This window comes from Nostoc sp. FACHB-133 (assembly GCF_014698055.1).
GTDB lineage: Bacteria > Cyanobacteriota > Cyanobacteriia > Cyanobacteriales > Nostocaceae > Nostoc.
The window spans coordinates 1-57,671 of sequence record NZ_JACJSH010000041.1 but is presented as its reverse complement, the minus strand read 5'-3'; the positions used below and the strand labels follow the sequence as shown (position 1 = coordinate 57,671).

General features: G+C 40.7%; 47 protein-coding genes and 1 other RNA gene. 25 read left to right on the top strand and 23 right to left on the bottom strand.

The features are described from left to right. The first annotated feature begins 45 nt into the window (after positions 1 to 45). Positions 46 to 1,809 carry an ATP-binding protein gene (locus tag H6G86_RS26495; protein WP_190936824.1) on the top strand — a complete coding sequence of 588 codons (1,764 nt, stop codon included), beginning with the start codon at positions 46 to 48 and terminating at the stop codon, positions 1,807 to 1,809. A 174-nt stretch (positions 1,810 to 1,983) separates the two neighbouring features. Here H6G86_RS26495 and H6G86_RS26490 read toward each other — a convergent pair whose 3' ends face one another. Beyond that, complete coding sequence (locus H6G86_RS26490) at positions 1,984 to 3,663, bottom strand: aldehyde dehydrogenase family protein (RefSeq protein ID WP_190936817.1); 1,680 nt, start codon at positions 3,661 to 3,663, stop codon at positions 1,984 to 1,986. 110 nt (positions 3,664 to 3,773) lie between these two features. Then, positions 3,774 to 4,973 (bottom strand): VOC family protein, encoded by a 1,200-nt coding sequence (locus tag H6G86_RS26485; protein ID WP_206758447.1) that lies wholly within the window; start codon positions 4,971 to 4,973, stop codon positions 3,774 to 3,776. An 862-nt stretch (positions 4,974 to 5,835) separates the two neighbouring features. On the opposite strand from H6G86_RS26485, the gene ureE reads away from it, so the two are divergent. From ureE to ureG, 3 genes are all read left to right on the top strand, one after another. After that, positions 5,836 to 6,282 (top strand): urease accessory protein UreE, encoded by a 447-nt coding sequence (ureE, locus tag H6G86_RS26480; protein WP_190936815.1) that lies wholly within the window; start codon positions 5,836 to 5,838, stop codon positions 6,280 to 6,282. Beyond that, positions 6,257 to 6,949, top strand: a complete 693-nt coding sequence (locus H6G86_RS26475; protein WP_190936814.1) for an urease accessory protein UreF — start codon at positions 6,257 to 6,259, stop codon at positions 6,947 to 6,949. Before ureE ends, H6G86_RS26475 begins: the two co-directional genes overlap by 26 nt. An 87-nt stretch (positions 6,950 to 7,036) precedes the next feature. Then, on the top strand, positions 7,037 to 7,633 hold the full coding sequence (gene ureG / locus H6G86_RS26470; protein ID WP_099101675.1) for an urease accessory protein UreG: 597 nt from the start codon (positions 7,037 to 7,039) through the stop codon (positions 7,631 to 7,633). 191 nt (positions 7,634 to 7,824) lie between these two features. Here ureG and H6G86_RS26465 read toward each other — a convergent pair whose 3' ends face one another. The 5 genes from H6G86_RS26465 to H6G86_RS26445 all read right to left on the bottom strand — a co-directional run bounded on the left by H6G86_RS26465 (position 7,825) and on the right by H6G86_RS26445 (position 13,003). Continuing rightward, positions 7,825 to 9,711, bottom strand: a complete 1,887-nt coding sequence (locus H6G86_RS26465; RefSeq protein ID WP_190936813.1) for an ABC transporter ATP-binding protein — start codon at positions 9,709 to 9,711, stop codon at positions 7,825 to 7,827. Between the two features lie 232 nt (positions 9,712 to 9,943). Continuing rightward, positions 9,944 to 10,405 (bottom strand): HNH endonuclease, encoded by a 462-nt coding sequence (locus H6G86_RS26460; protein WP_190936812.1) that lies wholly within the window; start codon positions 10,403 to 10,405, stop codon positions 9,944 to 9,946. 21 nt (positions 10,406 to 10,426) lie between these two features. Next, a complete protein-coding gene (locus H6G86_RS26455) occupies positions 10,427 to 10,702 on the bottom strand; it encodes a hypothetical protein (RefSeq protein WP_190936811.1) in 276 nt (91 codons plus the stop codon). A gap of 202 nt (positions 10,703 to 10,904) precedes the next feature. Then, positions 10,905 to 11,474 carry a single-stranded DNA-binding protein gene (locus H6G86_RS26450; RefSeq protein WP_190936810.1) on the bottom strand — a complete coding sequence of 190 codons (570 nt, stop codon included), beginning with the start codon at positions 11,472 to 11,474 and terminating at the stop codon, positions 10,905 to 10,907. Between the two features lie 272 nt (positions 11,475 to 11,746). Further along, the gene (locus tag H6G86_RS26445) at positions 11,747 to 13,003 is read right to left on the bottom strand and encodes an FAD-dependent oxidoreductase (RefSeq protein ID WP_190936809.1); all 1,257 of its coding nucleotides are present in this window, start codon (positions 13,001 to 13,003) and stop codon (positions 11,747 to 11,749) included. Positions 13,004 to 13,209: 206 nt separating this feature from the next. Between H6G86_RS26445 and H6G86_RS26440 the strand changes: the two genes are divergently transcribed. Continuing rightward, a complete protein-coding gene (locus H6G86_RS26440) occupies positions 13,210 to 14,523 on the top strand; it encodes an ABC transporter ATP-binding protein (RefSeq protein ID WP_190936808.1) in 1,314 nt (437 codons plus the stop codon). On the opposite strand, the gene H6G86_RS26435 is transcribed toward H6G86_RS26440, so the two are convergent. The 3 genes from H6G86_RS26435 to H6G86_RS26425 all read right to left on the bottom strand — a co-directional run bounded on the left by H6G86_RS26435 (position 14,506) and on the right by H6G86_RS26425 (position 17,063). Beyond that, positions 14,506 to 14,763, bottom strand: a complete 258-nt coding sequence (locus H6G86_RS26435) for a hypothetical protein (RefSeq protein ID WP_190936807.1) — start codon at positions 14,761 to 14,763, stop codon at positions 14,506 to 14,508. The genes H6G86_RS26440 and H6G86_RS26435 overlap by 18 nt on opposite strands. A gap of 361 nt (positions 14,764 to 15,124) precedes the next feature. Next, positions 15,125 to 15,742, bottom strand: a complete 618-nt coding sequence (locus H6G86_RS26430; RefSeq protein WP_190936806.1) for an NUDIX hydrolase — start codon at positions 15,740 to 15,742, stop codon at positions 15,125 to 15,127. Positions 15,743 to 15,860: 118 nt separating this feature from the next. Then, entirely contained in the window at positions 15,861 to 17,063 is a 1,203-nt protein-coding gene (locus H6G86_RS26425) for a phosphoglycerate kinase (RefSeq protein ID WP_190936805.1), read from the bottom strand. Between the two features lie 89 nt (positions 17,064 to 17,152). Between H6G86_RS26425 and H6G86_RS26420 the strand changes: the two genes are divergently transcribed. Continuing rightward, the gene (locus H6G86_RS26420) at positions 17,153 to 17,569 is read left to right on the top strand and encodes a universal stress protein (protein ID WP_041566493.1); all 417 of its coding nucleotides are present in this window, start codon (positions 17,153 to 17,155) and stop codon (positions 17,567 to 17,569) included. 186 nt (positions 17,570 to 17,755) lie between these two features. Here the strand turns inward: H6G86_RS26420 and H6G86_RS26415 are convergent, their stop codons facing one another. Both H6G86_RS26415 and H6G86_RS26410 read right to left on the bottom strand, forming a co-directional pair. Further along, the gene (locus H6G86_RS26415; protein WP_190936804.1) at positions 17,756 to 18,466 is read right to left on the bottom strand and encodes a GDYXXLXY domain-containing protein; all 711 of its coding nucleotides are present in this window, start codon (positions 18,464 to 18,466) and stop codon (positions 17,756 to 17,758) included. 169 nt (positions 18,467 to 18,635) lie between these two features. Continuing rightward, positions 18,636 to 20,057: a DUF2157 domain-containing protein gene (locus H6G86_RS26410; protein WP_190936803.1), complete on the bottom strand. Its 1,422-nt coding sequence runs from the start codon at positions 20,055 to 20,057 to the stop codon at positions 18,636 to 18,638. 228 nt (positions 20,058 to 20,285) lie between these two features. On the opposite strand from H6G86_RS26410, the gene H6G86_RS26405 reads away from it, so the two are divergent. Together H6G86_RS26405 and H6G86_RS26400 are read left to right on the top strand one after the other, a co-directional pair. After that, positions 20,286 to 21,257 carry an RsmB/NOP family class I SAM-dependent RNA methyltransferase gene (locus H6G86_RS26405; RefSeq protein ID WP_190936802.1) on the top strand — a complete coding sequence of 324 codons (972 nt, stop codon included), beginning with the start codon at positions 20,286 to 20,288 and terminating at the stop codon, positions 21,255 to 21,257. Positions 21,258 to 21,878: 621 nt separating this feature from the next. Beyond that, positions 21,879 to 22,328, top strand: coding sequence for an NUDIX hydrolase (locus tag H6G86_RS26400; protein WP_190936801.1), 450 nt, complete (start codon positions 21,879 to 21,881; stop codon positions 22,326 to 22,328). Positions 22,329 to 22,630: 302 nt separating this feature from the next. On the opposite strand, the gene H6G86_RS26395 is transcribed toward H6G86_RS26400, so the two are convergent. The 3 genes from H6G86_RS26395 to pip form a co-directional block, all read right to left on the bottom strand. After that, positions 22,631 to 23,422: a GH25 family lysozyme gene (locus tag H6G86_RS26395; RefSeq protein WP_190936800.1), complete on the bottom strand. Its 792-nt coding sequence runs from the start codon at positions 23,420 to 23,422 to the stop codon at positions 22,631 to 22,633. Between the two features lie 97 nt (positions 23,423 to 23,519). Further along, entirely contained in the window at positions 23,520 to 24,152 is a 633-nt protein-coding gene (locus H6G86_RS26390) for a DUF4232 domain-containing protein (RefSeq protein ID WP_190936799.1), read from the bottom strand. Between the two features lie 150 nt (positions 24,153 to 24,302). Next, the gene (pip, locus tag H6G86_RS26385) at positions 24,303 to 25,241 is read right to left on the bottom strand and encodes a prolyl aminopeptidase (RefSeq protein WP_190936798.1); all 939 of its coding nucleotides are present in this window, start codon (positions 25,239 to 25,241) and stop codon (positions 24,303 to 24,305) included. 360 nt (positions 25,242 to 25,601) lie between these two features. On the opposite strand from pip, the gene H6G86_RS26380 reads away from it, so the two are divergent. The 5 genes from H6G86_RS26380 to queF all read left to right on the top strand — a co-directional run bounded on the left by H6G86_RS26380 (position 25,602) and on the right by queF (position 27,458). Continuing rightward, a complete protein-coding gene (locus H6G86_RS26380) occupies positions 25,602 to 25,868 on the top strand; it encodes a YciI family protein (RefSeq protein ID WP_012412163.1) in 267 nt (88 codons plus the stop codon). A gap of 37 nt (positions 25,869 to 25,905) precedes the next feature. Next, positions 25,906 to 26,002: signal recognition particle sRNA small type (ffs, locus tag H6G86_RS26375), an RNA gene on the top strand. Positions 26,003 to 26,027: 25 nt separating this feature from the next. Then, the gene (locus tag H6G86_RS26370; RefSeq protein ID WP_114085360.1) at positions 26,028 to 26,411 is read left to right on the top strand and encodes a phasin family protein; all 384 of its coding nucleotides are present in this window, start codon (positions 26,028 to 26,030) and stop codon (positions 26,409 to 26,411) included. A gap of 160 nt (positions 26,412 to 26,571) precedes the next feature. Beyond that, a complete protein-coding gene (locus H6G86_RS26365) occupies positions 26,572 to 26,970 on the top strand; it encodes a hypothetical protein (protein WP_190936797.1) in 399 nt (132 codons plus the stop codon). Between the two features lie 89 nt (positions 26,971 to 27,059). After that, positions 27,060 to 27,458, top strand: a complete 399-nt coding sequence (gene queF / locus H6G86_RS26360) for a preQ(1) synthase (RefSeq protein WP_114085358.1) — start codon at positions 27,060 to 27,062, stop codon at positions 27,456 to 27,458. A gap of 195 nt (positions 27,459 to 27,653) precedes the next feature. Here the strand turns inward: queF and pstS are convergent, their stop codons facing one another. The 3 genes from pstS to H6G86_RS26345 form a co-directional block, all read right to left on the bottom strand. Then, positions 27,654 to 28,748 (bottom strand): phosphate ABC transporter substrate-binding protein PstS, encoded by a 1,095-nt coding sequence (gene pstS, locus H6G86_RS26355; protein ID WP_190936796.1) that lies wholly within the window; start codon positions 28,746 to 28,748, stop codon positions 27,654 to 27,656. A gap of 118 nt (positions 28,749 to 28,866) precedes the next feature. Further along, positions 28,867 to 30,264, bottom strand: a complete 1,398-nt coding sequence (locus H6G86_RS26350) for a cytochrome c biogenesis protein (protein WP_114085356.1) — start codon at positions 30,262 to 30,264, stop codon at positions 28,867 to 28,869. Between the two features lie 29 nt (positions 30,265 to 30,293). Continuing rightward, positions 30,294 to 31,034, bottom strand: coding sequence for a cytochrome c biogenesis protein CcdA (locus H6G86_RS26345; RefSeq protein WP_190936795.1), 741 nt, complete (start codon positions 31,032 to 31,034; stop codon positions 30,294 to 30,296). A gap of 181 nt (positions 31,035 to 31,215) precedes the next feature. Here H6G86_RS26345 and H6G86_RS26340 point away from each other — a divergent pair, with 181 nt between their 5' ends. The 4 genes from H6G86_RS26340 to H6G86_RS26325 all read left to right on the top strand — a co-directional run bounded on the left by H6G86_RS26340 (position 31,216) and on the right by H6G86_RS26325 (position 44,625). Next, a complete protein-coding gene (locus H6G86_RS26340; RefSeq protein WP_190936794.1) occupies positions 31,216 to 38,331 on the top strand; it encodes an AAA family ATPase in 7,116 nt (2,371 codons plus the stop codon). Positions 38,332 to 38,658: 327 nt separating this feature from the next. Beyond that, positions 38,659 to 41,244, top strand: a complete 2,586-nt coding sequence (locus H6G86_RS26335) for a GAF domain-containing protein (protein ID WP_190936793.1) — start codon at positions 38,659 to 38,661, stop codon at positions 41,242 to 41,244. A 263-nt stretch (positions 41,245 to 41,507) separates the two neighbouring features. Beyond that, positions 41,508 to 41,999 (top strand): hypothetical protein, encoded by a 492-nt coding sequence (locus H6G86_RS26330; protein ID WP_190936792.1) that lies wholly within the window; start codon positions 41,508 to 41,510, stop codon positions 41,997 to 41,999. 1,522 nt (positions 42,000 to 43,521) lie between these two features. Further along, on the top strand, positions 43,522 to 44,625 hold the full coding sequence (locus H6G86_RS26325) for a response regulator (protein ID WP_190936791.1): 1,104 nt from the start codon (positions 43,522 to 43,524) through the stop codon (positions 44,623 to 44,625). Positions 44,626 to 44,873: 248 nt separating this feature from the next. Here the strand turns inward: H6G86_RS26325 and H6G86_RS26320 are convergent, their stop codons facing one another. Beyond that, complete coding sequence (locus H6G86_RS26320; RefSeq protein WP_190936790.1) at positions 44,874 to 45,845, bottom strand: SGNH/GDSL hydrolase family protein; 972 nt, start codon at positions 45,843 to 45,845, stop codon at positions 44,874 to 44,876. 358 nt (positions 45,846 to 46,203) lie between these two features. Here H6G86_RS26320 and H6G86_RS26315 point away from each other — a divergent pair, with 358 nt between their 5' ends. The 3 genes from H6G86_RS26315 to H6G86_RS26305 all read left to right on the top strand — a co-directional run bounded on the left by H6G86_RS26315 (position 46,204) and on the right by H6G86_RS26305 (position 49,173). Beyond that, positions 46,204 to 47,556, top strand: a complete 1,353-nt coding sequence (locus H6G86_RS26315; protein WP_114085349.1) for a helix-hairpin-helix domain-containing protein — start codon at positions 46,204 to 46,206, stop codon at positions 47,554 to 47,556. Positions 47,557 to 47,758: 202 nt separating this feature from the next. Next, positions 47,759 to 48,355 carry a hypothetical protein gene (locus H6G86_RS26310; RefSeq protein ID WP_190936789.1) on the top strand — a complete coding sequence of 199 codons (597 nt, stop codon included), beginning with the start codon at positions 47,759 to 47,761 and terminating at the stop codon, positions 48,353 to 48,355. A gap of 287 nt (positions 48,356 to 48,642) precedes the next feature. Next, positions 48,643 to 49,173 (top strand): PM0630 family protein, encoded by a 531-nt coding sequence (locus H6G86_RS26305; RefSeq protein ID WP_190936788.1) that lies wholly within the window; start codon positions 48,643 to 48,645, stop codon positions 49,171 to 49,173. A gap of 216 nt (positions 49,174 to 49,389) precedes the next feature. Here H6G86_RS26305 and H6G86_RS26300 read toward each other — a convergent pair whose 3' ends face one another. Continuing rightward, positions 49,390 to 51,129: an ABC transporter permease gene (locus H6G86_RS26300; RefSeq protein WP_190936787.1), complete on the bottom strand. Its 1,740-nt coding sequence runs from the start codon at positions 51,127 to 51,129 to the stop codon at positions 49,390 to 49,392. Positions 51,130 to 51,214: 85 nt separating this feature from the next. Next, the gene (locus H6G86_RS26295; protein WP_190936786.1) at positions 51,215 to 52,543 is read right to left on the bottom strand and encodes an ABC transporter ATP-binding protein; all 1,329 of its coding nucleotides are present in this window, start codon (positions 52,541 to 52,543) and stop codon (positions 51,215 to 51,217) included. 617 nt (positions 52,544 to 53,160) lie between these two features. Here H6G86_RS26295 and H6G86_RS26290 point away from each other — a divergent pair. Further along, on the top strand, positions 53,161 to 53,529 hold the full coding sequence (locus H6G86_RS26290; protein WP_114085344.1) for a pentapeptide repeat-containing protein: 369 nt from the start codon (positions 53,161 to 53,163) through the stop codon (positions 53,527 to 53,529). 146 nt (positions 53,530 to 53,675) lie between these two features. Here the strand turns inward: H6G86_RS26290 and H6G86_RS26285 are convergent, their stop codons facing one another. Next, positions 53,676 to 54,044, bottom strand: a complete 369-nt coding sequence (locus H6G86_RS26285) for a hypothetical protein (protein ID WP_190936785.1) — start codon at positions 54,042 to 54,044, stop codon at positions 53,676 to 53,678. 406 nt (positions 54,045 to 54,450) lie between these two features. Between H6G86_RS26285 and H6G86_RS26280 the strand changes: the two genes are divergently transcribed. Then, a complete protein-coding gene (locus H6G86_RS26280) occupies positions 54,451 to 55,149 on the top strand; it encodes a DUF305 domain-containing protein (RefSeq protein WP_190936784.1) in 699 nt (232 codons plus the stop codon). A 454-nt stretch (positions 55,150 to 55,603) separates the two neighbouring features. Further along, a complete protein-coding gene (locus tag H6G86_RS26275) occupies positions 55,604 to 56,287 on the top strand; it encodes a methyltransferase family protein (RefSeq protein ID WP_190936783.1) in 684 nt (227 codons plus the stop codon). Positions 56,288 to 56,398: 111 nt separating this feature from the next. Here H6G86_RS26275 and H6G86_RS26270 read toward each other — a convergent pair whose 3' ends face one another. Further along, complete coding sequence (locus H6G86_RS26270; RefSeq protein WP_190936782.1) at positions 56,399 to 56,536, bottom strand: hypothetical protein; 138 nt, start codon at positions 56,534 to 56,536, stop codon at positions 56,399 to 56,401. Between the two features lie 568 nt (positions 56,537 to 57,104). On the opposite strand from H6G86_RS26270, the gene H6G86_RS40205 reads away from it, so the two are divergent. After that, on the top strand, positions 57,105 to 57,176 hold the full coding sequence (locus H6G86_RS40205) for an IS4/Tn5 family transposase DNA-binding protein (RefSeq protein WP_520449535.1): 72 nt from the start codon (positions 57,105 to 57,107) through the stop codon (positions 57,174 to 57,176). A 28-nt stretch (positions 57,177 to 57,204) separates the two neighbouring features. Beyond that, positions 57,205 to 57,432: a type III secretion system chaperone family protein gene (locus H6G86_RS26265; protein ID WP_190936781.1), complete on the top strand. Its 228-nt coding sequence runs from the start codon at positions 57,205 to 57,207 to the stop codon at positions 57,430 to 57,432. Positions 57,433 to 57,671: the final 239 nt, after the last annotated feature.

Genomic DNA, 57,671 nt, shown 5'->3' with positions numbered 1-57,671 from the left:
GTGTTATTTATAGCAATGTTGAGTAAAGGAAACACCCTCGACGGTATGGGCAAAGTTGCTTGGATGCTAATAGCTACTCCATTTACAACAGTGCAAAGCTGGTGGAGAAAAACCTTTTCTGCACCAACAACAGATGAAACCACTACTCTTTACAGAGCTTGGCGTAATCGTTTTTTGTGGCAGAGATTGCGTTTATGGTTATGGCTGGCGCTGATTTGTTTGTTGTCTTTTACTTTGCGAGACATTTACGGCTTTTTCTTCTCTTTAAAAGAGTTTGAAAGTCTGCCAGAAATACTTAGAACTCAACGCCTTGTAATCAATATTGCAATGCTCCTAAGTATACTGATCTGCTTTGCCTTACATAAAACTAAATTAGGCCGCAATCGTCCAGATTTATTATTTTTGGGGTCTTCTTGGGCAATTAGTCTCGCATCACAGTTGTTTGCCACCCTGAGAGGCTTCGCACTACCCGATGCCATCGGTTGGTCACTGCTCTTCTTGAGCCAAGCTATATTAATGCCAGTCTGCTGGATTGTTCACTTGCTGTCTCAAGTGGGTGTGCTAGTTTACTATTTTGGTGTAAATACGGTACTTGGACTAAAAACACCAGTCCCTGAACACCCAGAAATATATAGTGTGACATTTCTTTTATACATTTTTTGGTTTTGTGCTATATGTGACATTGGTGTTTATCTATATGATCGTCTGCAACGTTCTGAGTTTTACGCCCGTCAAGAACTGGAATTTGCATATCAAAAACTTAAGGTTGCAGAAACTAAATATCGCACCATTTTTGAAAACGCTGTTGAAGGAATTTTTCAAAGTAGTCCCGATGGACGTTATATTACGGCAAATCCTGCTTTAGCACGCATTTATGGCTACTCCTTAGCGGAGGAGGTGACAGCAAATTCCACTGATATTCAACAATTGTACGTTGATCCGAACCGCCGGGCAGAATTTGTGCGCCTGATGGAAAAGTATGGCAGCATTTCCGAATTTGAATCTCAAATTTATCGCCGAGACGGGAGTATTGTCTGGATTTCAGAAAAAGCTTACGCAGTACGTGACGAACAGGGAAAATTGCTTTACTACGAAGGTTTGATTGAAGACATTACTCAACGCAAACAAACTGAAGAAGAACTACGAGTATTTTTCCATGCAGTTTCCCACGACTTACGTAACCCAGTAATGGGTACTTTAATGGTGCTAAGAAACTTGCTTGCACGTCCAGAGGAAAATATTTCGATTTCCCGCTCAATTTTAGAGCGGATGATTCAAAGTAGCGATCGCCAACTGAACTTAATTAATTCGTTGATGGAAGCTCATATCAGCGAAGTGCAAGGTGTTGTTTTGCAACGTCAGCCTGTACAATTACTGACAGTTGTCGAAGCTGCGATCGCAGATTTGGAACCATTGCTAGAGCAAAATCAAGCCAAGCTGACCAATCTGGTATCCGCAGATTTGCCATTAGTGAATGCAGATCCCACCCAACTATGGCGAGTTTTTTCTAACTTAATTGTCAATTCTCTCAAACACAATCCTCCTGGATTGCTATTGACAATTAACGCTACCCATGAAGATGAGATGATTTATTGTACTGTTAGTGATAACGGTGTAGGCATTAGTCAACAACAAAGCGATCGGCTTTTTGACCTTTACTTTCGGGGCGCAAATATCCGCAATTCTGTAAGTTTGGGATTAGGCTTGTATTTATGTAAGCAAATCATCAATGCTAACGGTGGTCAAATAGGTGTGAATAGTGTATTGGATGCAGGGGCAACCTTCTGGTTTACTTTACCTATTAGCTAGTACCTAAATGCAAAGTTGCCACGCAACTTCTAGGGTGGCAACATGAGCGCTCCGAAAATACAAAGGACGGGCTTTTCGACCCATCCCACAAAACTAGCAAAATCATCTCGCATTTATACAACGCCGATTATTATTTAATATCTGCTGTCTCTTGTGTTTTTGGAAATCCCTCTATTATCCCTTTAGTGCCGCGAAAACTACATCCAAAAGTTTACCCCATGTAGGATATGCCTCAAAAGCAGTAACTCGTTGACCAAGTTGTAGTAAGTTCTTATGTTTTGCAAACCAAGCAGGTTTGGGATAAATCCGAAATGGGGAGCGAACAACAGATTTTTGTGGATGATCAAACATGTAAGTATTATGAACTACTCCACGACCAGAGCCGATATCTGTCAGAGTGTTGCCGGGAAAAGCTCCCCAGGTTGTTAACCCTAGAGCATAGATAATTCCTGTCCAAACATTTACCCCAATACCACCGTAGCGTAAGTTGGCGATCGCTCGATCTATCTCGGTAGAATAAGCTTTTTCAGTTTTAGGATGTACTAATAGTACGCAAGAAAGTGTCCCCTTAACTTTTTGATTAGCAAAATTTACGGCTTTGGCTAAAAATTCTCCTGGATCTTCAGCATCTAGAGTAACCTCTGCTAATAAACCACAAAATGCTTCATGATTGAGGGCATATTCTCCTGTCTTTGGAGGTACTTGAGGAATCACTGTCCAAGGTATGCTTTCTTCATCAGCATAGACAAGTGCTTGAGCTTGAGGATATTGGTCTAGAAAAGCTTCATATCTTTCTCTAGCTCCTGGGTAGTATGCTTTACGAGTAGGGATTGCTGCTAACTCTTGGTGTAATATCTCCAGAAAAGTATCACGCTGCTTCCACCCTTTGGCAGTCACTAACACTTTTGCTGCATCACAATTAAAGCTGGCGTTATGCGTGACCATACTTGCCACATGCCGAGCCTGAAAGATTAGGTCGGACTTAGACCAGACACCAGGAACTACCAAAACAGGAGTGACACATCCTAGTTCTGAAGTTATCGGCTTCTTCAACAAAGGTTGATTACTAGCCTTACGTTGCAATTGTTCCTCGAATGTCTTTCCCCAAACAATTGCATCATGAGTGCGGTCTGATCCCGTGATGTGTACTGTATCAATCTCCGGATGGTGACAAAGGTCGCTTCCTAGTTCAGCATCACCATAAACTACCTTGAAGAAACCATCCTCAATCAGTGACCGAAATGCTTCTTCTATGAAAAAAATATCATATTCATTAATCTGACTGATCTTGATAATCACAACTTGATCTTCGACAAACAACTTATATAAAGTGTCCGTCAGGCTAAGAGACAAATTATTTCCTGCCTCCAAAATCAATGCAACGCTTCCTTTATCATGCTTTTTTCGATAGATTAATCCTTGAGTAGTCGGTTTACCGGGTTCTATCCAGACCTCACCTGTAAAACCCATCCAGAAAATGTTATCTATGAAGCTTCCCGGAAGTACTTGAGCTACCACTTGTCCATCTGGGCGAGTAATCCAACGCTTAGGCTTGGGCTGACCAGAAGCTTCTAAAGCTTCGATGAGTAGCCGTAAATTTCGGACAATAACCATTGGCCCAGCTAACCATTCTTCGCCTGCCAAAGATTTAGTAGGGTCAATTCCCTTTTCTAAACAGACTCTCTCGACCCATTTAGCCGCTACTTTCTGAACTCCATCTAAGCAATAACGTAAATAGATAATCCGTTCTGGAATTCCAACCTGAAGCCAAGCTTCTTTATGCTTAGAAAGTTGGGAAATCAGTACATCAGCATTCTCAAAAGATATAGCTTTAACAGATGGAAGATTTTTCATGACTAGGTTTGTATCTTACTTTTAATGTGCAATTGTTTCAGAAACACTTAAAATTTAACTTAATTAATTTTATTAATTAAGTTAAATCTTGATTGATTTCAACAACCCGTTTATTTATCCATTAGTCGCAGAGAATTCAATTTTGAATTATGACTCCTGAATTCTTTCTTATTCAAATTAGGATAAATTTCATCTGGTTGAAGATTCTCAAGAGCCACCGAAATTTCATTTGCTGGAATTGATATCACTTCGATCATCATCTTAGCTACAGATTTTGTATCTAAATAGGCAAAATGATACGCATTCTCTAGCTTGCCTTCCATCGTAATACAATAGCCTAATTTATTAAAATGTTTTATCAATTCAGAAAAGTTTAATTTTTCGCTAGCAACCCCAATATAATGAACACCTTCGCCATGCTTATCAAGTAGATCATGGTATATACTTATTCCATCCAAAGGCTGCACAATCTCTAATAAAGTATTACCAACATACGTGACTGCTATTCGCATAGATAAATTAACATTTTTGCCGTGTATTTTTGTCTCTGATAGTCTTGGGGATTGGAGATTGTACACCTTCCAAGGAGAAATTCCTAGACGTTCGACATAATTACGAACTGTTTTATCAAGGTCATGAGTGATAATACCAATTTTGTAAATTTGATCAATAAAACTATTTGATAACGAAGTATTAATATTAGTATTTTCTTCTGGAATCCAATAATCTGGCTTAACGATACTAATACCTGCCTTAGCTGATAAGAAAGGTGGCAGCTGTAGTATTTCAATGACTGTTTTTGCAGAATTTTCTGTATCTAAATACACAAATCTAGGAATGAATAAATCTGAGAAAATACGAGGAATAGAAGGGAGTTTAAGAAAGCCAATTTGCACAGGAATATTAAGCTTACTTTCTTGGATTACGGAATAATCAACTGTAGCCAATCTGTTTACAGCTTTATTTAGATTTAAGTTACCAGTCTCAAGTAAGAGGTGTTGAACACCTTCTTTATAAGTATCAAAATACTCCTGATAAATATTTTGTCCTTCTAAAGGTTGAATAACCTCTAGCTGAGTATTACCAATCCAAGCAATAGCTAACTTCATTGTAAAATACACTTCTTTACCATAAAGTTTAATATCAAAAAGACGTGGTGGTTTATGATCCCAACATTTAAATGGACCAATACCAAGATCTTTTGAAAGTCCATAAACAGTTCTTTCAAAATCATTTGTTACTAAACATATTTGTCTTATCTGTGTAAACAAAGAATTGTTATTTTTTTTAATGTTCATGTTTTTTGCCATTATATAGGACTATGATTTGGTATTTGACAAACTTTGTACATCTGGAGAGAGATACAATTACTTTTATTTGTTTGGACAAACGACTCAAATCTCAACTTTACATAAGAGGACTTTGGAAATTAAGACTTTTAAAAAACTCTTCAAGTCTACTAGATAACTGGAAATCATATTAACGGTACTATATTCGTAGTGACAATAGATATACAACAAATATGCAGCAAACTTTAGCAAAATAATTTCAACAAAGTAGTCTCTTAACTTGACGACGATGAAGTGAAATCACTTCAATTAGGGTATGATAATCATCGGAGCAAAAAACCGGGTTAAGTTTAAAAATATTATCGTGTAGAGATTTTATTGAGTGGCTACTTGGTGATTATCCAAGTGAGTCAAGTAACTAATTAATTAGAAAACAAGGGTTTCAACTTCGAAGAACTGTTGTACTACTAAAGATGATTTTTTAGAAGAGAGCAAACACCAAATCTCTGATAAAATCACCAATAATAGTTTTTATGCTGCTACTAAATATAGTTTAGATGCAGTGGCTTAGGTCCTATTTTATTTGGACTTATGGCAATTCATAGGATTTCCATTCATTGTTTGCTCAGAGTTTGATCATAGTACAGCAGTTGAGACAGACTAGCAGGGTGAAATGAAAGAACCAAAAAAGATAAAAACCTTTGGAACCTGGCGAAAACATATTTTTAATGGCGAAATTACTATCCCTGTATTCAATGACTCTCTTAAATTACGAATTACGAATTAGTAATTATTTGGTCACTCAAAGGGTTGTAAGTGACAGGGAATAGGAAGGTGATGATTAGAACCATAATAAAAAGCGGAAGATCAAGCGAAACTCTGTATGCTGACATTTACCCAACTGAAACCCCCTAATCCCGATGTCGCAGTTACTTTTACTCTGGCGTTAACAGCAGAAGAACGTACCCGGAGCCGTCATCGCTTTGAAACGGAAGATGGTAAGGTTGTGTTTTTACATTTACCCAGAGGAACTGTCTTACACGATGGCGATATTCTGCAAGAAGAAACCCATAGCAGTTTAATCAGAATTACTGCCAAACCAGAACTGGTGATGACTGCCTTTGCCAAGACACCACTTTTATTATTACGAGCGGCATACCATCTGGGAAATCGCCATGTACCTGTAGAAATTACTCCAACTTATTTACGCTTGTCCTCAGATTCAGTTTTACGTGCGATGTTAGAACAAATGGGGTTAGAAGTTAAAGAAGAAATTTTACCGTTTCAGCCAGAATTAGGAGCTTATGGACAACACCATCATGCTCACTAATAGCCATCTTTTGAGCATTTTACAGTTGGCTAGCCCCGCTTTGCCTGTGGGAGCATATAGCTATTCTGAAGGCTTAGAAATGTTGGTGGAAAATGGTACGATCGCTAACCAGACAAATCTCAAAGATTGGTTAAAATCAGAGTTACTCAACGGGGCAATTCGGTTAGAGGCGGCGGTGATGGTACGATCGCAGCAAGCTGTAAAAATAGGCGATGTAGAGTCGCTATGCCGTTGGAATCTGTGGTTATCGGCTGCTAGGGAAACAGAAGAATTACGCGCCTCTAGTTGGCAAATGGGGCGATCGCTCATCCAATTACTTGGTAAACTAGAACCGCAGATTATACCTATTGCCAATGTTGTGGGTAATCCTTGCAATTATGCGATCGCTTTTGGTATTGCCGTTGCTCATTGGCAAATTAGCATCCAAGCCGCATTACTCGGATATCTGCATAGTTGGGCAAGTAATTTAATTACTGCTGGCGTGAAACTCATTCCCCTTGGACAAACAGCAGGACAGCAGTTATTGCTAGATTTGCAACCATTATTTAGCACTGCGGCGTTAGAAATTCTCGCGTTGGAAGATGATGAACTCGCTTGTTGTAGTTGGGGTTTGTCGCTAGCGAGTATGCAGCATGAAACGCAGTATACAAGGTTGTTTAGGAGTTAGTCAAAATAATTCGTAATTCGTAATGGGCTACGCCCCGCTACGCTAACGTAATTCGTAATTATTACAAAGGACAAATGACAAATGACAATAAACGCATTTCGAGTAGGGGTTGCTGGGCCAGTGGGTTCGGGGAAGACGGCTTTGGTGGATGCTTTGTGTAAGGGATTGCGTGAGCAGTATCAGATTGCGGTGGTGACGAATGATATTTATACTCAGGAGGATGCTCAGTTTTTAGTGCGTTCTCAGGCGTTGGCAAGCGATCGCATTTTAGGTGTAGAAACTGGTGGTTGTCCTCACACCGCTATCCGTGAAGATGCTTCCATGAATTTGGCGGCAATTGAACAATTAGAAGAACGTTTTATCGATTTAGATTTGGTATTTTTGGAAAGTGGTGGCGATAACTTAGCTGCTACCTTTAGTCCCGAATTGGTGGATTTAACAATTTATGTCATTGATGTTGCGGCTGGTGATAAAATTCCCCGCAAAGGCGGGCCAGGCATTACCAAGTCTGATTTGTTGGTGATTAACAAAACTGATTTAGCGCCTTATGTTGGTGCAGATTTAAATGTGATGGAACGAGATGCTAAAAAAATGCGCGGCGATAAACCTTTTATTTTTACTAATTTAAAAACTCAGTCTGGACTTGCAGATGTAATTAACTTTGTTTGCACAAATATTTGTTGAAAAAGAATTCAGAATTTAGGAGTCAGAATTCAGAATCAAGACAACTAAACCTGCATATTTAGTGCGGATGCAAAAATACCGTTTATTCAGACGCTAGCTAACTCGCTATCCGCCACTCGTAAAGAATTCATGCTGTACATGGATAGCGAGGCGTTTAGCCCATTCTGACCCCTGACTCCTGAATTCTATTTCTATAAAGCCCTTAGATGCCGACTTCGCACCCGTTCAGCACTACCAGTAGGAATTGCAGCGATTAATTTTTGCGTGTATTCCTCTTTGGGTTCTTGGTAAATGCTTTCGGCTGTGCCTTCTTCAACAATTTGACCGCGATTCATGACTAAAATGCGATCGCTCATAAATTTCACCACACTTAAATCGTGAGAAATAAAAATATAAGTAAGCTGAAAGTCTGACTGTAACTCTTTGAGAAGATTTAATACCTGCGCTTGTACTGAAACATCCAACGCTGAAACTGATTCATCACAGATGATAAACTTAGGATTCAATGCCAAAGAACGGGCTATGCAAATTCGTTGACGTTGACCGCCAGAAAACTGATGAGGATAGCGGTTCATCGCATCTGCACTCAACCCCACCCGTTCTAAGAGTTCAACTACCCGTTGCCGTCGTTGTTGCTTTGTCTTCCCAACAGCGTGAATTAACAAAGGTTCCATCACTGCATCCCCAACCTTCATTCGTGGGTCAAGGGAACTAAAGGGATTTTGGAAGACTATTTGCATTTCCCGCCGCAGTTTTTGCAACCGTTCTCCTTTGAGGCTAGTAATATCTTGTTTCTCAAAGATAATCTGACCACTCATCGGTTCAATTAAGCGCAGCAAGGTTCTGCCAAGGGTGGTTTTACCGCAACCAGATTCTCCCACCAAACCTAGTGTTTCTCCTGGCTTGACATCAAAAGAAACGCCATTAACTGCCATATTGTAGCGTTTTGTCCCACCAAATACCCCTCGCACTGGAAAACCAACTTTCAGGTTGCGGATTTGCAGTAGGGGTTCCTTTTCATTGAAGTTTGCCAATCTTTCAGCAATCTCTTCGGTGGTGACTTCTATAGGTAGTGCAGGTTCTTTCGCCTGAATTACTACTTGTCCCGTTGCTGTCTCCTCTGCACTCATGTAGTCAGAAACAGTGAGTAATTTTTGGGGACGACGGTTGAGTGTGGGACGACAAGCTATCAAACCTTTAGTATATGGATGCTGGGGACTGCTGAAAATTTGATCGGAAATACCAGATTCGACAACTTTGCCTTTATACATCACCGCTACTTGATCAGCAATTTCTGAAATTAGCCCCAAGTCGTGGGTGATGAAAATCATTGCCATGTCACGACTTTGCTGCAATTCTCGCAACAAGTCCAAAATAGTCGCTTGCACCGTCACATCCAAAGCTGTGGTTGGTTCATCGGCAATTAAGATTAATGGGTTGCAAGAAATTGCCATTGCAATCATCACCCGTTGCAACTGACCCCCAGAAAGTTCATGAGGGTAGCGTTCCAGCATGGCTTCTTTGTGTTCTTTAACCAACTGGGATAGCTTTGATGGTTCTGGTTTAGATGAATTGCTGTTGGTTTGATGCGAAGTTTCGATATACTGCTGCTCGATTTCCTCATCGCTAGGTAGAAGTTTAACCTCTTGCAAACCTGCGATCGCAATTTGTCGTGCTTGGGCTGCTGACACCTTTTGATGCCGCATAATCGCTTCTGTTAGCTGAAACCCAATGTCATAAACCGGATTAAGCGAACTCATCGGTTCTTGAAAAATCATGGCGATGTCGCCACCCCGGTGTAACTGCATTTGCTCAGGAGGCAACTTTACCAAATCGATGGGGTTGGCATTCTCTTGAGGACGAAAGCAGATTTCACCGCCAGTAACTATACCGGGACTTTGCAACAAACCCATCACAGCTAGGGCTGTTACTGATTTACCACTCCCCGATTCTCCTACTATTCCTAGAGTTTCACCTCGATGCAGTCCAAAGGAAATACCATCCAAAGCTCTGACAGTATTGCCATCACCGGGAAATTCAACTTGGAGATTGCGAACCTCTAGGACAGTTTCTCTCATAGGAGTTGGGTAGAAATATTAACTTAAAATTATTTGATTTTAACAATAGTTTTGATATATATGCTAAGTAAATATGGTTTTTACACTTTTTGGCAGTTTTATCACATACTTCCACAATATACACGCATTTGCGATATAGAACTGCTTGTGACTTTTGCAAATTGCGATCGGCTCTTGCTCTCCTCGCAACAATCTTGCGTAGGTGTAGCCCGTCGTAGACATTTGACTATCACTAGTTTGTATCAATTTTTCTTTGAATTGGATCGTCCATTGGTGGATGGCGACCAATTTCTTTATCAGCTGCACGAATATTGATAACCCGTTCCCGATTTAAGTTTAATACAGTGACAGTTGCTCGTCCAATAGGTGTCAAACCAACAATTAACAGTCCATCCACAGACCAGATAAAATGATCGCTCCAAATATGCTGTCGCGGATTAAACAGTAAAACTTCTTCTCCAGATTGAAGGTCAGTTGCTGTCAGCCGATTTGTCTTCCTGCGATTGCAGTGAAAGCAAGCCAACGCCAGATTTTCCAAATTATCTGTTCCACCCAATGACAACGGCATAATATGATCTACCGTGAACTGCACATATTGCCATTGTTCAGATGCATGACAGTATTCACACAGGTACTTGGCACTTTGATGTACCTGCTTTTGTATAGATTCAGAAATCTTGCTACGAGAAGACACAATTTATTTTATTTTAATTTATTATACTTTCTGATTTGAAGCAACAGCCAAATTACGAATTGTGCGATTTACAAAGCTTATATAGTCATCAATTTCTTCGTAGCAATCAAGTTCTTTTTCTTCCTCTGCGCTAAGTGGAGTTTTTTGCTGTTTCGCCAATAATTCTTCAATGCGGCTTTGAACAGTAGTAGATGCTCGAAAAACTGGAATACCTTCCTCCAAATCAATCCGAACCGCGCCCTCAATGGGTAGTGTTGTTGGGAGACTATTGAGTTTCGGTGGCAGAAAAATGGTCATAGCAGCACTGGGAAATTAATCGATAAGTAATTTTGATTGTAGCTTATATGGAAAGATAGAAAGTAGGTAAGCGATGTCTGACGACAATATACAAAGCGTTAATGTAGACAAAAAAATAGCACATCCTAAAGGATGGCTATTTGTATAAATTATCTAATTGTGATGTTAGTTAGCAAATTGAACACACACTCAACTAACAACTTTAGAAGGGAATATCATCTGGATCTGGTTCTTCCGCTTTCACTGCTGGATAAGTGGTTCGCTCATAATTTGTAGATTGGGGTACGGGTTCATAACTTGTCGCTTGGGGAGCAACGCCAACAGGATTTGCAGCCGGAGTAGGCGCTGGACGTGGTGATTCGTAAGTGTTAACTTCTTTCTGGGGAGGACGAGATGCTGATGCTTGTCGTGGAGTAGTTTCAGTGAATGATGGAGTTGCGGTTGCTGAAGGCAACGGATCGGTATTAAAACTACCTCCAACAGGTTGAATTTGTTGCACTGTCAATTCAGCGCGTTTTTCTTTAAAACCTTCCATCGGAACAGTATTCATGCCTAAACGCCCTACCAAGATGACGCGATCGCCTTGGTGGTAGTTTTGCTGAATTTCTGTCGCTAAATTCCCCCAGCCGACAACTTTCAGGGTGGCTGGCGGATCTTCTGGTTTCAGGGAATTGGGAAACTGCACCAACATTTCCGTAACTCCCAAATTATCGGCTGTATAGCGGAGTTGCGGCTCGTTAATAATTTCCGCCATCAAAACGCAACTGTTCATTAAAATTACTCCTGACTGCAAAAAGTACTGATTGAAAAAGTTGGGGTTTTTCTATGTAGCGCCAATTAATATCTAGATATGTTTAATTGTTTGCATTTTTTAATAATGCCTGAGTTTTTAGTCCTTTCTAGCATAAAAGCCAAGCGATCGCTTTGAACAGCATTAAGTATGCCGTCCGCCACCCTCGCTTGACTAAATTGAGCATTCAATTCTGCATTGAGTAGTATAATTGTACCATTAATTTAAGAAGGAGAAAAAATTATTGGCAAAAATTAAGTCTTGACGTGAGAGGGGAAAACACCGAAGGCGATCAACCTGGCTGGTAGGTCGCGCAAGATAGGTAAGCGCAAAAACGCAGGTGGTACAAAGGTGTTATTTGAGGTGAGAACTGGCGCAAATACCCGCTTTTGGATAAAAGTTTGAAACGCCTGAATGATGCGTGTGGGCAACTCGCGTTGACGCTGTACTTTTGCTAGGTCGCTAAGTTGTACTTGTCCGTTTTTGAGCGGTTTGCTGAGTACATTCGCGGCGACGACAGCATCTTGAATCGCGTAGTTAATCCCAACTCCACCCACGGGGGACATGATATGAGCAGCATCACCGATGAGTAAGAGTCGCGGATGATACCAGCGTTTAACGCGGCTGGACTCGACTGAGAGAAAAGCTATTTGTGACCAGTCATGTAGATTTTGGATGCGTTGCTGGAATTCTGGCACTACTTCCACAACAGATTTTTTTAATTCCTCCAAACCCTCAGCCCGCAATTTTTGATAGCCTCCCTTGGGGATGACATAAGCAACTTGCCACTCATCACCACGGTCAAGCATGGCGATGATTTTACCTTGACCAAAGCGCCCCATTCCCCCCTCTGGGTCTTCTGGCTGACGCGGTAGGCGAAACCAAAGAATATCCATTGGCGGCGAGGTTTCGATGGATTCAAACTCACCCAGGTGGCGTAAACGTGAGTGGCGACCGTCTGCACCCACTGTCAGTATTGCCCGGACTTCATGCCAACCACCACCTCCCCGATAGCGGACACCTTGAATTTCGCCATTTTCGGCAATTAATTCTTGCACATTCGCACCCATTACCAGATGGAAACTAGGATATTTTTGTGCTTCTTGGGTGATGAACTCCAGAAATTTCACCTGGGGAAGCATTGTAATGTAGGGGTAGCGGGTTTTTAGGTGACTAAAATCTGCCAAAGTGACAGTATCTTCAGGAGTTTTAAACCTAATTTGGCGCATTTTGGCATGGGGGAGTTCTAGCAAGCGATCGCTAAGTCCCAATTCTTCCATAATTTCCATCACCGATGGATGAATCGTATCACCACGAAAATCGCGATCAAAGTCTTTGTGTGCTTCCAGCAGCATCACCGAAATGCCTTGACGCGCTAACAACAGCGCCAAAACTGCTCCGGCTGGGCCCCCACCCACAATGCAACAATCTGTGGTTTGTACGTCTACAATGTCATGGACAGGATTAATACTTGGGTCTTGAGAAAGATTTTTAGGTACATCGGTAGTCATCACAACACCTCCTGACAGCCCTAAAATTTAGGGTAGTTTGCTTTTGATAGTGCAAGCTGTTTTTTTAACTTTTCGTATTTACATAGAAGGTGTATTATGATGGGCGCTAAACTGTCATTGGTCATTAGTCATTTGTCCAATGCCCCATGCCCAATGCCCCATACTTCGGCTACGCTCAGTACAAGTGCCCAATCCCCAAATTAGTTGTGTCCCAAGTTATTTTAGAAAACGTTTATAAAAGTTTTTCCTCACGTAAAGGCGAAGGTGTTACCTCACAAAACCAATCTTCCCCCACGCCTGGGGAGAAAACTGATGCAGCGCAAGAACGTGCGGGAAGTGTTAACGTCTTACGACGGATTAACCTGACGATCGCAGATGGCGAGTTTATGGTGCTGGTAGGCCCTTCTGGTTGTGGGAAAAGTACCTTGCTACGGTTAATCGCTGGGTTAGAAGTAATGACTGGCGGTAATATCTGGGTAGGCGATCGCTTAATCAATGACCTACCACCAAAAGAACGCGACATCGCAATGGTATTTCAAAATTACGCCCTCTATCCGCACATGACGGTGTATGACAACATCGCTTTTGGGTTACGCCGTAGGGGAAGCAGGGGAGCCGAGGAGCAGGGGAGCAGAGGAGAAAATACTCCCTATCTTCGGACGTGGGCAGAAAATCTCTTCGTGGGGGCGACAAGAAAGTTGCCTAAAGGATTGCGCTACACTTCTGACAAAGAACGGGCGGTAGATCAGCAGGTGCGTAGTGTTGCCCAACTGTTACAAATTGAAACATTGCTGAATCGCTTACCCAAACAGTTATCTGGGGGACAAAGACAACGGGTTGCATTGGGAAGAGCGATCGCGCGTGACCCCCAAGTGTTTTTAATGGATGAACCGCTTTCTAACTTAGATGCCAAACTACGGGCAGAAACCCGCGCCCAAATTGTAAAATTGCAGCGCCAACTGGGGACAACGACAATTTACGTTACCCACGATCAAACAGAAGCGATGACAATGGGCGATCGCATTGCGATTATGTCTGAGGGTAAAATTCAGCAAGTTGCTTCTCCTTTAGAACTTTACAACCGCCCTGCCAATCTTTTTGTAGCAGAGTTCATTGGTTCACCACCGATGAATTTTATTCCTGTAGAATTCCATGCCCCACAGTTGATTACGCATTCCCAGTTGCGTTTCACCCTGCCAGAAGTTTGGGGAAAAGCTTTACAAAAATATGATGGAAAAACTCTAATTTTAGGCATTCGCCCAGAACACTTGAACTTGAGTATGCCTGCTACCAAAAATCTACCAGTGCAAGTAGATTTGGTAGAGAATCTTGGCAACGATTCCTTTCTCGCTGTTAAGATTGCCGAACCTGGTTCTCAGCCTGCCACTACAGCCAATTCCTTACAAGTGCGAATCCCACCAGATCGTCTTGTACAACCTGGTGAGCAACTATGGTTATCTCTAACTCCAGAGAAAATTCACTTTTTTGACCCGGAAACCCAGTTAGCTATATTTCCTTAAAAGTAACCGTGTCAAATTGGTTAACATTTGTGAGGGGTGTAAATACAGCATTTCATTAATTCGTAGCGAATTAATTTTGGCAATACCCGACAATGTTAATACATCGGCTTGCATTGTTAACGCATTGGCTTGCATTATTAACGCATTGGCTTGCATTGTTAACGCATCGGCTTGCATTATTAACGCATCGGCTTGCATTATTAACGCATCGGCTTGCATTATTAACGCATCGGCTTGCATTAAAAACGCATCGGCTTACATTGTTAATGCATTGGCTTGCATTAAAAACGCTACGCTTTTACACAAAGCTGTACTAAGTCCTTTGCTTCTAACAAGCAACAAGTTTTGCGGTGGGGTTAAAATCCCTATTGCAAAACTTAATTACGAATTACGTAAAGCCTGCGGCATAGCTTCGCTTAACGCGGAGCGTGCCGGAGCATCTATCAATACTTTTCGGTTAAACCCAATAATCTCTCTTTTGGTCTGGGGAAAGGTTAAAGGGTAATGGGGAAAGGGAAATTCAAACCTTTTCCCTTTCCCCTTTCCCCTTTCCCCCTTAACCGAAAAGTATTGGAGCATCTATTACTAATTACGAATTATTTTAATCAAAGTCTGTCGGTAAATCTGGTTGGCGATAATGTTGAAAAAGCCGGGTAATTTGTGCTGTCGTCACCCGTCCGATGGAAAGTTCTGGTAACGCATCTTCAGAGAAAAAACCTACATCTTCAGTTTCAATACTTGATGATGGAGAACCACCAATAAGTTCACATTTAAAAAATAGCTTATACACATAAAACGGCAACGGGGAATGTCCCTGTTTGTTTCTGTCATAAACTGCTAGTAATTTGATAGCGCGTGCTTGATATCCAGATTCTTCATATACTTCTTTTACAACTACTTCACTGGGCGACTCGCCAACATCAGCCCATCCACCAGGTAAACTCCAGCAACCATCAGCTTTTTCTTTGACTAACAATATAGTCTCATCACGGAAAATTGCCGCCCGCACGTCAACTTTGGGAGTTGCATATCCGACTTCACTGCTAAATAAATCGAGGACATAGCTGTGTTCTACGTTCGAGTAAGTGGCCATGATTTCTGTGGCGATCGCTCGTAATTGTTTATAGCGTTCAATATCAAAAGGCCCTTCAGAATAGGTTAGACCATTTTGAGCGATCGCTTGTAACTTTTGCGCCCACTCCAGCCATTTAGTTTCCATATTTAGGGATTGGGTACTGAGGATTGGGCATTGAGCATTGGGGATTGGGCATTGGGATTGGAAAATAGTATTTTTAATCTTATTTCCCGTTCCCCATTCCCCATTCCCCATTCCCTACTTACGCATCATCTAAAGCTGCAATTCCAGGCAATACTTTGCCTTCAAGTAACTCCAAGCTAGCGCCGCCGCCGGTGGAAATATGGCTCATTTGGTCTGCTAAACCAACCTTTTCCACAGCCGCTACTGAGTCACCACCACCAATGATGGTTGTTGTACCAGTTTTACCAATTTCAGCGAGAGTATGAGCGATCGCTTCCGTACCGGCCGCAAACTTATCAAACTCAAATACACCCATTGGCCCGTTCCAAATTACCGTTTTGGTATCTGCAAGGGCTTCTTGGAAAAATTTCACCGAGTCTGGCCCAATATCCAACCCCATCCAACCATCGGGAATATTCTCAATGCTAACGGTTTGAGAATTGGCATCAGGGGCAAAGTTATCTGCCAATACCACATCTGTGGGTAGCAATAAAGCAACACCCCGTTCTTTAGCCTTAGCTTCCAAAGACTTCGCTAGTTCTAGCTTGTCTTCTTCTACCAACGACTTACCAACACTCAAACCACGGGCTTTGTAGAACGTGAAAATCATCCCACCGCCAATAATCAGCTTGTCGCACTTCTCCAGCAGGGTTTCAATTACGCCAATTTTGCTGGAAACTTTGGAACCGCCAATAATTGCCGCCAAAGGACGTTGGGGATTTTCAATAGCGTTTTGCAGATATTGCAATTCCTTCTCAACCAAATATCCAGCCACAGAAGGGCTGAGGAATTTAGTCACACCTTCAGTAGAAGCATGGGCGCGGTGTGCAGTACCAAAAGCATCATTTACATAAAAATCAGCATTAGCTGCCAATTTTTTGGCAAATTCTGGGTCGTTTTTCTCTTCTTCTGGATAAAAACGGACATTTTCTAGTAATAGCACTTGGCCATTTTGCAAAGCGGCAACTTTCGCTGCAACTTCATCACCAATGGAATCATCAGTTTTAATGACTTCTTGCCCTAGTAACTCAGAGAGACGCTTGGCAACGGGAGTTAGGCGTAATTTGTCATCCACACCCTTGGGACGGCCAAAATGACTTGCGAGAATGACTTTAGCACCCTTCTGCGTTAAATCTTGGATGGTTGGTAGAGCGGCGCGAATGCGAGTATCGTCGGTAATGTTGCCTTGATCGTCCACAGGCACATTAAAGTCAACCCGCACTAAGGCACGTTTCCCAGATATATCAGCTGAAGATAAACTTGCTAAACTTTTTTTGGACACACCAAACTCTCCTGATTGCCTTTTTGTTATTGTTTTGAAAGTAGAACCATCAAGATTTTACCGGAGTCAGGGGTACCCAAGTGACAGAGATATTTAAGACAGTACTATTTCCTATCGATCAAAGCCGGGAAACGCGGGAAGCTGCTGATGTTGTTACCAACGTAGTCAAAAAGTACAGCAGTCGCTTGGTGCTGCTGTCTGTGGTAGAAGAACCGCCTCCAGATGCTCCAGATGCGCCTAGTGCAGATCCGATGGTCTCACCAGAAGTAGTTGCAAAACTGCTAGAAAATGCCCAATCTTTATTTTCAGGGCAAGGAATTCAATCCGAAATTCTGGAAAGGCAAGGTAAACCAGCTTTTACTATCTGCGATGTCGCTGATGAAATTGGGGCTGATTTAATTATTATGGGCTGCCGGGGGCTAGGCTTGACTGAAGAGGGAGCGGATGATAGTGTGACAACTCGCGTGATTAACCTTTCCCCTTGCCCAGTGCTGATTGTGCCCTAGTAGTAGTCAGTGTCTCCAGCAATTAATTATGTCTTATCCAAAACCCTTGTAGAGGCGTAGCAATGCTACATCTGTACAAGGGTTTTCGGAAAAGTCTAATGACAAACAGAAAATTCTGAGCGTCACCAACTGGCGCTCAGAACTTTGGAAATAAACCTTCCATGTTTACATACTTTACCTAACAGCTTAAAAGCGATAGTTGCGATCGCGTACCCACATACTAACTGGAACAGCTTTACCCTGTGGATCTACTTTCGCTTTCACCACAATGGGGGGTACTTGTCCTCTGCGGGCGCGTTGGGTTCGCAAATCGTTGCTAATCTGCTGGCGTTGGTTTTCTGGAATGTAATAAGTTTCCAAACCGTAGTTAACGGAACCATCCTGATAAACACCTTTTAAGGCTACCTGATTGGCTCTTAGAGATGTTGGGCGCTCCCTACTGACTCGTAACGGTCTCCAAGCTCTAGGAACACCATTACCATAGGATAGTTGCTCTTGCAAAGTCACGTAGATATTGGTTCCTTCAGGCAATCTTCTGCCGCTTCCCCGACCTTTGCTGACAATTGTTTGCCAACCAGGTAATCTACTCAAATTTGTGGGACGGGATATGTTGTAATCTAGCGCTAAGGTATTACCGTCTAGTACATTGTTCGGGTCTACAGGTACGGTTTGCAAAATCACCGTTTTACCTGTCACATCTGTATAAACGGCTTGGGCTGGTACTGACATAATTAACCCTGTTTGTAGCGCCAGGGGAGCTAGTAACCGCCAAAAAGGTAAGGGCTTATTCGATTTTTGTTCAGTAGCAATCAAGTAATCCCGAAAAGTCACCTTACTGGAGAACTCGGCTTCGGGAGACAAGGTTTTATTTTTAGATTCAGAAGAACTATTAGTCATGAGCGTAGTCCTAAAAAGCAGAGGAATTGAGGAGGTCAAAAGTAACGAGATTAGGACTAACGCAGAGAAACTTTAAAAATTTTGACGCACAGAGATAGAGATGTTGATGATGGGGAAATTCCTGAATTCTGTTAGCGTTGGGGGGCGTTTAGCCCATGCTGAATTTGTACTACTTTTTACTTGCAGAACTAGAGCCACCGGGTAAACGGCGTTCAAACCAGAGTCCAGCGCTAATTAAAGCGGAACCGCACAAGATAAAGACTAGAGACTTGAAAAGTAAGTCGGTGTCGTACTCTTGCACGCGACTGATAATTTGCAGTGTCACTAACAGCATACCGCCCCAAAAGGAACTTCTGTTGCTTAATTTCAATCCTTCTTGAATTAGTCCCCATGCTAATGTTGCTAGAAGCACATTGAAAATAAAAACACCAAGTTCATCAATCCGACTGATAGTTTGATGCCAAAAAGGTACTATGGCAATAAAGGCAAGAAAAGTACCAATAACAGCAGTTGTGAAAATCACTTCGCGGCGCGGAGGATTATTTCTTTGACGCAGTAGAAATAACCATTGCAATACCGCCAAGCCACTGAGAATCCCCAAATCGATGATCGGCAGAGACTGGAATAAGTTTGTCAAGTTCGTTGGCTGATTATAACCATAATTTGGAGATTCCCAAACCCAACGAAAAGACAGAACATAAAACACACCACCAAAGCTAACCAACGCCAAATTACGGGCCAGAGATTGAAACAATCTGTAATTTATGGTTGGAAACAGCAGATCATCATAACTCCAGAATAATGCAGGTGGGAGTGCAAAAGCAAAAGATGCCACCCAAGGCGCTATATCAGCATAATTCAGCAGTGGCAGAGGATTAAGGTTAGCTTGTAAGGAACTAGCGAAAACAAAGGCTGCTAGACCAAAAATCCAACGCGATCGGCAGAAGTAGGCTAAGGGGACAAATACCAGCCATGCCAACAAAGGCAAATGCTGCACCACTAACCGCGACCAAGTTAACTCTCCTGTTGCGTACCATAAGTCTTCTAATCCCGTCCAATACCCGATTTCCACGAGGACAATTGACAGAATTCCTAAAGAATTTATGGACAAACTGAAGGCCATCACCACAACACCCAACCCCCAAGCGAGAAAAAGTTGGGAAGTTGAACCGGCGATATTGAACATCTGAGCCATCAGCAGTATATTCGCGCCGAAAATGAAGGCGCTTAAAATGAGCAACCCTTCTCCCAGTAAGCGTTTACTTTTTTGTGGCTTCTTTCCTTCAGGTGTTATCCAATTGTAAAAACCGGTAATAGCGATCGCAAAAAACAAACTCATCATGAGAATAAATTTGACTTCCCGCGAACCTCCCTGCCAGTTTCCTGATACAAAGGTAATTATGCCTAAGCATAAAAGGATGCTGCCTACAGCGATCGCGATCGCTTTATTGCGATCGCGTACAGCAGCTTCCAGGTTTTTAAATTGATAACGTTCTGCTATTTGCTCATACAGCGAAGAACTAATTAATCCTTCATCCCTCCATAGTTGTGCTTCTTTGCGTAACTTTTGCGGAAAACTATCTAAGAACATGACCTTCTCCGGTGCAGTGGGGTAGCTTGGCCATTGCGTTCTGAATGGCGGTCATTATATTTTGAGTATGAAGCCAAAAGGCTTGATTACATTGTTCTTGTGTAACAGTTTGATTTGGATTTTGATACAACCTAATTCGTAATTAAGAAGCGTCATCTTTCATATTGATTTCCACACAATTGCATCTCTACTCTAATTTGTGAAAAATTTTATTATTTATATATCCAAATGGAAAAACCTTCTAATTTATTACTTAAAGTCTCACGGCGTTTGTTCACTAATCTAGATGAACAAGAAAAATTTATTGAGGCTTTAATGAATCCTCAGCCTTTTTCCCCCAGTATTGTTTGGTGTAAAGAAAAGCCAGATTTTTCACCTTTAGCAGTGGAAACACCAACCTATTGGCAACCACAATTTACTGACCGTTTATGCTTGGGAGAAAAACCCGGTCAGCATCCCTTACATCAACAAGGATATTTTTATTGTTTAGATTTCTCTTCAGTATTTGCAGCTACTACTTTGTTAGCAATTCCTCAGTCAGTGCATTTAGTTTTTGATATGTGTGCCGCACCAGGAGGTAAAAGTATCTTCGCTTGGAAAGCTTTGCAACCTGAATTACTCATCAGTAATGAAGTAATTGGTAAACGTCTAGGAATGCTAATTTCTAATTTGAAACGTTGCCAGATTAGCCCTAGTGCAGTAGTTAATAGAGATTCGAGTATATTTGCCGAAATATTTCCCTACTCTAGCAACCTAGTAATAGTAGATGCTCCTTGCACTGGGCAATCTTTACTGGCTAAAGGTGAAAAAGTACCCGGATGTTTTCACCCAATTGCTATTAACAAGAGTGCAAATCGCCAAAAGCGAATTATAGCTAACTCTGCTAAACTTGTTTCCCCACAAGGCTATTTAGCTTATATGACTTGCACATATTCACCCGAAGAAAATGAGCAAGTTTGCGAATGGTTTTTGGAACGCTTTCCCCAGTTTCAGGCGATGGAAATTAGTAATTTAACTAAATATCAGTCGCATTTAACTACAATACCTTGTTATCGGATGTTTCCTCAAAATAGATTAGGTGCTGGTGCGTTTACAGTTCTATTTAAAAATACTAATGAAAATCAAGATGAGCAGAAAGAAGTAGATTTAAATGCAATATCTTCGCTGTATATCTACCAAAATCTGAAAAAGTCAAGTTAATTACATTGGTGGTATATCTTCTGGCATTAAACCAGAAGATGTGATGTCTATAAGAGGGCTGCATTTGTCAATCAGCCATCGGGAGTACACTTTTTACGTGAGTTGACTTTATATTAAACCACATATATCAATACAGTTCGGTTAAGGTTTTTTGATGAAAATTTTAGATCGCAAAGACGGGATAAATCGCCGTCAAGAGAAAAGACTGATTATTGTAGAGACAGCGATTCATCGCCGTCTCTTACCTTAACTCCTTTCCAGGGAACGCCAGTTTAGGTTGCGTCTGTTGTCTAAGCGTCAGAGTTAAATAAGTGGGCATGAATAATTGAAGGTTTGTAGTTACGGCTAGAACCGCTCACTACAAGCCAATTTAATTAATTTTATATTTTGTAACATAGTTTGATTTATTTCTGCCCAATTACTCTTTCGGAATTTCTAAGTTCTACCTAAAAACGAGATGACGAGATTAATAAAAAACTTTCAATAATTAACTCTTATGTATAATAATTTTTTTTAACCTCATCCTAACCTAAATTTAACCAAAACTTATCCGGTATCAGCGTTAGACTTTTGGAAATAAACATTATATAAAAAAGCTAAACCGTACAGGATGTAAATTACATGAGTCGAAAAGTCAGCAAAGTGTTAAAACAGTCTGGGGTGATTCCTTATAGAGTGAACGATGGCAAAGTTGAAATCTTGCTAATCACGACCCGTAACTTTCAACACTGGGTGATTCCAAAAGGAGATATTCCTAATGGCATGAGTCCGCCCGCTTCAGCAGCCAAAGAAGCTTGGGAAGAAGCAGGGGTGATTGGGCAGGTAGACACCAATGAACTGGGCACTTACAAGTACCGTAAAGGAGGCAAAAGTTATCGTGTCAAGATGTATTTGTTACCAGTTGAGATGCTGAGTGAAGATTATCCAGAAGCAAGTAAAAGAAAACGGCAGTGGGTAGAAGTGACTACAGCTATCAGGTGGGTTAAGTTTAGTTCGCTCAAACGAATTCTTAAAGGTTTTTTCCAGGTTAAATCTCATTTTTGTGCATTTCAAGATACTAGTCATATATAGAAATACATATTAAATAAGTATAATTAAATAAGCTAAAAAGCCTAGTTCGTAGTCAGAAATTCATCGTTAATAGCAAGTTTTACTAGAACTAAAGTCATTACTACAAACTTTAATTTATTTACACCTAGCTACTTATTGAGAAGCCATCGAAGCAACATAAGCGATTTTCAATAAGTAGCTAAATATTTAAAACAACTGCACTTGCTAATCAAAATAAGTAAATATTACATGTAAGGTATCACCTATGTTTACATCAATTTCATGGTGAGTATGGGTCTATGTATTGAGTAAGCTTATCCATTCTAAATCCACAGTAAAGCGACCCAAGTTTTTATACCGACAATTCCATCAGCTTGCATTTTCTTAGATGTTTGGAAACTAACAATTGCATTCTTAACTGACTCAGAAAACTTCCCATCAATGGCATCAGTATATAATCCAATATCTTTTAATTGCTGTTGTAATTGTTTGACCCTTAGCCCAGAATCTCCTAACTGTAAACCATTAAATCTATTCAAATCGGCTCGACCACTAACACCAGCGACACCAGAGATATCACCTTCATATTGATGGATTAGGTATTGCCCCTGCCAAGCGCCAGGAATACTTGGGTTCTCGGTTCCGTAGTGGGCAATCCATAACGGATAACTCGCAAAATCAGATGGATTGCCAAGTTCTTGCCAGAAACTGGGGAAGGTATAAATAATTGGTTTAATTGCTTTTTTCGTTTGTTGTAAAAGGGCTTTTTCCACTTCTGCTAACCACAGTTTAGCTGCACTAATTACAGCTTGGCTATTTACTTTGTCAGTTACCTCTACATCCAGAACTGGTGGTAAGTCTCCTGGTTCTAATTTCCCCAACGTTTTTAAGAATTCCTGTGCTTGCTGAACCGGGTCAGATGTATGGGGATGAAAGAAATGATAAGCACCCCGAATAATACCAACCGTTTTCATAGTCTGCCAATGATGAGCAAAAGCAGAGTCTTTAATACTAACTCCTTCTGTGGCTTTGACAAACGCAAAGGTTTTACCAGAGTTTTTTACAGCCGTCCAATCTACTCTGCCATCTTGATCGGCAACATCAATTCCTAGCATAAAATCCTTAACCTTTTTGAATAGTACAATACTGGACTTATCAGAGGCTCTAATTAAATTTATGCTATTTTGAGATTTTTTAGTAAATTACATAAATTTACAAGACTGCTCGGACTGGGGTCACTCTGACTTTGCCTGTACAAGGCTTAATTTCTTCTGTGACGGTAAGATGCTGGTAAGCATTCGGAGGTGTGATTTCAATCTTATTAGAAATTGGGCAGTTTTCTTGCGGCGAACTAATGTGATTGTATGCTATTTGAAACGAGGCTTGTTTTCCAGGAGCTAAAGTTACTTGTTGTCGAGGTTGCTGACTCGAAAAGTAAGTGTCTTTGGAGCGAATAACTTTAATTCCCTGCAAAGGTTGATCTTTTGCATCCAGTAGTGCCAATCCCGGATAACCATAGAGGGTGCAAGGTGATGAAGCGTTATTGGTGAAGGCATAGGTGAGGGCAACATTCCCAACGCCAGCATCTTCGGAGACTCGGCGCACTGACAATTGACTAGTTTCACAGCGCGTCGGATTCTTAGAAATAGTGGGTTCAGGGGTAGAACTGTCTGTAGCTTTTGCAGTCGGTGTAGGTGTTGAGGTCAACACAGTTGCCTTTGTCGGCTGTTCAGTGATTGCTGGTAAAGCTTGTGGCTGTTTTGTAACAGAGGGAGAACTGACACAGCCTGTTGTCACCGCAGTCAGGAGCAACAAAATACTGCTTTCCATAATTAGAATTCGCATATCTCTTTTTTTGTAGTGAACTACTTACACTGATGCTTTACATACAGTGTAAGTTTCCTATTTCACAAGGGATTGCTTTGTTATGGGTTTGGTCTTACATCCCCTTTCTTGGCGAACTTCTCCGTTCTACAATCTCAGTATTCAACCGAATTAAATATTATCTGTTGCTTCAATCAAAGCACTACGAATTCCTGGTTCACTCATCGAATGTCCGGCATCAGAAACCACTATAAATTCTGCTTCTGGCCAAGCTCGATGTAATTCCCAAGCTGATATCATTGGGCAGACTACATCATAGCGCCCCTGAACAATTACAGCCGGAATATGGCGGATACGGTCTACATTTAAGAGTAATTGATCTTCTGTTTCAAGAAAGCCCTTATTCATAAAGTAATGGCATTCAATACGTGCGAAAGCTGAAGCAAATTCGCTCTCGCCAAACTTTTGCATAAGTTCTGGGTCTAAAAAAAGTCTACTGGTACTAGCTTCCCAAATTGACCAAGCACGCGCCGCTGCTAATTGAATTTCTAAATCGGGACTTGTTAAGCGTTTGTAATATGCTGCGATCAGATCATCACGTTCTGCGATCGCAATTGGTTCGACATAAGCTTCCCAAGCATCAGGAAAAATATAGCTAGCACCCTCTTGGTAAAACCATCGCAACTCTTTTTGCCTCAGCATAAAAATACCACGGAGAATTAATGCCGTGCAGCGAGAAGGATGGGTTTGGCTGTAGGCTAATGATAAAGTGCTACCCCAACTACCACCGAAAACCGCCCACTTTTCTATACCTAAATATTGGCGTAGTTTTTCGATATCACTGACTAAATCCCAAGTGGTATTTTCTCGTAACTCAGCATGGGGCGTACTTTGACCACAACCACGTTGGTCAAACATCACTATCCGCCATTTTTCTGGGTGGAAATATTGCCGATAAAAAGGTGGACATCCACCACCAGGCCCACCATGCAGCAAAACGATGGGTTGACCTTGGGGGTTTCCTGACTCTTCAAAATGAATGGTATGTAGGTCGGAAACCTGTAAACTACCTTGTCGGTAAGGCTCGATCGCTGGGTAAAGTTCTCGCATTTTAGAAATTTTATCAGTAATGTTGTCATAAACCACAGAGTCAGAGAGAAGCCAGTGTGCCCCAATACTGTTCGGTTAACCATTTTTAACTCGGCATTGGGTTTGGGGAAAAGGTTAAAGGGTAAAGGTTAAAGGTTTTTCTTCCCCTTTTCCCCTTAACCGACAAGTATTGCAGTGCGCCCTTGCGGTTCCCCAACTCATAGCGTTCCCGCAGGGTAGCAACTGGCGCAGCGCTTAGAAAAATTAAGATATTTTACGAGTCACCTTGAAAGAGCTACTCCTAAAAATATCTTGATTCGCTCAGAAGCTTTGATTATTCCCAATCCAAAATCCAAAATTATTATGAGAGGTCGCAAGTAAATGCCGTGGTTTGTCAAAATTGAAGAAGGGAAAGTCGATAAACCTACCTTTGACCAATATGTACCTGCCCACAAAGCCTACATCCAGGACTTGATTGCTAAAGGACACAAAGCACGAACAGGCTATTGGGCAGAACAAAGAGGCGGAATGTTGCTATTTGAGGCAGCCTCTAAGGAGGAAGCAGAAGCAATTGTCGCTGATGACCCGTTGGTAAAACACGGCTGCGTCAACTATCAACTTTACGAATGGCGAATAGTTATGGAATAACACACACTTACTGGTTTTTCATGTTATGCTTTTAGAAGACCTGGATCTATGCGATTGCAACACCCAAATCTTGTCAGAACCGGAAGGTAGCAGCAACACGGGAGGCTTGTAATAGGCGTAGTCTCCGGGTCGCCCTATTTTTAGGAGCGGTCAGCAACAATGGCTGGTTTTGGAGATATTGTTCAAAAAGCTTTTTACCTCGGTGTTGGATTAGCTTCTTACGCAGGTGAGAAAGCAGGGGGGAAATTAGCCCAAGTGCGATCGCAAGTCCAAAAACTGGCAGATGAAATGGTGGCAAAGGGCGAAATGAACACAGAAGAAGCCCGCCGCTTTGTTGAAGAAATGATGAAGCAAGCCCAACAAGCCCAACCATCTGCTGAAACCTCCGAGAAAACACCTCCTTCGGAACCTCGCCGGATTGAAATTTTAGAGGAAGATGAAGAACCAACGGTGAAAGAGGGATCAAGTGATGAGAATGTGGATAAATTGCGTCAAGAAGTGCTAGACCTGCAAAACGAGTTAAAAAGATTGCAACGCGATTAATAAAAAGTATTTTTTACTCGATATAAATGGCAATAAGTGGCACCTTGACATGGCACTTCATATAGAAACTTGATAAGATACATTGCCTAGTGTGTATTCTAGTGCTTCCACCCAGATAACACAAAGCGTCCTGTTTATAGCCTGCAAGGGTGTCAAGTTTATGGAACAGTGGCAAAAGGATTTAGCAGAAATCGTTGAAACAGTTGCTGATGAAGTAGAGCGTTTCTTCCTGGGAATGAGTGAAATGGTTGACGCTTTTTTTGAGCTAACGGAAGAAATTACTGAGCAAGTCCCTAATATTGTTACTGAAGTCGATCAGTATTTACAGGATTTAGCTGAACCAATGTTTGAGGCTTACTGGGAACTGGAAGACATGGTAGCAGATGTAGATCCAGGTTTTCCTTATTCAGTTGAACCTACATCTGAAAAAAATCCTGCCTGCATCGGTTGTACTCATTACCACGGTCAAGTTTATAGTGGTAATTTGTTAGTTTGTGCCATGCACCCCCACGGTTGTGAAGATGAGAATTGTCCAGACTGGGAGAAGGAAGAGTATTGAGGGGGGAGTAGAGACGCGAAAAATCTTTGTCTGTACAAAATTAATAAAAAAACGTAAAGATAAGTAAAATAACCAATGACAAATGACAAATGACAACTGACAAATTCCCTGAAATGAAGTATGGTGAACGCGATATTGCGGAAGGTAAATTAATTACCTTTCCAAATCCGCGTGTGGGGAGACGATATGACATTAATATTACTTTGCCGGAATTTACTTGTAAATGTCCATTTTCTGGCTATCCTGACTTTGCGACAATTTACGTTACATATATACCTGATGAACGGGTAGTAGAATTGAAGGCGCTTAAACTTTACATTAACAGTTACCGCGATCGCTATATTTCCCACGAAGAATCTGCCAACCAAATTTTAGATGATTTTGTGGCTGCTTGTGACCCTTTAGAAGCCACTGTGAAAGCAGATTTTACGCCTCGTGGCAATGTACATACTGTGGTTGAAGTGCGTCATCATAAGTACCCATCATAAAAACTTTGGGTGTTGCTGAATAGGGATATGAATCTGGATGTAGAGACGTTGTAATGCAACATCTCTACAAGGATTCTGAAATTACGCAAAATTATTTTTCATACTCCAATTAGCAATGCCAAACTTTGGTTTTTAGTGAAGACGAACATTTTTACTCAGGTTGATTAAGCGGACACGATCTAAATTAAAAACTAGTTATTTTGCAATTCTGTTTGCAGCAGATTGTACTTGAAGCACAACTTTTTTAGATAAAGGAATATATCCGAGTTCCAAACTGGATTTTTGCCCCTCAATCAAAGCCCAATCAATAAATTTTTTTAGCGCTTCGCCTTTGACTCGGTTGGGATATTGCTGATAAGTTAAAACCCAGCTATAAGTAACGATGGGATAAGACTGGGAACCTGTAGGATCGTTGATAAAAGCAATCAAGTTATCGGCGGGTAACTTCACTGACTCCAAAGTTTGAGCTACAGATTCTGGTGTCGGCGTAATATAATTACCAAATTTATTTTCCAAAGCAGCCACAGGAAGTTTATTTTGTTTGGCGTAGACGTATTCTACATAGCCAATAGCTCCTGGGATCTGTTGCACTAACGCGGTAACACCTTCGTTACCCTTTCCACCAATTCCCACTGGCCATGCGACAGCTTTACCTGCTGCAACTTTGCTGTTCCATTCTGGACTTATAGCACTTAGATGTTGCGTCAACACACTTGTAGTTCCACTACCATCAGTGCGGTGTACAACCTGAATCGGTAGATTGGGCAAATTTACCCCTGGATTAGCTACAGCTATTCTCGGATGATTCCAATTCGTAATTTTTCCGAGAAAGATATCTACATAAACTTGGCGTGATAGCTTTAAACCATTTGGCAGATTGACTGGAGGTGACTGGGGGGCGGGCGTGAGGTTGTAAGCTAGCACTATGGAACCAGCAGTCATGGGCAAAGCAATCACTCCCCTTTTGATCTTAGCTGCTTGTTCATTTGTAATTCCCACATCACTAGCTGCAAAGTCTACAGTACCTTCAATCAGCTGTTGCACTCCAGCGCTGCTTCCTATAGCTTGATAGTTAATTTCCACATTGGGATTTTGCTGGTTGTAATCTGAAAGCCAGCGTTCATACAAAGGCGCAGGAAAACTTGCCCCAGCACCAACGAGAGAAACGTGCTTGATTTTTTTATTATCGGTAGTACAAGAAGCGATACTCAACAATATAGCGATTACAGGTAGTAGGCAAACCCGTCGTTTAAATTGAAGTTGAGCAGATATACAAAACTTTAGTTCCAATGCTTAATAATTTTCCAATCTGTAGCTGTGTAGGTGTAATTAATTGTAAAACGAGGAAAATAAATTTGAAATACAAAGGTACGCAAAGTTTTCAGTTATGGTATGCGTACCTTTGCATTTAAACTTCAATAGCCGTCTCTTTTTCCTCAATTTTTGGCTCTGAACTAAGCCGATCTAAAATTTCTAAAACCTCTTGTTCAAAAGCAACTTGGGCGCGGTTAGTTTTGCCACCAACATATAAGAGATCGCCTTTTTGCAATGCCCATATTTGTGAATGAGAAAAGTAACTCATCACCACACCCAACATTAGTAAACCAAATCCTGAGTAAACAATTGGTATGCCTGGATCGGCTTTAATTTGCAAGCCAGTGCTGCCAATAATATCCAGAATTTTCAACTTCACGCCATTGACTTCGGTTGACATCCCAGCGCGGACAGTATCAACTAATTTACCTTTGGGATCATAAATTAATACCATCCCTTGCAAGTCTTTGGCTAGTAAAGAAACACCCTCACTCAAATCCGGTTTAGTAGGAACCCACGTACCCCAAATGCGCCCTTGTCCTTTAGTGTTCAATAGCGCCATTGGTAATTGAAAAATCGGGCTGTTGTTAAATTGGACGCGAACACCTGCAATTCCCCAATCAGTTTGGTAGAAGGTTATGCCCCGATAGCGCAGAGGCTCGTTAACAAAAATCTTTTTGTGGTCAACTTCCTCTCCCTGCTTATTTAAGACAGACATATCAGAATAAAATTGATCGATGCCGCCAGATGGAGTGTAGTCAATCCAAAAACGATTGACGCGCACAGACCAATCTTTCGAAACTTGGGCAGCTAAAGGGCCAGCATCGACAATATTTGTCACTTGAAATGTATCACCACTGGCAATCATTTCCTGTGCCATAAACCCAGTCATCGCCCCCCAAATTCCCCCTATTAGAATAGCTACGATACCAATATGAACGATAATTGGGCCGATGCGTCCGACTATTCCTTTGCGGGCATAGAGGATATTTTCTTTTTCTTGATCTGGAAAAATTTTATAGCGGCGTTTCTGTAATAGTTGGCTGAGAGAATTTAGAGAACCATTATCTAGTTCTGCACTTAAAGCTAATTTTTGAAATTGCCGTGGTTCTTCGTAATATTTCCAGCGCTGGGCGGCTTTTAAAGCTGGTAACTGTCGGGTAAAAGAACAAGCAGTTAAGCTAGTACCAAATAAGATGAGTAATGCTAAAAACCACCAAGTACGATATACATGGTCTAAGCCAACTACCTGAATTACCTTCCAAGTTAAGAAACCAAATAAAGCTGGATGTTCTGGGTAGTTAGCCTGGTAAAATGCGGGTGATTGACCTTGTTCAATTACAGTACCGGTGGAACTAAAGATTGCAATCAACAGCAATAGTGCGATCGCTAGTCGTAAGTTAGTCAGTACGGGCAAAAGCTCTTGCCGTAAGAACTTACCAGGTATTGCCCACCATTTTAATTCTTTGGACGCTGAATCTTCTAAAGTCATTACGTGTAAAATCTAACAAAGTATTGATATTAAAAACTGCCAAGGGGAATCCGAGAAATTAAGGAAAACACACCGAATCCTACCAACAGCGCTCCGCTAACTGGGTTAATCCAACCAGACCAGCGACGCAATTCTAGTAATTTTTTAATTGAAGCTGTAAAAGTACCCGCCAAAATCAATGGTGCTACATAACCGACTGTGTAAGAAAGTAGCAAAACAGCGCCTAAAATTAAGTCTTGAGTATTGGCAATCCAACCCAGTAAACTGGCTAAAACAGGCGTGCTACAAGGAGATGCAACTAAGCCAAAAGTCAGCCCCAGTAAATAAGAACGCAATCCTATAGGTAAATCTTGGGAAATCCAATTCGTTTCGCCCAAAGATGGAAATTGCAGAGGTAGTGCTTTTAGTAAGTTCAGCCCCATGAGAATGGCGATAATGCTGACGATAATCGGCAAACCAATTCCCACTTGTCCATAGACTTTTCCTACCAAAGCTGCTATTATTCCCATCCCGGCTAATGTAGTTGCTAATCCAAAAGCAAACCAAGTTGATTGAGCAGCTGCTTGCAAGCGGTTTTTGGCTTCATAACCGCCGATGTAACCAATGGTAATTGGCAGCATAGAAAGCATACAGGGTGTAAGACTGGTGAGCAAGCCAGCGCCAAAGATGATACCAACACTGACCACGCTAAGGTGTGCCAGTTGGTTAGAAACGAGGCTGTTGGCAAATTGTTCTAGTTGGTAAATTTGGGTTTGCAGGTTATCAAGCATGGGGAGTTTCTGAGCGGGAAATGCTTACTCTGCTTGAATTGTAGCTTATTTTTGTCTGTAGAGTTAGCAGAAGTGATTATCTCAAGCTGATATCATCTAAATTTCATCTGCCCAAAGAAATGTATCTAAAATACAATTAAGCTCGAATTATCTCGGAAGAAGCACTGCTGGAGCATTTAGCATGATGATTGCATTACCCGGATTTAAAATTGTCACTTTGTTAAAAGCAGGGGTAAAAGCAGTCATATATCGTGGAATCAAGGTTAAAGACCAGTGTCCGGTAATTATCAAAGGGCTACGTCCAGAACAGTGTACACCCAATAATATTGAACAACTCAAATATGAGTATGCGATCGCTCAAAGGTTAAATATTGCCGCCGCAGTCAAGGTTTACGCCTTAGAGATGCACCAGGGAATCCCTTATTTGATTATGGAGGATTTTGAGGCGCGATCGCTCGATCAGTTGCTAGACCAATTTCAAGAACCTATTTCATTCTTAAAAATTGCTATTGAAATTACCAGCAACCTGGCACAAATTCACACTCATAACATTGTCCACAAGGATATTAAGCCACAAAATATCTTAGTTAATCTCGAAACCAGTCAGGTTAAAATTGCCGATTTTGGAATTGCTGCTTTTATTCCATATCAGCAGCAAATAGTTAGCAGTTCCAGTCGAATTGAAGGCAGTTTACCTTATCTTGCACCTGAACAAACCGGACGGATGAATCGAGGAATCGACCATCGTAGCGATTTGTATTCACTGGGAATCACCTTTTATGAGATGCTGACAGGTCAGCTACCATTTCAAGGCAAAGACCCATTAGAGTGGGTGCATTGTCATATTGCCCAATCTCCGCCATATCCGAAAAAGCTCAACCATGATATTCCCCAAATGCTCTGTGACATCATTATCAAATTGTTGTCTAAGGTTGCAGAACAGAGATATCAAAGCGCTTTAGGTTTGCAATTTGATCTGGAAAAATGCTTAAAGCAATTGGAGACAACTGGAGAAATTCAATCCTTTGTTTTAGGTGAGCAAGATATCTCAGAGCGCTTTCAAATTCCCCAAAAATTATATGGGCGAGAACAAGAACTTGCCAAGCTTCTCCAAGCATTTGAGCGAGTTGTTAGTCAAGGGAAACCAGAAATTGTCCTCGTCTCTGGCTATGCTGGAATTGGGAAATCTTCTTTAGTTAAGGAGATTCACAAGCCGATTGTGCGAGAACGTGGAGTTTTTATCTCTGGTAAATTTGATCAGTACAAACGAGATATTCCTTACTCCACAATTGTTCAAGCTTTTCAAACACTTGTTAGACAAATTTTAACTGAGCCAGAAGAGCAACTCGCCAATTGGAAAAAGCGAATACAAGCAGCATTAGGGAACAATGGTAGATTAATCGCCGATGTAATTCCAGAAGTTGAATTAATCATTGGCGAACAGCCACCTATACCAGAGTTGGGACCTGCTGAATCTCAAAATAGATTTAATTTAGTGTTTGAGAATTTTATCAGCGTATTTTCGCAAAAGGAGCATCCACTCACGGTTTTTTTAGATGATATGCAGTGGGCAGACAGTGCTACTTTAAATTTAATTCAAACCGTCATTACTGGGTCTAGTATCCATTATCTCTGCTTTATTTTAGCCTATCGAGATAATGAAGTAGATGTTGTGCATCCCTTTAGTTTAATGATGGAGAAGATTTGCCAGCAGGGAGTTAGAAAAACTGAAATTATTCTTACTCCCTTAAATCTTGTTTATGTAAATCAATTGATTGCTGATACATTGCATAGTTCAGCAGAACGAGTAAAACCTCTTGCTCAATTGATTATCCAAAAAACTGATGGTAATCCTTTCTTTGTCAATGAATTTCTGAAAACACTGTATCAAGAAAATCTGCTGATTTTTGAACCCCCTCAATCCCCCACACCTCTTTCATCCCCCCTTGGTAAGGGATGGCAATGGGATTTAGCTCAGATTGAAGCCCAAGGTATTACAGATAATATTGTCAACTTGATGATTGGGCGGATGCAAAAGCTACCAGCCGCAACTCAAGAAGTGCTTAAATTAGCCTCCTGTATTGGTAATCGCTTTGATCTAGAAGTTTTAGCGATCGTTGGTGAACAATCTATTCAAGAAACAGCAAATGCTCTTGTTGAAGCAATTTTAAGAGGATTAATTATCCCCATAGAGTCAGATGAAACAACTGGTAGAAACTATCGTTTTTATCATGACCGAGTTCAACAAGCTGCTTATGCCTTAATTGCTGATGAATCAAAGTCGATAGTTCATCTGACCATTGGGCGACTTTTACTGAAAAATTCTAGTTATGAACAAGTAAACGAGCAAATTTTTGATTTAGTAAATCAACTAAATCTCGCGGTTAATCTGATTATTGAACAGACAGAAAAAGATGAATTGGTAAGATTGAATTTAATCGCTGCTAAAAAAGCAAAAGCATCTACAGCCTACACTCCTGCTAAAAGACTTTTTAAAGTTGCTATGAATCTTTTAGCTGAAAATGCCTGGATAGAGCAATATGAACAAACATTTACTTTATTTAGAGAACTAGCTGAATGTGAATTCTTAACCGGGAATTTAGAACAAGCGGAACAATTATTTGAGTTACTATTGCTCAAAGCAGAATCTCATGTAGACAAATCTAATATTTACATGCTGCAAATCAGACTCTATCAAGTCGCGGGTAGATATGAAGAGGCGCTGACATTAGGATTAAAAGCTTTAAAACTTTTTGAGGTGACATTCCCTGATACAGATGAGGAAGTGCAAGCTGCGATCGCAATTGAAAGAAACCAGATATCAACTAATTTAGATAACAGACAAGTATCTGATTTAATTAATGCTTTAGCAATCGAAGACCTCAATATTAAAACAGTAATTAGTTTGTTAACAACTTTGGGTCCGCCTACTTATCTTGGTAGACCTCATCTCTTTCCTTTAGTCGTACTTAAAGCAGTTAACTACTCACTCAAGTTTGGGAATACGGCAGATTCCTGTTTTGCTTACAGTATGTATGCGATGTTGTTGGTTTCTATCTTCCATGATATTCCTACAGGCTACGCATTTTCTGAGATGACAATTCAATTAAATGAAAAGTTTAACGATTTGAAACTTAGAGGAGTTGTTCTACACATTCATGGAAGTCATATCAACGTTTGGCGTAATCACATTGCTACCGATATTCCCTTTTTAGAACGGGGATTTGTTGGCTGTGTGGAAGCAGGCGATGTGACGATGGCAAACTACAATGGTTATCAAGGCTCGTGGCAAATTATTCAATTAGGCTCTCCGCTTTCAGATACATATAAATCTTTAGATAAATATATTGTATTCGCCCGCCAGTCTAAACATGAGGCTGTCTATCAGACAATCAGACTACAGCAGATGTTGCTGATGAATCTGCGCGGACTCACTCACCAAAGCTTGACTCTAAGCAATGATGAATTTGATGAATTATACGCTTTATCTATTCTTACCGATGCAGGTTTTGTCAGTGGAATTATTTTTTATCACATTATCAAATTAATTATATTTTTTACTTATGGGCAATATGCAAAAGCACTAAAATGTGCATTAAAATTATCCAAATTTCCCGTTACAGCACTGGCATTACCCATTGAAACAGATTATATTTTATATTACTCACTGACTTTAACAGCTCTTTATCCAACAGTATCTTTTCCAGAGAAAGAACAGTTTTTGCTAACTCTAGAATCCCATCACCAACAATTACAATACTGGGCTTACCACTGCCCTGAAAACTTCTTACACAAGTCTCAATTAGTAGCTGCCGAAATAGCTCGAATTCAAGGTAGAGACTTGGAAGCAATGCGCTTTTATGAGCAATCAATTGCTTCAGCCCGTGAGCAGGGATTTGTGCAATATGAAGCTTTGGCTAATGAGCTAGGCGCTAAGTTTTACTTGGAGCAAGAGTTTGATTTAATTGCCAAAACCTACTTGCAAGAAGCGAAAAATACATATCTGCGCTGGGAGGCATCTGCTAAAGTTAAGCACTTAGAAGAATCCTATCCTCAGTTATTGCCACAACAACAGCTTATTTCTAATGGAACATTTATTACCACAGGCGAGCATTTAGACTTTTTATCAGTAGTTAAAGCCTCTCAAAGCATATCTAGTGAAATTGTTTTTTCGCGGTTGTTGAAGACATTAATGCAAATTGTTATCGAGCAAGCAGGGGCAGAAATTGGTTATTTGTTGCTTGAACACGAGCAAAATCTGGTAATAGAAGTAGAAGCTAAAGTTAATTCCCATGCTGAAAAACTCAATGTTTCTCGACCTGTATTTGATGGCGAAATTTCACAAGTTATTCCGCAATCAATGCTGAATTATGTTCAGCGAACTCAAGAAACAGTGATTTTGCAGAATGCTACTGAGCAAAATATGTTTTCTGGAGATGAGTATGTAATCCAAAAACAACCCAAATCAGTGCTTTGTTTACCGATTGCACGTCAGTCGAAATTACTTGGTATTTTATATTTAGAAAACAATCTCATCCCCAGCGCCTTTACACAGGAAAAACTTTCCGTACTAGATATTTTGACAGTTCAAATTGCTATTTCTCTAGAAAATGCTCGTCTTTATCAAGGTTTAGAGAATAGCCAAGAACAGCTTAACCTGGCATTGAAATCCGGTAAAATTGGTGTTTGGTGTTGGGATATCGCCAATGATTTGTTTGACTGGGATGAGCAGATTTATCAACTATTTGGGTTAACACCTGAAACTTTTGTTGCAACCTCTGAAGCCATTTTAGCTCGTCTGCATCCAGATGATAGCCCATTGCTGGCTCAATCGTTGAGTCGAGCAATTAATAAGGGCGTAGAGCATGATTTAGAATATCGAATTATTTGGGATGACGGCAGTATCCGCTACCTAGCCTGCCGTGGAAAAGCTTTTTTCAACGAAGCAGGTAAAGCCACACACATGAGTGGTGTTGTGCTTGATATCACCGATCGCAAACAAGCTGAAGCCGAACGTATCCAACTGATTCAAGAGCAAACCGCGCGACAGGAAGCAGAAGCCGATCAGCAACGAACAGCATTTTTAGCTCAAGTCAGTGCAACCCTCGCTTCTTCCCTCGATTACGAAAACACGCTAGCAAGTGTGGCAAACTTAGTTGTGCCTTACTTCGCCGATTGGTGCAGCGTTGATCTGCTACTAGACAACCAATCAATTAATCGGGTAGCAGTTGCTCACCGAGATCCAGAGAAAGTTAAACTCGGTTGGCAACTTCATCAGCATTATCCGAGAAAGTTGGATGAACCAGGAGGCGTACCGAAAGTACTGCGTACAGGAATTCCTGAAATGGTAACTGAAATCTCAGATGCACTATTAGTAAAAGGCATCCAAGATGCAGAACATCTAAGGATTATACGTGAAATCGGTTTAAAGTCCTGTATAATGTTGCCCTTGATGGCACGTGAAAGAATTTTTGGTGCAATTTCCTTTTTTACAGCAGAATCAGAACGTCGTTACAGCACATCTGACTTGTCACTAGCTGAAGATATTGCCCATCGAGCGGCGATCGCCATTGATAATGCCTGTCTTTACCAAGAAGCACAGCAAGCACAAAAAACCGCAGAACAAGCCTTAGAGCGCATTGCCCGTCTCCAATCGATTACGGCTGCACTTTCAGAATCGCTGACACCAACCCAAGTCTCTGAAGTCATTGTAGAGCAAAGCATGGCTGCCTTAAAAGCCAGTTCAGCCCTCGTCGCCTTGCTGAATGAAAACAAGACTGAACTAGAAATTGTGCGGGCGGTTGGCTATAAGCAAGATTTGGTAGACGCTTGGCGGTATTTTCCTATTGATTCACCTTCGCCTTTAGCCGAAGCTGTGCAGACTGGACAACCTATTTGGGCTGAATCGAAACAAAATAGAATAGCTCGTTACCCTCATCTAGCTGAAGCTTACGCCCAATATGACATTGATGCCTGGATTTCTATTCCATTGATGGTAGAAGGTTCAGCAGTTGGAGGTATAACTTTAGGATTTCTCCAACTTCAAGAACTTAGTGAAGAAGATCAAGCGTTTATCTTGGCTGTTGCTCAACAATGCGCCCAAGCGATCGCTCGCGCCCACCTTTACGAAGCCGAACGAGCGGCGCGAAACGCTGCGGAATCAGCAAACCGCATCAAAGATGAATTTTTAGCTGTGCTATCCCATGAGCTGAGAACCCCGCTTAACCCCATTCTGGGTTGGACAAAGCTGATGCGGAGTCGCAAACTTGATCAAGCAACAAGCGATCGCGCCCTCGAAACCATTGAGCGCAACGCCAAGTTACAAACCCAATTGATTGAAGATTTGCTTGATGTTTCCCGCATCCTTCAGGGTAAACTTAACCTCAACTTCGGCCCCATTAATTTGTTATCAGTCATTGAAGCTGCGATCGAAACAGTGCGTTTATCAGCACAGGCTAAATCCATTCAGATTCAGACAATTATTGAATCTGGTGTTGGGCCAGTTTTAGGTGATGGCAATCGATTGCAACAAGTCATTTGGAATATTCTTTCCAATGCCATTAAGTTTACTCCTAGTGGAGGAGAGGTAAAAATTAAATTAGAGCAGGTTGGCTCACAGGTACAAATCTGCGTAACTGACACAGGGAAAGGGATTGCACCTGAGTTCTTACCTTATGTCTTTGATTATTTCCGTCAAGCAGATGGGGCCACAACCCGGAAATTTGGCGGTTTAGGTTTAGGATTAGCGATCGTCCGGCATCTTGTAGAACTTCACGGGGGAACTGTGCAAGTAGAAAGCCTGGGTGAAGAAAAAGGAGCAACCTTCACCGTCCGACTTCCATGTTTACAGGATGAAAGGAAAGGAATCAAAAATAAAATAAATACCTCCTCACTGCTGCCAGATCAATCTTTACCTTTATCTGGCTTAAAGATCCTTGTGGTCGATGATGATGCAGATATGCGAGAATTTTTACCTTTCATGCTGGAGCAATATGGTGCAACGGTGACAGCTGTAGCTTCAGCCATTGCAGCTTTAACTGCACTGAGTCAATCCCAGCCAAATTTGATTATTAGCGATATTGGGATGCCAGAAATGGATGGTTATATGCTGATGCGACAGATCAGGAGCTTGGAACCAGAGCAAGGCGGGACAATTCCTGCGATCGCTTTAACTGCCTATGCTGGAGAAATGGATTATCAGCAAGCGATCGCTGTTGGATTTCAACAACATATTTCCAAACCTGTAGATCCAGAAGAATTGGTAAAGGCGATCAGGTCATTAATTAAAAGTTTGTAGCCAGCTGCTCTAGCCCTACTTTGTTCGCGTAGCATCTCAAAGAGAGGTCTGGATCTGCTCACTATGGGATGCAGACAATATTGTTTTATGGTTTAAATGAGGGGTCTGACCCTCTATCCATCATCTGTATCCGTCAGTGGAAAAGGGTTTTGGTCAAAATTTAATTGTTAGTAATCAATTTCCACCCTTATTCACAGGATGACGCTAGCTAAACAAGCGATTAAACTATGGATAATATCAAGGCTATTGTTGCTTTTAGCACAACTTACATAAATTTCATCGCATTCTTAAATTTAAAATCTCATCCTGCTATATAAAATATCAGTTATGTCAGTGTATCAAGGAAGTTATGGGGAAACCACCGATTTGATTATTGGTGTTCACAACCAAGAAAACCTCGAATTACCAACAAATTCTGCTCCTGTCGGCGCTCTTGCCACAAGAAAAGGAAATTTTTCTACGTTTCTTGCTCCCCTGACTCAGGATACTTTTAAGCAGGTCGTTCAGGATGTCGAGCAAAAATTACAGATTGTCCATCAAACCCTATCAATGCTGGATTCCCAGGGGTTTGAAACTCTTCTGCAAGAAATGTTGCATTCGATTACCTTGAAAACCGGGGAATTACTGGGAGCAGACCGGACAACAATATTTTTATTGGATGAAGAAAAACAAGAACTCTGGTCGATTTTAGCTGAGGGGGAAGGCGATCGCTCTTTAGAAATTCGTATCCCCGCCAATAAAGGAATTGCTGGGGAAGTCGCTACTTTCAAACAAGTTATCAATATTCCTTTTGATTTTTATAACGATCCGCGATCGCATTTTGCCCAAGAACAAGAAAAAAGAACTGGCTACCGCACCTACACCATGTTGGCTTTGCCACTGTTAAATGAACATGGACAGTTAGTTGCAGTAGTACAATTACTGAATAAATTAAAATCTGGGAATAATCACGCCGCTCCCCTTGCCGAGCGCGTTGATACCAAAGGTTTTCTCTCTTGTGATGAACAATTATTTCAAGAATTTGCCCCTTCAATTCGCCTAATTTTAGAATCCTCGCGCTCTTTTTATGTCGCCACCCAAAAACAAAGAGCAGTGGCGGCGCTCATGAAGGCCATCAAGTCCCTCTCTCAAAGCAGTCTCGACTTAGAAGACACCCTAAAGCGGGTGATGGATGAAGCCAAGGAACTGATGAATGCCGATCGCAGTACACTATGGTTAATAGACCATGAGCGCGATCAATTGTGGACGAAAATCACTCAGGATGATGGTTCAACTAAAGAATTACGAGTCCCTGTAGGTAAAGGCTTTGCGGGTATAGTAGCGGCTTCTGGCAAGAAATTGAATATTGCCTTTGATTTGTACGATGATCCTGACTCTGATACAGCCAAACAACTCGATCAGCAAAATGGCTATCGCACTTGTAGCTTACTTTGTATGCCAGTATTTAACGCCGATCAACAATTGATTGGCGTTACCCAACTCGTAAATAAGAAGAAAAGTGGTGATTTTCCACCCTATAATCCAGCTGATTGGCCCAAAGCTCCCGACTGCTTCCAAGCTAGCTTTGACCGCAACGATGAAGAATTTATGGAAGCTTTTAATATTCAAGCCGGAGTAGCGCTGCAAAATGCCCAGTTGTTTGCCACAGTTAAGCAACAAGAACAAATGCAACGAGATATTCTGCGTAGTCTTTCCAATGGTGTGGTTTCCACTGATAAAACTGGATTAATTATCGCCGCTAATGAAAGCGCCCAACGTTTGCTAGGACTGGGAGTAGATGAACGTTTAGAAGGTAAATTAGTTAATGATGTTATTGGCATCAAAGAAGGTGACTTTAGCAAGTGGTATCAGGATGCTTTACATGCGGTTGACTTAAAAGGCCGCCAGCAGTATTACCCCGATCGCACACTCTTAACTACTGGTACAGAGCAGCACAGTATTAATTTATCCATTAACACAATTGCCGATGCCAGCGACAACGAGCAAGTGCGGGGGGCGCTGGTGGTGATGGAAGATATCAGTGATGAGAAGCGGCTCAAAAGTACGATGTACCGCTACATGACCCAGGAATTAGCGGAAGAACTGCTGAAATTGGATGATGCTAAACTAGGAGGCGATCGCAAAGAAGTTTCGATTTTATTTTCTGATATTCGCGGCTACACCACTTTGACAGAAAACTTGGAAGCAGAAGAAGTGGTAAGTATGCTCAATGAATATTTTGAATCAATGGTGGAGGCAGTCTTTAAACATAAAGGCACTCTTGACAAATACATTGGCGATGCAATTATGGCTGTGTTTGGTTCTCCTCTCGCATTAGAAGAACATGCTTGGATGGCAGTGCAAACATCCTTAGAAATGCGCCATCGCCTGCACGAATTTAATCAACGTCGCTATGTAGATGATAAGCCCAGAATTAAAATCGGCATTGGTATCAACTCAGATACTGTGATTAGTGGGAATATTGGCTCTAGTAAACGGATGGAATTTACCGCCATTGGTGATGGTGTTAATCTTGGCTCTCGATTAGAAAGTGTCAGCAAACAATATGGTTGCGACATTATTATTAGCCATAACACTTTTAAACCCTGCCAAGATAATATTTGGGCTAGGGAACTAGATTACATTCGTGTCAAAGGCAGAAATGAGCCAGTAGCTATATATGAATTACTGGGTTTACGTTCCAACCCAATTGAAAGCGAAAAATTGCAAGTGATTGAGCATTATCACAAAGGACGCGAGTATTATCTCAAACGCGATTTTAACCGTGCTAGGGCTGAATTTGCCCTAGTTTTAGCAGCAGACAACCAAGATAAAGCTGCTATGTTGCATCTTTTACGGTGTCAGCATTGGTTACAATCACCTCCAACAGAGTCAGATTGGGATGAAGGTGTCTGGACATTTCAAGAGAAATAACTAAATCGAACCACTAATTATCATCTTTCTTGAGTTTGCAGCTAGAGACTGGAAACTCAAGAAAAATTGAGTATTTATTAAAAATAAAAATCTATTTAAATTATTTTTTAAAATATCTTAATATTTCTCAATGAAGTTTAAAAAATCTTGGGAGTGGATTAAGAATCAATTAAGATAAGTCGCTTTGTAAAGGTTAATTGATATTTCTTGTCAAACTGCTGGTGAAGTTAGAAACTAAGAAATACAACACACGCAATTATTTTATGACTGCTATTTCTAGCCTTGAATTCAAACGACCAATTTGGCAAACCGCTATAATATTGACTTTGGGCTTTTGGCTCAGTGCTAGTTTAGTTTTAGACTGGGTAATTATGCCTAGCCTTTATCTTTCTGGCATGATGAGTCAAGCTGGTTTTACAACAGCAGGCTATACGATTTTTTGGAACTTCAATCGGATGGAATTATTGTCTGCTGCTGTAGTCCTGACAGGGGCATTAGCTTTGGGTAAAACCCAATATCACTGGCGCATTGGCAGTATTATTTTATCTGGACTGCTACTAACTATAGCTGTGCTTGACACTTATTTCTTAACTCCGCAAATGTGCGCCATAGGAGTTCAGTTAAACCTATTTGAAGCAGCAGCAGCTATTCCATCGACAATGAATTTATTACACGGTAGTTATTGGGTACTGGAAGTAGTTAAGTTGGTGGCTGGTGGTACACTTTTAAGCTGGTCCTGGCGGGAACAAGTTTAAGTAGATGGAGAATTATAACGGTGAGAATATTTACTTATAAATCTCACACCAAAGACGCAAAGAAATTCTTTGCGTCTTTTTGCTACATATAGTTTATGGGTTAATGAATGCAATATTTATGACGGGCTACGCCTACGCGGTCAATTTTATATTTATATTGGTGACTTTTAAAGCTTGAGATTATTCGGTTAAATTGCTATTATAAAATGATTCAGTTATCTATTAAGTGTAATTAAATAAGCAGGCAAAATTTCTTTTACTGTACATTTTTAGGCCTCCCGGATATTAGAGCAAAAAAATACTGAAAGATAATATTAATTAGTTTTCATGCTTACTTTACTGATTTATCATGAAGTTTAGATATTTCTTCTAACTTTTTTTGAAAATTATAGTAATCTAAATTTTAGTGAGTACGTTACTTGTTATCTACCATTTAGCTAGGAAATAGCTATTTTGCAGGTATGTACTACTAATCAAGAATTTAACTGTAAGTTCTTGAATTTGTCACTTCAAATTGTGCCGGGTGAATATTTCGCCCTAAACAACATTAGAACCCGTTTCCAGTACTTATGAAGAGATTCCCTTCTGCTGGTTTGGTCGCCTGTGCATCTCACCACACACCATTATGGCGACAATTGCCAGCTAACTCATCCTTGGTCGGAGGTTTCCCATTCTTGTTGTGCAATTGGTAAGTAGGTTGGTGCAATTAAAGCTAACTAGCAAAGACTGTCATTTGTCCTTTGTCATTGGTCATTAGTAAGGACTTTAAGACTATTTACGTTTCGTAACATAATTTGGTTTATTTCTACCAACTTACTTAGTTTTGCCCAGTCCCAACACTAAGAGTTGCTCTACAAGCTCAAGACCTAAGTAAAACATTGGGCTTTTTGAATGCTTAGTTTTTAATAATACTTTTTTTATTGATGAAGTTTCCCTCAAGAATAAACTTCTAGAAAAAGTATCCGATAACTTTAGTCATGGCGATCAAAACATTGCTTTTCAGTACTGAATTAATCCATAAAAGCCTTGATAAACGAGCTTTTCCGTCTACAGCACTGGAGATTTTGATTGCTTGAAACTTAAGTATGAGGGGCAAAAAAAAACTTTTCTAAGAGAACTAAAGTATCTGGAATTTTAGGCTACTAGATACGGAGAACAATGATACTTTTGTGACTGATGGGCGAGAGCCAATAGTCTATCTGTTGCACTTGAGTTACTGTTAGATTGGCTAGATTAGCAAAAGATACAGAAAACCAATCTAGTTTTTGAAATACTATATCCTGGCAACCAGTCGGGCCATTTTGCTATTGGGCAATAATATGGATTGGTTTAGTTGTAATTCGTGCTTTCTAGCTTAACAGAGATTGGTTAATTAAGAGTTGGGGGGTGTGGAATCTCTGTACTAACTCAAATGTGACCGCTATATTTATCTGATAGTGCTTCCAACAAAGTCGCAGTGAATTCCGAAAAGGTAATTCACTAATTTCGCCTGCAATGTTAATTTTATTCCAGAGCTATCCCAATGAAGACACTTCCGATTAATAGATACAGATTTTTTCAAAAGCTCCAGCCTTTATCTTTGTTGAAAAAAATCACTGGTAAGTCTGTTACTGGTTGTTTGCAGGTGTTTAGCACATCAGGCTCTTGGTCAATATATGTAGATGAAGGTAAACTAATTTATGCCTGCTACTCAGAGAAAATGTTTGAGCCACTTTACAGAAATTTGCAACGCTTGAGTCAGCAAATTTCTACTCTCCCTCATGAAATTCACGAACAGTTACGCGCGATATTTGAAACTGGGATTGAAAATCAGGCAATACCGAACCCAGATTATTTGGCTATTTGTTGGTTAGTTAATCAGAAATATATCAGTCCCTTTCAAGCGGCGATACTCATAGAGCAATTGGCGCTAGAAGTTCTGGAGTCATTTCTCAACTTAGAAGAGGGGAGTTATGAATTTATTCCTGAAAGCTTTCTAGATGACATGCCAAAGTTTTGTCATCTGAATCTCCGCTTACTGGTTGAACGATGTCAAACGCCCCAAAGCGTTGGCGTAGCCTCTCCTAGAGAAGCAGCCAATCCTCAGATTTCGCCAACTTCTCAATCACACCCCTCAGAATTGTTCAAAATCAATGAGCTAAAACCTAAGAACAAAAGTAGACCAAACTCTTTTAGAACAAACGGCTATAGACCACCAGTCTACTCTATTAATACTAATCAACATAGGGATCAGCGAATTACTGAACCTCCTGTAGACAAAAAAATTTACACCATCTTTTGTATTGATGACAGCCCTACGGTATTGAATACTATTCAAAGTTATTTAGATGAGCAAACCTTTTGTGTTGTGGGAGTTACCGATTCTTTAAAAGCTTTAATGCAGATTGTTCATACAAAACCCGACATCATTTTGTTGGATATTTCGATGCCTAATGTAGACGGATATGAACTCTGCTCTTTGCTACGTAAACACTCAAATTTTAAAAATACACCTGTAATTATGGTATCAGAAAAAGTAGGATTGATAGATAGAGCTAAAGCTAAGATGGTCAAAGCATCAGGCTATTTAACTAAACCTTTTACACAAGGAGATTTACTAAAAGTAATCTTTAAACATATTATTTAATTTTCTAATATAATAAATAACTCCACTTAATCAATATATTTTTTTGAGATTTAAGGTTAAGTATTATTTGGATGGCTAGTGTTCAAACTGTAGAAGATTGTCTGATTTAATTTAAATTAATTAATAATTATTTCAACTATAAGAGTTCCCACTCTATTAAGAGAATGAGTACTAACTAAGCTATATAAATTAATTTCCATGATTGGCAAATCACTCAATACGAATATTTTCTGGTAGAATTGACGACTTTAGTACGTCTGAGTAATTGGTATCTCCCTTAGTATTTCTAAAAGCGATCGCTCCAAAACTTCGCTGACAAGTTTATTACCTTGCAAATTGAGGTGAATGTGATCGTGATACAAACCTTGCGGGTTGTTCGTTGAATTGAATATCGGTAAAAAGTCTACATAGTTAATTTGCTGGGCTTTAGAAAAATCGCTCAAGCGTTGGCGGGCTTTAATTTCGTAATCGCGGGGGCCTGGTTCAGCAATTTCTCGCAGTAAGGGAGTCATAACTAGTAAAAATTGGCTGTTGCTTTGGCGAGTCAGGGCTTGAATTTTGCCGATCGCTTCCAAATTAATCCCCACGCGATCGCCTGCTTCATTTTGCACCGCTTTCATTTCGGGAATTGGCTTCTGCTTGACGATATAACGTTGCCACACTTCCGCTAACGCTAGGGGAGGTTTACTATCAGGATAGTTGCGATCGCGTCCTACGGGTAAAGAAGTGGGAGGAGTAGCAAACAAATCATCGGTATTAATTAATAACACTACTGCTTGGGCGTTGAAATGGCTAAACTTCTCTAAATAAGCTAACTCGTTCCTAGGCCCCCAAGAGTTAGCTGAAGCATTCAGCACCTCCACTTCTTGATAATTACGATGAGTGGATGATGCTAGAGAACGCATCATGATCGCTGATATTGTATTAGTCTGATCTGTCCACCAACCACCATTCGCAATAGAATCCCCTAACAGTAAAACTCGCAGCGTAGAAGGCGCGGGTGTTTTATTTATCGCACTACCTCGCATAGAATACTCATTAATTTCAATGCGATTACCAAAACGACGGGTACGCTGGTTAGGAGCCAATAAATAGCCAATCTGCTCATCGCCAATGTAAATTAGGGGATTACCAAAGCCTAAGAGCGATCGCAGTCCGATCTCGACTATCATAAACAATCCTAGAACCACCGCCAAAATTACGATCAGCGCCACTTTCACCTACCCACACCCTTTAATACCGTGTTGCTTCTCAACGATACTAACTGACACATTTGGCATTGGAAAGAGGCACAGGGGTGAGGTGTAGAAGGCAAAACTTTCTTTACTCCCCTAATTTCATCCAGTATCCTAGCATCTAAAATTAAGGGGATTAATATGTATTGGTATCTGTTTATAAGCTTTAAAAACAGCAATTACATGGCTATTAACTGTTTACCTAATATGTCTACTTTTGTGTAAGAGTATAGCAGTGTTTTCTAGTGATATAATTTTATATTACCAGTATTACTATGACTACAATTTTTATCATTTTATCAATTAATTAATTTCGCAAATTTTTTTTCGGGGGTAAGGTAGGATGATCAAAATAGCCACACGTAAATATTTAGGCAAACAAAATGTCTATGACATTGGAGTTGAGCGTGACCATAATTTTGCACTCAAAAATGGCTTTATAGCTTCTAATTGTTTCAATAAATCCCATTCGACCGCCTATGCTTATGTAACTTATCAGACAGCATATTTAAAAGCTAATTATCCATTGGAATATATGGCGGCCCTGTTAACGGCTAACAGTGGCGATACCGATAAGGTACAGAGATATATTACTAACTGTACAAACATGGGTATTCCCATAGATCCGCCAGACATTAATCGTTCTGGTGTTGATTTTACGCCGACATTGGGAAAGATTCTGTTTGGCTTTTCGGCGGTGCGTAACGTGGGACAGAATGCGATCGCCTGTATTTTAGAGGCGAGAAATGAGACAGGAGAGTTTAAATCTCTCGCTGATTTTTGCGATCGCGTGGATTTACGTGCTGTTAACCGTCGGACTCTGGAATCGCTGATTTACTGTGGAGCCTTTGACAAAATTGAATCCAATCGCCAACAGTTAATTAATGACTCAGAATTAGTGTATGATTGGGCACAATCTCGCGCCAAAGACAGAGCTAGTGGACAAGGAAATCTCTTTGACTTATTAGGCGATGGATTTTCTTCTACTCAGAATAAAAGAGCAAATAATGCCTTTGAAACTGCTCCTAAATCTAAACCTGTGACAGATTTGCCCCCACAGAAAAAGTTGCAGATGGAGAAAGAATTATTAGGTTTTTATGTATCAGATCATCCACTGAAATCCTTACGGCAAATAGCACCACTTTTAACTCCAATTAACCTTTCGCAATTGGGAGAGCAAAGGGAAGACACAAGGCTTTGTGCAGTTGTGATGTTAAATAACGTCAAAAAAGTGGTTACAAAAAAAGGCGATCAGATGGCAATTTTGCAAATAGAAGACCTAACCACACAATCAGAGGCTGTAGTTTTTCCTAAAACTTATGAACGTATTAGTTCCTTACTTCAAGTTGACACAAGATTGATTATTTGGGGGAAAGTAGACCGACGCGACGAGCAAACTCAATTTATTGTTGAAGATGCAGAACCAGTGGAAACAGTACAAATGGTAATGGTAGAGTTAAACCCCCAGCAAGCAGGTGATATGGAAAAACTACATCTCTTGAAAACAATTTTGCAAGAACATTCAGTAGACAAAGAAAAGGCAAAAATGCCAGTTATTGGAATTATCCAAACTGAAAAGTCTCGGAAACTTGTTCGCTTGGGTTGGCAATTTTCTGTACAAGATTCAAGAATAACCGTTCAAGCTTTGCAAAATGCTAGTTTTCCTGCTCATATCAAATCGCTCACTGGTAGCTAATACCAGAAGTGAAAAATCCACCAATACTCAAAAGCATCTGAAAAATTAGTTTTATTGAACTGTCAACAGTAAATTGCCTTAAGTATTCAGGGTTAGAAGCGTTTTTTTAGTTACTTATGCGGATGATAATTTCCTTGAGGGAGTGGTATCTTTTTATGCTAATACCCTTAAGGCTGCGACCGGGGGAAGGAGTTAAAACTTGATGAGCGTAAATGAGCTACATAAATTTGTTTCATACTGTAAAAGGATTCAACCCCAAACTCACGAGGACATTCAAAAGTTTTTTGAAGGAGTGATCTTATTTCCTTATGATAAGGAACTTCTACTGCAAGCTTATTTATTTTTGAATATTAAAGAGTTGTTTCCCTCGTGCGCTGAATTGCTGTTATTTGAAAAATCTCCAATTTCAGATTATACAGATTTAGGAAAGTGTGATTTTGTCTACCTGACTTTTAAAGGTAGCTTGTATTTAATTGAAACTAAGTTTATTGATACGGAAGCAACAGGAGCTACAGAAAGAAAAAGAAGAAATAAACACAGAAATAAGGTATTTGAGCAAGTTATTACTTTAAAAGGCCGATTTAGTGAATATTGGAATATGAGGCTAGAACAATTAGAGTGTGGGGTTTTCACAACAGATCCAGAAGTTGCTTGGCGAGGAAATGGTGTGAACGTCATATCTAAATCAATATCTATAGATCAGCTCGAAAAATGGCGAAGAAGTTATCACACTAGTGAAAGATTTTTATCTCATCAAGATGCGCCAAAATTTGAGGGGAAGGTTAATTTGAAAAGTTAAGCCTTGACTGAAGAGGCAAGATGTGAAGCAAAAATCCCATTGGATTTTTGCCGTGGAAGTTTCAAATCGCCTAAGCTAAGTAGTCAGATAGAATTAATTCCCCAATGTCATTGCAAAGAGAAGCGAAGGCCCACAATGACTATAAATATTTCTGTCCGACTACTTATCGATTAAATTTGCCAGATAGCTAAGAGCAATTTCACCTTTGTCAAATCATCAGCAACCATAGCCCGGAAAACGTGTCAGATTACTTGAATAAGTACCAAAAGTCTGACAGGAAGATACTAATGAGAATTTGGGCTGCTACTGCTGTGCTAGCTTCCTCTTGGCTAATATCTGGGATTATATGTTCTGAGCCAATCAACGCTACTTCTGTTTTGGTAGAAAATGCCATATCATCCCCTGCGCCAACAAATACAAAACAGATTACTGTTAGCAAAGCTGAGTTTGGGCTGAAGAGAGTTGACTCCAAAGGTAACGTTACCATTTTCCAGACAACAAGAGTGCCACTTCAGCAGGGAAACGCCTACGGATGGCGGATTAAACTCAAAGACTACCAAGGTGAAGTAAAATGGCGCGAAGTATTGCGTTTACCAAAACCTCCAGAAACTTGGGGTACAGATAGCGGTGAAGACTTCTCAATGTCACCAGACGGAATGACATCTGTGACACGGCGCATACAGTCGGCTCCAGAGGGTGTAATTGAGAATTTTTGGACGATTACTCCTGGCGATCCGGTTGGTAAGCATAGGATAGAAGTTTATATTGATGACCGTTTGATAAGTACTTTCGAGTTTGAAATTATCCCAGTTAAGTAGATGTAAAACTAATTCCCTCCTTAAAAGCAATACGCTTGGATTAAGCGCTACTTGTACAAAATCTTGGGTTTTTGAGACGCGATACATCGCCGTCAAGACAAGTGTTTTGGTCTTATCTGAACTGTATTGCCTTAAAAAGGAGGGATAGGGAGTTAAGTCGCTTCTCTACGAGACGCTACGCTATGAGTGAGTACAAGCCTTAATCGCTTTAATTCTTTACGCCAACAATTGATATTTCTCTTGAGCTAGGTTGTAAAGAGGTCGCCAAACTAAACGATTGGTCAACACTACTAACAGAGACATGATCACTGTCGAAGCTAATAATAGTGAGAAATTGCCTGTCGCTGTGGCGTGAGAAATCGTTGCCCCTAATCCAGAAGTACTAATTACTCGCCCTTGAAATGTAACGTACTCACTGACGATACTGGCATTCCAAGCGCCACCAACAGCGCTAATAATTCCTGTAATTAGGTAGGGGAAGATTGCAGGTAAAATTAAGGTTCGCCAACGTTGCAAACGTGAGAGTTTATACACTGAAGCTGCTTCGATTAGGTCTGAGGGAATCGACTGTGCCCCAGCAATGACATTAAACAGGATATACCACATTGTCCCTAGCATCATCAGAGCGATCGCACCAATCTGCAAACCGCCAGCGATGCGGGTTAAACCTAGCAGCAGCACTGGAAATAAGGCTGTTGCTGGCACAGAAGCGGCGATTTGTACTAATGGTTGCAATACTTGAGCCAACCGTCGATTACGACCAATTGCTACTCCTACGGGTACAGTCCACAACAATGATAATATCAAAGCAATTATTACCCGCAACGCCGTTAACATAGCGCCTTTCATCACCTGTTGCCAATCATCCCAACTTAGAGTCCGTAATAGTAGCACGGCTTCCCAAGTACCCCACAGGACAATTAGGCTGAAGCCACTAACAAATATCCAATTTAAAAAACTCGGCAAGTTGAGGTTGCCTTTGGCATTTATAGGTACTGAACGCACGGGGAACGACCGAATTAAACTGTCGTCTAAGGCTGTTTGTAATGGCTGAAAAACGCGATCGCTAATTGCGCGTAAAGTCGGCGATCGCCTGATAGTATCCAATACCCACGATTGGGGTGCATTTTCAGTTTCAATCATCTCTAACTTAAATCTTTCTGCCCAAGCAATCAGTGGTCGCCACACAAAAAAATCAGTTGCCACAATGATCGCAATCAGCAACGCCAAGCCCCAAAATATCGCTTTAAAGTCTCCTTTATTGGCTGCTGTGCCTAAAAAAGAGCCTAATCCTGGTAAACGAAAATCTTTATTCCCTAAAGTAAATGACTCAATGGCAATTAAAAAAAACCAACCTCCAGCCACCGACATTACACTATTCCATACCAAACCAATCACACCAGATGGTAACTCTAATGTCCAAAAGCGTTGCCAAGGATTAAGGCGATAAACCCTTGATGCTTCTAGTAATTCTCGCGGAATACTTTGAAGAGATTGGTAAAAACTAAAAGTCATATTCCAGGTCATGCCAGTAAAAATTAGCAAAATGGCTGCTAGTTCTACACCAATTCTCTGACCCGGAAACAGGGAAATCAAAGCTAGTACTACACCTGGTAAAAAAGACAATACTGGAATCGATTGCAGAATATCCAACATCGGAATTAAAATCCGTTCTGCAATTCGAGAGCGATAAGCAGTATAAGCATACAATAGGGTAAAAATTAGGGAGAAAAAGTAAGCCAGTCCCATACGAATCAAGGTTTGGGCTGTATATCCTGGCAAAGCATTGATGTTTGTAGAAATTGTGAGTTCAGGTTCAAAAGTACCGGTAAATTTAGAAGCAGTTCTAATAATTGCCACAATGAAAGATAAAATTACCAGAATCAGTAATCCATCTTGCCAAGTCCAATTGCTACGTCCTAGAGTTTTATTAGCAGGAGTGAGGGGTCGGGTCATAAACAATTAAAAATTACAAATTACAAATTACAAATGAACAAAGCCATTCATGGTAAATACTGTAAAGGCGTACATCTGCACACCCTTACGAATTAACTACGGCAGCTTGCTCTAAAAATATTTGTCCCGATGGCTCATCGTAGCCGTAGATTTCGGCATAACGACCCCAGTCAACGACGGTTTTTAATTGTCGTTCGGCTTCTTCTGGGCTAAAGTGACTTTCTAGGATATCTAATACCAGTTCTTCTGGAATGCGTTGATTATTTTTCGCTTCGAGAAGACGGTAAATTTGCTGTACCAAGCGAATATTAGCTAATAGTTGCGATCGCATGATTTGTTTGCGTTCATCAATACCACCATTGATAAATTCCTGTCCCACTGGTTTCAAGCTAATATCGCCTTCTGCAAGTTCTACAAAATCCATTAATTTTGCAGCTTCTACAATGGGTAAAATATCATCTACTTCTAATTGCAATTCTTGGGCCAGGCGATATAAGTCTTTTTCTTGACGATCTTCTAAAAGTTCCAAAAGACCCGCAATGGAACCAGTTCGCACAGATGGTAAAGATTGATATTTTGCTGGTGGTGTTGCAGTTTCTACAGAGGTAGTCGTTGGTAGCTCAATTTTTTCTAATTCTGGGTTGGTGATGATTGTATAAACCCGATCTACCAGGGCTTGAAAACTTGGATGTTTGCGATCGCGGTAATGGGGTAAAGTCACAGGTAAGTCAGCCCGAATTCTTCCCGGATTGCGTCCAAGAACAATAATTCGATCCGCCATAATTACCGCTTCTTCAATCCCGTGGGTGACAATGAGAATAGCTTGGGTGGGTATGCGACGTTCTAACCATAAATCTAATAATTCAAACCGCAAGTTTTCTGCCGTTAGCACATCTAATGCCGAAAATGGCTCATCCATACATAACAGTTCTGGTTCTACGGCCAAAGCCCTAGCAAATCCAACTCGCTGACGCATTCCCCCAGAAAGTTCTTTGGGATAGGCATTTTCAAACCCATCCAAACCAATAATATCAATCATTCGTAGCGCCTTTTGCCGTCGAGAATCTGGCGCTTCTCCTTTTGCTTTTAAACCTAGTTCCACATTCTCTAGTACAGTTAACCAAGGATAAAGGGCAAAACTTTGAAAAACAATTGCTACCCCAGGATTTAAACCAACTAGGGGACGGTTATGATATACGACTTCACCTTGACTGGGGGGAATTAACCCAGCAACTATCCGCATTAAAGTAGATTTCCCTGAACCGGAAGGCCCTAGCAATGCAACGATCTCCCCTGGACGTAACTCAAGATTGATATTTTCCAGGATGACAATCTGTTGGCCGTTGGGCTGCTGATAAGATTTGCTGACATTTTTTAGGACGATCAGCTGTTCGGTTGCTGTTTTAAATACCATAACTCTTTCTGTAAGAAAATAATTAAATATAATCTCATGTTGAGGTTATTTTACAGTTAAAGCAGACTAAAAATATTTGATTCCGCCATTTGAACTGTACTGTAGCCTAACGACTCGTTTGCATACTCATGAAATTAGCTACAAGATGGCTAAATGACCCGCTAATCCTAACAGGAGTCAGAAATGATAATTTGGAAAGCATTTAATATGATTGGTATATTGATTTCATGAAATGTTATCTTGGTTGTTTGACAATTTTAGCTCAGAATTTATTACGACAAATCTATTAATTACAGCAATATAATAATTGCATGCCCAAATATTAAAAGGAAGAAATTACTATAACTTGTTCTATAAAACTCATATTTGATTTCTGAAAACATTCTGTACAACTCAAAGAGGCTTCTTGCCTATTGCCTCTTACCTCCTACGCAAATAATTATGGCTACGCTCCCGTGAGGGATACAGAAATCAAAGCGGATTGCCATATTAGATATGTGCATTTGAGTAAATTGGATGAATTGCAGATATTAAATAAACAACCTCTATTATGGCGGTTACAATAGAAGCACCTTATATATTAGAGATATAAATCTGATTCTTGTTGGGTGGCGATCATGAATATAGAGGAATTAAAAAGGCGTTTTGCCGCAGGGGAAAGATATTTTCCAGCCGTCAACTTGAGTAGGAACAGGCTGATTGGAGTTTATTTGCCTGGAATAAATCTATGGGGATCTGACTTGAGTGGAGCTAACCTAGCGAAAGCTAAACTCTGGGGAGCAGATTTGAGTAGAGCTAACTTAGCAAAAGCGAATTTGACTAGAGCTAATTTGAGCGGTGTCAAACTGAATGAAGCCAATCTCCGGGGAGCCAAACTCAACTATGCCAAGTTATATGGAGCGAATCTGACTGGCGCTTACTACGATGAAAGCACTCGGTTTTCTAGAGGTTTTGACCCCATTAGTAGAAATATGCGGAAGGTATGAGTTCTACCAACCTCTCCCTGCTTTGAACTTTCGTTCAAGTCGTCCCTCTCCGAGTCGGCTACGGTGTATATACAAGTCTTTAAGAGTTGCCCCACAAGCTTTTGATACCCCCAATCCCCTTAAAAAAACTAGAACCGCAAAGTTTGCTAGAGAAGTAGTTTCTCAAGAGTTGCCAAGTAAGCTTCAGGATTTCGACGGAATCGTAGTTGTTCAATGCGATTAAGTTGATGTTGGCGTAAATCAGAGCGTAATTGTTGCCAAGTCTGAACACAAACCTGAGCCAAATCCTGGGCTGTAAAAGAATGAAGTGCAGTAGCAATAGCTGAAGCTAACTGGACTGTTCCTCGAATTCCCAGTGATGAAGGAGCGACTTTACGACCAGTACAACGACGTTGTACTGGTCGTAAAACACCAAACACCTGTTCAAGGTCATTATGAGTTCGAGCTAAACCTTCAACCTCGTAACAATGAAAAAGTAACCTTGGCTGCTTCCAATAAAAGAGTGAAAATGGCATAAACCATGAGCAATCCCAGGTAATGCCACTTCAACGGCTTTACGAATTGACTGTACTCATTCCACATTGGCTTGCCGCAATTGGGACAATTCTGTTGCACGCATTCTAGTACTTCAGATGATGTCGCTTTTGGTTGAGGGCTTTTTCTTGCCATTCATACACCACATATTCTATGCGTTCCCTAGTTTGCCTGAATATCTGACCTTCTCTAGCAAACTTTGCAGTTCTAGAAAAAAATAACTTGATTTTTGCAAGAAAGGTGAAGCCAAAAAAACTTGCATAATACTTGATGTCTGAACAATTTTATTGAGTTTACTTCAAAATTTTTCGTCTCACAAGTTCCTCACAATCTATCGATAATTTCATAAATATAAGTTGTCTTTCACTCCTAAAATGAGGTGGGGTTATGAAAACAAAAACATTGTTGTATGGCTTGGCTGGTCTATTAAGCAGTAGTGCGCTCTCTGGATTAGTAATTTTAAATAACGCACAAGCTCAGGTTTCAAACTCAGAACATAATACTCATCACCCATCTACAGAAACTACTCCTCCTCAAAGAGGGATGATGGCTCAGATGGATCAACATTTCATTGAAATAATGGTTGTCCATCACACTCAAGCAATAGAAATGGCTGACATTGCATTAATTCGCGCTAAACACTCAGAAATTAAAAAGTTAGCAGCAGCTATTAAACAAGACCAAAACCTCGAAATTCAGCAAATGAAATCTTGGTACAAGGCATGGTACGGAAAAGAAGTACCTGCAACAGCCATAACTAATCAAGGAATGATGTCAATGCACCAGGGCATGAGTCAACAGATGAACCCAGATATGATGAAAATGCCGATGAACTGCAACATGATGGGTATGAAGGTAGATTTGGCAGCCTTAAAAAATGCACTAGATTTCGACAAAGAATTTATCCGTCAGATGATCCCTCATCATCGCATGGCTGTCATGATGTCGCAGATGGCTACTAAAAAAACTACTAAACCAGAAATTCGTAACTTAGCTCAGTCCATGATTAAAACTCAAACGGCTGAAATTAACCAGATGGAGCAATGGTATCAGGCTTGGTATAAATCCAACCCTGAACAAAGTTGAATTCCAGAGCAGTGATTGAACTTGCATTTTCAGGTTCAGTGCCAACCGATTGGGAAAAGCCTTCAGAACCAGTGGGAATACGCTCATGTCACAAACTTTGTTTGCAGTTTAGCTGGCTTCAGTGCAATCGTAATGTCTTTTCTGGATGATTCACCTGGGCATAAAAATAAATCTTGGCTTGTGTAACAGACGCAGGGCAATCGGAAGACGTGCCCTATGCCTGAGCGCAAGGATTGCATTGAGGCATATACAGGCAATCGCTAATTTTATTTTTTCAAGTGTCACAACCTTTGAAATTGTGGATGGCTACACGGTGAGGAATACAGAGAAGCTGAAACGAATCGATGAAAAGCTCAATTACCAGCAGACTGAGATGCATTCAAAACTGATGTCCTAAAAAGATGAAAGGAATTTTACTCAGTTATCGATGTAAAAACATAGAGGTGAAGGAATCATGTTCATTTTCAAGATTTTGAGCGCACTCCTAACTAATATTGTCATCTTCGGTGGTTTACTATTCTTGCCAGCAGGGACGTTAAACTGGTGGCGTGCCTGGGTGTTTCTTGGTGTTGTTGTTGTTGGCACTGTGGCGACGATGATTGGTGTCTTCCAAGAGGATGACGATTTATTAAAGGAACGCCTCAAACCACCCATTCAAGAGTCGCAACCCCTTGCTGACAAAATTATCGCCACTTTACTGATCGCAACATTCCTGGGTGTAATTGCCTTCATTCCCTTAGATGTGTTCCGATTTCACTTGTTTGCTCAACCAAGCGCGATCGCTTCGATATTGGGATTGGTCTTGTATGTCATTGGTTGGTGTATTATCTCTCTGTCCTTTAAAGTAAATACCTTTGCGGCAACTGCGGTAAAACATCAGGTAGACCGACAACAAACAGTGATTGATACGGGAGTTTACAGCGTTGTGCGACATCCCATGTATGCAGGTACGGTTCTGGTGATGGTTGGTATGTCCCTGTGGTTAGAATCCTATGCAGCAGCTTTGCTAGCGATCATTCCACTTACAATCCTGGTTGTCCGAATTCAATTTGAGGAGCAATTTTTGCGGCAAGAATTAAAGGGCTACGATATCTACACCCAAAAAATCAAGTATAAGTTATTACCGTTTTTCTGGTAAGTGGTGAATGCTGGAATTATTATTGTTTTCTCAACTTTGAAAAAGACCAAGCTGCCATAAAGAACTGCATTTGGAATACTTCCAACACCCCTGATGGTGCCAGTATGACCTTTAGTCACTTCCACCCCAAGTCCAGGCAGGATTGCCATTCTTGAAACTGTTGTTTAGCACGATTAGAGGATAATTATTCGGATCGGAGCCACCAGCCAAATCTAACATGAAGTAAACCTTACCTTTAACGAAGTGCATCCGTAATTAATTCTCTTATGTCACTCTCGGAAAGTAATAATCGAAGCAAGATTCTGAAACTTGATCCAATCTAGCTTTGAGCATTTCTTTTCTAACAGTAACTAAAATTTATAGCCAAGAGCTTAAAACTAAAGCTCTGAAAGGCTTTCAGCAATAGGCTTCTCCCAAACTGACAAAACAGGGTTAAAATCGGGGGCTTCAGACCATTATTCATCCACCAGTCGCACAGGAGTTCATTCTGACTCCTGGCGACTGACGCATATATTCTTCTTTGGTGAATCATGGTCAAACATCTACCAATAGGGGAGCGATGCGATTTTGTTAGATCCCACTTTAATTCTCAGTTACAGAGCTATATTCTCAATAAAAACAGTTATTTGGCTGCGAGCGCACCCCTAAATAAGTGATTTAGAACCTTAATTTTAAGCACCTCACAAAATTGCATTGCTCCCCTTCATCAACCTGACTTTTCCCGTTAAGTCTTGAAATGCTTACTGGCAAAGGATTCAAGAAACAGCGCAGCATATACGGTACAGTAATTAAAATTCGGTGCTAAAGGTGACAAGCAATGCTGGACTGGTGGGAAAAAAATTTTGCGACCTGTGAGTTAGGCGATCACCGAATATTTAACCAGCGCTAACTTTGGATTGAACATCGGCAATTTTGAAATGGACTTTAGTGATGGTGAAATAAGTTACAAAACGAGTATTGATGTCACTTATGAACCTATTACCTTTGGTTTGATTGAGCCTTTGGTAAAAGCTAGCTTTGTTGCTATGGATGACTATCTGCAAGGTATCCAATCTGTAATTGCAGGAGAAGCAACTCCTAGTGAAGCAATTGAAGAAACAAATAAAAGAATTAAGGAAGAAGACAGCTACGATTTGCTGATATAAGTGTGATCGCTCTTATACAGATTGTCTTGCAAGTCAAAGCTCCAAGTGATCGCAAGTCCTTTTATTGACCGTGCAACCCTTATGCCCTCTGTCAAGAATTGATCAATGTAAAAACCATTAATAAGCTATGTCAATTCTTAAAAGAAGCGTTCCACTAAATAAGCCGCATATTCCATACCATAAGGTACGCTCACCCCAGCAGTCATTTCATTAGCAAAGTAGGTGTTTTGATTACCTTG

Coding starts and splice junctions, on each gene's coding strand:
- H6G86_RS26495 (WP_190936824.1), top strand. CDS start 46: ATGGGCAAAGTTGCTTGGATGCTAATAGCTACTCCATTTACAACAGTG.
- H6G86_RS26490 (WP_190936817.1), bottom strand. CDS start 3,663: ATGAAAAATCTTCCATCTGTTAAAGCTATATCTTTTGAGAATGCTGAT.
- H6G86_RS26485 (WP_206758447.1), bottom strand. CDS start 4,973: ATGGCAAAAAACATGAACATTAAAAAAAATAACAATTCTTTGTTTACA.
- ureE (WP_190936815.1), top strand. CDS start 5,836: ATGCTGACATTTACCCAACTGAAACCCCCTAATCCCGATGTCGCAGTT.
- H6G86_RS26475 (WP_190936814.1), top strand. CDS start 6,257: ATGGACAACACCATCATGCTCACTAATAGCCATCTTTTGAGCATTTTA.
- H6G86_RS26465 (WP_190936813.1), bottom strand. CDS start 9,711: ATGAGAGAAACTGTCCTAGAGGTTCGCAATCTCCAAGTTGAATTTCCC.
- H6G86_RS26455 (WP_190936811.1), bottom strand. CDS start 10,702: ATGACCATTTTTCTGCCACCGAAACTCAATAGTCTCCCAACAACACTA.
- H6G86_RS26450 (WP_190936810.1), bottom strand. CDS start 11,474: ATGAACAGTTGCGTTTTGATGGCGGAAATTATTAACGAGCCGCAACTC.
- H6G86_RS26445 (WP_190936809.1), bottom strand. CDS start 13,003: ATGACTACCGATGTACCTAAAAATCTTTCTCAAGACCCAAGTATTAAT.
- H6G86_RS26435 (WP_190936807.1), bottom strand. CDS start 14,763: ATGCAAGCCGATGCGTTAATAATGCAAGCCGATGCGTTAATAATGCAA.
- H6G86_RS26430 (WP_190936806.1), bottom strand. CDS start 15,742: ATGGAAACTAAATGGCTGGAGTGGGCGCAAAAGTTACAAGCGATCGCT.
- H6G86_RS26415 (WP_190936804.1), bottom strand. CDS start 18,466: ATGACTAATAGTTCTTCTGAATCTAAAAATAAAACCTTGTCTCCCGAA.
- H6G86_RS26410 (WP_190936803.1), bottom strand. CDS start 20,057: ATGTTCTTAGATAGTTTTCCGCAAAAGTTACGCAAAGAAGCACAACTA.
- H6G86_RS26405 (WP_190936802.1), top strand. CDS start 20,286: ATGGAAAAACCTTCTAATTTATTACTTAAAGTCTCACGGCGTTTGTTC.
- H6G86_RS26400 (WP_190936801.1), top strand. CDS start 21,879: ATGAGTCGAAAAGTCAGCAAAGTGTTAAAACAGTCTGGGGTGATTCCT.
- H6G86_RS26395 (WP_190936800.1), bottom strand. CDS start 23,422: ATGCTAGGAATTGATGTTGCCGATCAAGATGGCAGAGTAGATTGGACG.
- H6G86_RS26390 (WP_190936799.1), bottom strand. CDS start 24,152: ATGCGAATTCTAATTATGGAAAGCAGTATTTTGTTGCTCCTGACTGCG.
- pip (WP_190936798.1), bottom strand. CDS start 25,241: ATGCGAGAACTTTACCCAGCGATCGAGCCTTACCGACAAGGTAGTTTA.
- H6G86_RS26380 (WP_012412163.1), top strand. CDS start 25,602: ATGCCGTGGTTTGTCAAAATTGAAGAAGGGAAAGTCGATAAACCTACC.
- H6G86_RS26370 (WP_114085360.1), top strand. CDS start 26,028: ATGGCTGGTTTTGGAGATATTGTTCAAAAAGCTTTTTACCTCGGTGTT.
- H6G86_RS26365 (WP_190936797.1), top strand. CDS start 26,572: ATGGAACAGTGGCAAAAGGATTTAGCAGAAATCGTTGAAACAGTTGCT.
- queF (WP_114085358.1), top strand. CDS start 27,060: ATGACAACTGACAAATTCCCTGAAATGAAGTATGGTGAACGCGATATT.
- H6G86_RS26350 (WP_114085356.1), bottom strand. CDS start 30,264: ATGACTTTAGAAGATTCAGCGTCCAAAGAATTAAAATGGTGGGCAATA.
- H6G86_RS26345 (WP_190936795.1), bottom strand. CDS start 31,034: ATGCTTGATAACCTGCAAACCCAAATTTACCAACTAGAACAATTTGCC.
- H6G86_RS26340 (WP_190936794.1), top strand. CDS start 31,216: ATGATGATTGCATTACCCGGATTTAAAATTGTCACTTTGTTAAAAGCA.
- H6G86_RS26335 (WP_190936793.1), top strand. CDS start 38,659: ATGTCAGTGTATCAAGGAAGTTATGGGGAAACCACCGATTTGATTATT.
- H6G86_RS26330 (WP_190936792.1), top strand. CDS start 41,508: ATGACTGCTATTTCTAGCCTTGAATTCAAACGACCAATTTGGCAAACC.
- H6G86_RS26325 (WP_190936791.1), top strand. CDS start 43,522: ATGAAGACACTTCCGATTAATAGATACAGATTTTTTCAAAAGCTCCAG.
- H6G86_RS26315 (WP_114085349.1), top strand. CDS start 46,204: ATGATCAAAATAGCCACACGTAAATATTTAGGCAAACAAAATGTCTAT.
- H6G86_RS26310 (WP_190936789.1), top strand. CDS start 47,759: ATGAGCGTAAATGAGCTACATAAATTTGTTTCATACTGTAAAAGGATT.
- H6G86_RS26305 (WP_190936788.1), top strand. CDS start 48,643: ATGAGAATTTGGGCTGCTACTGCTGTGCTAGCTTCCTCTTGGCTAATA.
- H6G86_RS26300 (WP_190936787.1), bottom strand. CDS start 51,129: ATGACCCGACCCCTCACTCCTGCTAATAAAACTCTAGGACGTAGCAAT.
- H6G86_RS26295 (WP_190936786.1), bottom strand. CDS start 52,543: ATGGTATTTAAAACAGCAACCGAACAGCTGATCGTCCTAAAAAATGTC.
- H6G86_RS26290 (WP_114085344.1), top strand. CDS start 53,161: ATGAATATAGAGGAATTAAAAAGGCGTTTTGCCGCAGGGGAAAGATAT.
- H6G86_RS26285 (WP_190936785.1), bottom strand. CDS start 54,044: ATGCCATTTTCACTCTTTTATTGGAAGCAGCCAAGGTTACTTTTTCAT.
- H6G86_RS26280 (WP_190936784.1), top strand. CDS start 54,451: ATGAAAACAAAAACATTGTTGTATGGCTTGGCTGGTCTATTAAGCAGT.
- H6G86_RS26275 (WP_190936783.1), top strand. CDS start 55,604: ATGTTCATTTTCAAGATTTTGAGCGCACTCCTAACTAATATTGTCATC.
- H6G86_RS26270 (WP_190936782.1), bottom strand. CDS start 56,536: ATGCACTTCGTTAAAGGTAAGGTTTACTTCATGTTAGATTTGGCTGGT.
- H6G86_RS26265 (WP_190936781.1), top strand. CDS start 57,205: ATGGACTTTAGTGATGGTGAAATAAGTTACAAAACGAGTATTGATGTC.